The organism is Nocardioides hungaricus (genome assembly GCF_054782915.1).
Genome location: NZ_BAAGRO010000048.1, coordinates 1 through 54898 on the forward strand (window position 1 = coordinate 1; position 54898 = coordinate 54898).

A 54898-nucleotide genomic window follows, 5' to 3' on the forward strand; every position below is an offset into this window, starting at 1 on the left:
GATGACTCGCGACACCTGTCCGGGATGACGTGAGACAGGGGTCCGGGATGTCCTGAACCAGAACACCGCCAGCTCCACGGGGCCTCCACGGCTCTGTGTCGCCGCGCGCTGTACGCCGGGGGCGGCCGAAGATGGGGGCCGAAGATGGGGAAGGGCTCCCGATGTGTCGGTGGCAGCCGTCCTGCTTGTCTTGCCGAGCGCTGCCGAACGCGGGCAGAGCCGCGGTGCGATCACCTGGGTGTGCACCTCATGGCGGTGACGACGAGGAGAAGGACCGATGGCGCAGTACTTCCTGGCCGAGGAGCAGACCTGGATCCCCTTCGACGTGAGGGGCACGGTGATGGGCAAGAGGGTCTTGTGGGAAGGCGGCTTCGACATCCGGTCCGCTCTGTACCGCATGCCGGCCGGGATGCTCATCAACGAACACCGCCATGAGGAGTGGGTGCAGGTCATGGTCGTCGACGGCGAGATGCAGGTCGAACCCACGGGCGGCGAGCCCGTGCGAGTTGTCGCCGGAGGCTGCTACGTGCTGGAACCCGGGGACACGCACCGCGAGAAGGCCGTGAAGGACACGCTGCTCCTCGTCACGCAGCTCGACGAGCACCCGGCGTATCGCGCGACCCGAGCAGCGACGACCCTCGCCGGAGAACCGGGGGACCTTCGTGAGCAGCACCACCACGGGGCGGCACTCGATGACGAGAGTTGAGCGCTCGGCGGGCGATCCTGCCCCCGAGGGACGTCGCTGAGCTCCCTGCACCGACGGGTCGTCCTAGCCCACGACGCCGGGGTTTCGGGCAACGAACGGCGGGTACGGTGCGCGCGTGGGGGGCCGACTGTCTGTCCTGTCGGCCGGTGTCGTCGCGACCGTGATGGTCCTCGGCGTTCTCGCTCTGGTGCAGCAGCAGCGGGACGACGGACCGGGGTCGGCCGCGGACGCCGGCCGGGTCGGTGCTGCCCCGGTGAGCACCGGCCAGGGTGGCGCAGACCGGCTGCCGGCGCTCGGCGTGCAGTTCCACGCCACCTGGACCCACTACACGCAGCGCAAGCGCGCCCGGGTCCTCGACCGCATCGAGCAGTCCGGCGCGACGTGGGTGCGGGTCGACGTCGGCTGGGCGATGCTGCAGCCCCAGCGCGGGAGGTACGACCGCAGCTGGGCCGTGCCGCGGCTCGACCGGATCATGGAGCAGTTGCGCCGGCGCGACCTCAAGGTGCTGGTGATGTTCTGGCTGACGCCCGGGTGGGCGACCGAGGAGACCGACCCGGTGCTCGCGCAGTACACCTCGCCCGACCGCCCGGGCGACTACGCCCGCGCGATCGGGTGGGCCGCGAAGCGGTGGGGCGACGTCGTCGACGCGTGGGAGATCTGGAACGAGCCGAACCTCGAGGCGTTCTACGTCGGCACCGATCCGGCGACGTACGCCGACCTCCTCTGCCGCGCGGCACCGGCGGTGCGCCGCAACGACCGGTCCGCGAAGGTCGTCTTCGGGGGGCTGATGTACAACGACGACGACTGGCTCCAGCGCGCCTACGACGCGGGCGTCGGCGGCTGCTTCGACGTGCTGGCGGTGCACTCCTACCAGGCGCCGGCCGACGCGCCCCCGGACGCGGAGGACGACGGCGAGGTCTGGAACCTCGCCCACCTCGACGCGGTGCGCAAGACCATGCTGGAGAACGGCGACCGGCTGCCCGTCTGGGTGACCGAGTTCGGGTGGAGCGTGCACGAGAACAGTCCCGACACCGAGCCCTGGCGCCGCGGTGTCACCGAGCAGCAGCAGGCGGCGTACGCCCAGCAGGCGCTGGAGATCATGGGCCGCGACTTCCCCTACGTGAAGGCGGCGTTCTGGTACAAGGACGCGGCCGTCGCCTCGAGCACCGACGAGCACCAGGAGGGCTACGGCCTGCTCGACGAGTCCCTGCGGCCCCGACCGGTGCTGCGCACGCTGGCCCGGCTCTACGGACGATCGTGAACCAGGTCCCCGTCCTCCGGATCCTGCGCCGGGCGCTGCGGCACCGCTGGCCGGTCGTGCTCGCGGTGCTGGCGCCCGCCGTCGTGCTCGGCGTCGGCGCGGTCGAGAACCGCCCGGACTCCGAGGTCGCGGTGGCGGTGGTGGGCGTCGGACCGGAGACGCCGGAGACGACCAACGCGGACGCCGTGCGCTTCGCGCTGGGCCGGTTCGCCGTCGCCGTCACCTCCGAGGCCGTGCTGGGCGACGTCGCGGACACGACCGGCGCCGAGGTCTCGACGCTGGAGAGCGCGGTCGACGTCTCCGTCTCCCAGGACGCCGGCAGCCTCACGGTGCGGGCCACGATGCCGACTCGCGACGAGGCGCTCCAGGTGGCCCAGGCGGTCGCGGACGCGGCGGTCGGCCTCAGCGAGGACGACGCGTCGGCGAGCGCGAGCGTGCTCTCCGCCGCGCGCATCGAGGCGCCCGGCCCGCTGGCCTCGCCGCGCGTCCTGGAGCTGGTGATCGTGCTCGGCGCGCTGCTGCTCGCCCTCGCCGTCGCCTACGCCCTCGAGCTGACCCGGCCGCGCATCCGCACCGGGGGCGACGCCGCCGAGGCGGTCGGCGGACCGCTGATCGGCAACCTGCCCGTCCTGACCGGCTCCTGGCCGCGCTCCGTGGTCGCGCCGGACGACGAGATCCTCGCCTCCGCGCGGTCGCTGCGCAGCGGGTGGACGGCCACGGCGGGCGCCGTACCGCCAGGGCCGGTGCTGGTCGTCGGCACCGAGCCGGGGGCCGGCGCGACGACGGTGACCTTCCTGCTCGCCAAGACGCTCGCCGGCCGCGGCGAGACCACGCTGGTGCTCGACCTGGACCTCGACGGGGCCGGCCTGACCACGCGGATGGGGCAGCCCCGCAGGCAGGGACTCGGCGACGTTCTCGCCGGCCGGGCCGAGCTGGCGGCGGCGATCCACCACGAGGGCGAGGTGGCCGTCCTGCCCGCGCAGCCGCTGCGCGGCAGCGACGACCTGGTCGACCGCCGGCTGCCCGGCCTCCTGCGGCACGCCTCCGGCCGGTGGAATGTCGTGCTCTGCGACACCACGCCGCTGGACGCGGGGGAGAGCTCGGAGGTCGTCGCGCCGCACACCGCCTCCGCGGTGGTGGTGGTCCCGCTCGGCTCCTCGCGCGCGACGGCGGAGCGTACGGCGGTGCGGCTGGCCCGCCTCGGCCTGCCGGTGCGCGGGGTGGTCCTCAACCGGGCCGGCCGCGACCGGGCGGAGGCGCCGGGGCTCACCGGGAGGGGCGGACTCCGTGGCTGAGCCGCTCGCCGGCACGACGATCCGGATGCCGGTCATCGGGCGCGAGCCGATCGTGCTGATGTACCACGGCTTCACCGAGCGGCGGCGCGACGACGACCCCGAGAACCTCTTCGTGGAGGTCGAGCGCCTCGAGCAGCAGCTCTCCTGGCTGCTCGACCAGGGCTGGCGCGCCCTCGACCTCGACGGCTATCTCGCGTGGCTCGCGGCCGGCCGCCGGCCCGGGCCGCGGGCGTTCCTGGTGACGATCGACGACGGCTTCACCTCCGTGCTCGACCTCGCGGTGCCGGTGCTCGAGCGGCTCGGCGTCCCGGCGCTGCTCTACGTGCCCGCCGACCTCGTCGGCGGCACCGCCCGCTGGCTGCCGCGCCCGGCGGACCAGGCGCTGCTCGACGCCGACGCGCTGCGCCACCTCCACGACCGGCCGCTGGTCGAGCTCGGCGCGCACGGCGCGGACCACACCGACCTGCGCCGGCGTACGCCGCTCGAGCTCGAGCACCAGGTGCGCCGGGCGCACGACACGCTCGCCGAGCTCACCGGCGCGCGGGTACGGTCCTTCGCCTACCCCTTCGGCGGCCACGACCACGCGGCCCGCTCGGCGGTGGCCGCGGTCGGCTTCGAGGTGGGGTTCTCGGTCTTCGACGACGTCGGGCGCCACGCCATCAGCCGGATCGACGTCAACGCCACCGACAGCCTGGGCTCCTTCCGACTCAAGGTGCGGCTGCCCCACTACCGCCGCTGGTGGACGGTGCTCGAGCGGGCCCCGGTCGTACGCCGCCACGTGCGCGCGCTGACCACGCGAGACGGCGGGAGGGGCCGGTGAGCGCGCTGGCGCCGCCGGCCGGCGTCCCGCGGGCGGTGGCCCTCGGCGGCTGGGCCGCCCTCGGCGTACTCGCGGGGCTGGCCCTGGCCGCCGCCGGACTGCGGCTCGGCCCGGCCGGTCCGGTACTGCTGCTCGGGCTGCCGGCGGCGCTGCTGGCCGCCTGGTGGCGTCCGCACCTCGCCGTGCTCGCAGCTGTCCTCGTGCTGCCCGTCGGGTACGTCGCGGCCGGGCCGGTCGAGCTGGTGCAGGCGGTCTCGGCGCTGGCCGCGCTGGCCGTCCTGGCGCCGGCCGCGGCGCGCCTGGACTGGCGGCTGCCCCCGTGGCCGGTCGCCCTGCCGCTGGCGGCGTTCGCGGTCGTCGCCGGCCTCGCGACCTCGCGCGCGACGGACCTCGACCTCGCCTTCCGCCTGGACGTCCAGCTCCTGCTGCTCCTGCTGCTGGTGCTCACCGCGACGACCGCGCTGCGCACTCCGGAGCAGGTGCACGGCGCCGTGCTCGCCCTGGTCGTCGCCGGCGGCCTGGCGTCGCTGCCGGCGATCCTCGGATCGGGCCCGACCGAGAGCTACTACGGCGGCGGCGTCATCACCGGCCGGGCCCAGGGGATCTTCGCCCAGCCCAACGAGCTCGGGCTGTTCAGCGCGGTGCTGCTCGTCGTCGCCGTCGGCGTCGGGCTCTGCACCACGACGACCAGGACCCGGCTGGTGTGCCTGGCGAGCGGCGGCCTGCTGCTGGCCGCGCTGGCGCTCTCCCTCTCCCGCGGCGCCTGGCTCGGCGGGGTCGCCGGGCTGACGGCGCTCGCCGTCCTGGTGCCGCAGACCCGGCGCGCGCTGGCCTGGCTCGCCGTGGGCGTCGCGGCCGCCGGCGCCGTCCTGGCGGCCGCCGGCGTCGGTCCGCTGGCCGAGGTGGCGGCCCGGATCGCGTCGGTGACCGGGTCCACGTCGAACCCCTACGACCAGCGGCCGCTGATCTGGGCCGAGGCGGCCAGGCTGTACGCCGAGGCGCCGGTCCTGGGACACGGGCCGGGCGGGTTCGCCGCGGCCGCCGCGAGCGACGCGCTGCGCCTCGGGGCGTTCCTGGACGTCGAGCACGCCCATCAACTGCTCCTCAACGTCGCGGTCGAGTTCGGCACCGCCGGGCTCCTGGCGCTGCTGGGCCTGATGGTCGGCGTCCTCGTGCTGGTCCGCCGAGGGCGGGCCGCCGGCTCCTGGCTGCCGGGCGTCCTCGCCGCCGCGCTGGTCGCGGTCGTCGGCCACGGCATGGTCGACTACCCGCTGCGCAACCCCACCGTCGCGACCACCGTGTGGCTGGTGCTGGCCCTGCTCGCCGCGGCGGCCTCCGTGGCGGCCTCCGTGGCGGCGCCGGTGACCGCCCGGGAGCGGGCGGACCGATGACCCGCCGGCTGCCCGCGCTGCGGCTCCTCGTGGTCACCCCGACCGGGGTGCTCGGCGGGTCCGAGCGCTGGCTGCTCGACCTGCTCGACACCGCGCCCGGCCGGCTCCGGCCCGAGGTGTGGCTGCTCGAGGACGGCCCGCTGCGGGCCGAGCTCGAACGGCGCGGCATCCCGGTCACCGTGCTCCCGACCGGGCGCCGGGCCGCGTCGCTGGCCGTGCGCGGCCTCGACCTGCGCCGCCGGCTGCGGGCCGGCGACGCCGACGTGGTGCTGGCCAACGGCGTCAAGGCCGCGGCCGCCGTGGTGCCCGCCGCCCGGGTGGTCGGCGTGCCCGTCTGCTGGGCCAAGCACGACTTCTCCTGGGACCGCGAGCTCGCCCGCCCGCTGGGCCGGCTGGCCGACGCGGTGCTGGCCATGTCGAGCGCCGTCGTGGCCGCGACCGGACGGTCCGACGCCGTCGTCGTACCCCCTCCGCGTAGGCCGGAGCGCCCGGCCGACCGCGCCACGGCCCGGGAGTTCTGGGCCGGCCACGGCCTGGCCGCCGGCGCCGCGCCGACGCTCGCCGCGGTCGGCCGCCTGGTCGGCTACAAGGGCGTCGACACCGCGGTGCGCGCGCTCGCCGAGGGGCCGGCCCGGGGCTGGCGGCTGGTCGTCGCCGGCGACGACGAGCCGGCCGAGCCCGACGAGCGGGAGCGGCTCGGCGCGCTGGCGAAGGAGCTCGGCGTCGCCGACCGGGTGCACCTGCTCGGGCCGGTCGAGGAGGCCGGCCGGCACCTGGCGGCGTTCGATGCGGTCGCGGTGCTGACCCGGCGCGACGGCCGCCGGTTCGGCCGCGAGGGCTACTCGCTCGTCGCACTCGAGGCGCTGGCCTCCGGGGTGCCGCTCGTCGGAGCCGCCGGCAACCCCGAGGTCGAGCGGATGGCCGCGGCCGCCGGCCGAGTGGTGCCGCCCGACGACCCCGGCGCCGTGGCCCGCGCCCTGCGCGAGGTCCGCGACCCGCGGACCGCCGCCGGCCTCCGCGCCGCCGGTGTCGCGGTCGCCGCCACCCACCCCGACCGCGCCGCCTGGGCCGACCGCGTCGTCGCCGTACTGGCCGCGGCCGCACGGCGCCCCGGCGCCGGCCGGGACGGCCCGCCGATGACCGTGCTCACCTGCTTCAAGGACGAGGAGGGCCACGTCGACGAGGTCGTGGGCCGGGTGCTCGACCAGCTCGGGCCGGACGACGAGTACCTCCTGGTCGAGGACGGGTCCCGCGACGGCACGCCCGCCGAGCTGGCCCGCTGGGCGGCCCGCGACCCGCGGATCCGGGTGCTGGCGGGGCCGTCGGTCAACCTCTCCGCGGCCCGCAACGCCGGGTTCGCGGCCGCCCGGCACCGCCACGTGGCCTGCACCGACGCGGGCTGCACGCCCGGCGACCGGTGGCTGACCGCGCTGCGCGCGCCGTTCGGGGAGCCCGGGCCGGTCGACCTCGTCGTCGGCGTGTACGACGTCGACGGCGGCGACCCGGTGCGCGACGCCGCCCGGGTCGCGCTGTTCCCCTCGCTCCGCGAGGCCCGGCGGCCGAGCCTCGCGGCGCACGCGGCCGGTCTGGTCACCGGCCGCCGCTTCTCGGCCCGCCGCCTCGACGGCCGGTCGATGGCCTGCTCGGTGGAGGCCTGGCGCCGCGCCGGCGGCTTCGACCCGCGGCTCGACAGCTCCGAGGACGCCGTCTTCGGCGAGGCGGTGCTCGCGAGCGGCGGCCGCAGCGCCCTGACCCTGGACGCCCGGGTGACCTGGGCGCAGACCGGGCGGCTACGCGACCTGGCGCGCATGTACGCGCGGTACGGCGAGTGGGGCGGCCGGGCCGGCTCCTGGCCGTTGGTGAGCCGCGACCTGGTCCGGGGTGCGGCCTACGTCGCCGGCCCGAGCGTGCTCGCGGCCGGCGGGCCGCGCGCCCGGGCGGTGGTCGCCGCGGCCGCCGCCGGCTACCTCGGCGCCACGGTCCTCCGCGCCCGGGACGAGCCGGTCGCCCGGGGCACCTGGTGGCTGGTGCCCGTCGTCGTGGGCCTCAAGGACGTCGCCAAGGCGGCCGGCTGCCTGCGCGGCCTGCTCGGCCGGCGTACCTCCCGGCGTCCGGGGCCGGTGGCGCCGCGTGGCTGAGCAGATGTCGGTCGGCGCGGTCACCCACCGCGCGGCGCGCAACGCCGCCGTCCGCGCTGCGGCCGAGGTGCTCGGCAAGGTGGCCACGCTGGCCTGGACGGTCGCCGCCGCCCGGATGCTCAGCGAGCACGACTTCGGCATCATCTCCTATGCGCTGACCACGATGCTGGTGCTCAGCTCCCTGGCCGCCTGGGGCTTCGACCCGGCCGTCACCCGGCGCGGCGCCGCCGACCCCGACGGGCTGCCGCGCCTCTACCAGTCCGCCCAGGCGTGGAAGACGCTCATCGGCCTCCCGGTCTTCCTGGTCGCCTGGCTCGTGCTGCTCGGGCACCCGTCGCTGGGGTCGGGCCTGGTGCTCGCCTGCATGCTGCTGGCCGGCTTCCCCGAGCTCTGGAGCCACACCGCCCGCTCCGCCGCCGCCGCCCGCGAGGTGTCCTCCGGCGTGTCGACCGCGCTCGTGCTGCAGCGGCTGGTCACCGCGGCCGCCGTCCTGGTCGCCCTCGTCGCGGGCTTCGGCGTCGAGGGCGTCGCGGTCGGCTTCCTGGCCGGGACGCTGGCCGGCTGGGGCGCGCACGTCGTCGCCGCCCGCCGCCTCGACGTCGGCCGGCCGATCCGGGCGCTGCGCCGCGCCGACCTGCGCGAGGGCATCCGCGGCACCTTCCTCATCGGGCTGAGCAGCCTGGTGCTGATGCTGCTGTTCCGGGTCGACGTGCTCCTCCTCGGGCAGCTCGAGGGCCCGCGCGAGGTCGCGGTCTACTCGGTCGCCTACCGCCTGCTCGAGACCGTGCTGTTCGTGACCTACGCGATCAACTACGCCGTGCTGCCGGTGATGAGCGCGACCGCGGACCGCGCCCGCCGGCGGCTGGGCTACGAGCGCGCGGTCGCCGTGGCGGCGTTCGTCTACCTGCCCTTCGCCGTGGTCTGCCTGGTCGAGGGCGGCTCGGTGCTGCGGCTGCTCTTCGGCGCGACGTACGCCGAGTCCGCCGCGCCGGTCCTGGCCTGGCTGGCGCCCGCGCCGCTGTTCCTGGCCGCCGCGACGTTCGCGACCTCGGTGCTGCTGGCGCTCGAGCGCTCCTGGGAGCTGTTCGTGGGCTCGACCTGCGCCCTGGTCGTCAACGTGGCTCTCAACCTCGTGCTGATCCCGCCGTACGGCGCGAGCGGGGCCGCCGCGGCCACCGCGGTGTCCTACGTCGTGCAGACGGCCGTGGTGCTGGTCGCGCTGCGCCGGATCGGCGAGCGGGTCTCGGTGCTGACGCCGCTCGCCTCCGCCGCCGGCGCGTCGGTCGCGCTGCTCGCGGTCCTCAGGCTGCTGCCGCTGCCGCTCCTGCTGGAGCTGCCGCTCGGCGGGGCGGCCTACGTCGGGGCGTGGCTGCTGCTGGTCCGCCGGTTCGCGCCCGAGCAGCAGCAGGTGGTGCTCGGCCTGTTCACGAGGCGCTCCGGCGGCGCCGGGCCGCGAGCGTGACCGCGGCGCGGCCGCGGAGGCCGCGGGGGAGAGCGACGGTCGTGACGCCGGCGTCGCCGGTGGCGAAGCGCTGCTTGTAGTCCTCGTCGCCCCGCAGGAAGCGGAACTCCGCGGCCCCCGACTCGAGCTCCTCGCGCACCACGTGGACCAGCAGCACGAACCCGACCGACTCCCGCTCCAGGCCGGGGTCGCGGCCGAACTGGTAGCAGTAGAAGTCCGGCCCGAAGCGGAAGCCCAGCAGCGCGGCCGCGCGGCGGCCGTCGACGTGCATCGTCCAGAGCCGCAGCCAGCCCTGCTCGAGCGCGCGGGCGGCGAAGGCCGCGGTGAACCGCCGCTGCCGCGGGGCCAGCAGCGGGCTCTCGCCCTCCCACCGCGCCGCGTGCAGCTCGAACAGGTCGGCGAGGTCGCGGTCCAGCGACCCGGCCGTGGCCAGCCGGAGCTCCACCCGGTGCGCCCGCTCGAGCCCCGCCCGCTTCTTGGCGACCTGCCGGCGGAGGTTCTTGCTCTTGCCGGCCAGCCACCGCTCCCAGCCCTGCCCCTCCTCGAAGCGCACGACCGGGCTCACCTCCACGCTGATCGTGGTGGGCCCCAACTCCTCCCACCACGGCGCCGCCTGGAGCCCGTCCTGGAGCAGGACGACGTCGGCCGGCACTCGCCCGTCCGCCAGCGCATCCCGGAGCAGCGGCGCCGCGCGGGGCAGGTCCGCGGGCGCGCACGCCGGGCCGAGCAGGTCGGCCGGGCCGTGTCCGATCCACCGCACCTGACGCAGCAGTCGTCCCCGGGAGTGCAGCGGCAGCACCACCCGCGGATCCGCCGGGTCGTCGCACAGGACGTGCGGCACCGCGCCGTCGGCGTACTCCTGCCACCAGGTGTCGGCCCAGGTGTGGGTGGCGAACACGTTGCGCGCGCGCAGGGCGAGGGCGTTCCAGGCGGCCGGCTCCGGACCGGGAAGTGGCGGCACGCGGCGAGGATACGTGCCGGGGCAGACGACGGCGGGCGCTGGGCACCCGGCAGTCATGTCGCTCGGGCTGCATACCACCGTGCTCGCTCACCGGCCGCCCAGCGCCGCAATGCCGCACGTGCGTCTGCGGGTGGAGACGCCTTCCGTGCGGCCAGCCGATGCATCCACTGGCCGCCATCGGTGAGGCGCATCCGCGCGCCATCACGGACGTCTCGAGGAGCTGCCCACGAGCGAGCCGAACTCCGGAACCAATCTCGTCTTCGAGGACGAGGTAGCCCTCCACACCCTGCCGACCCGGCAGGTGGGAACTTCGAGTGGGCGAGTCCGGAGAGCCGGGGTTCCCGGTCGACCGACGAGCGGGGCGCCCAGTGCCAGACTGCTCGCCAGCGACCCGGCAGCGAGTACGACCAGGAGGGCGCATGCGGACACCGACCGCGCGGCGAGGTGAGGTCTGGGCCGACGCGGAAGGCGTCGAGATGCTCGTCATCTCGATCGACTCGTTCAACCGAGGCCGGATGGACGCTGTCGAGTGTCTGGCCGTCTACGACGGCGACCGCAGTGACGAGCCCGGAAGCGCGTACGCCGCTGTCGTGGAGGTCGAGGGCGAACAGCGAACGGTGTTCTTCGACGACCTGTTCCTCGCTCCCAAGGCCGACCTGGTCGAGGTGCGATGGAAGGCTCCGGACGAGCTGCTCGACGAGGCCGGCAGCGCGCTCCGAGAGATCCTCAGCCCGCAGGCTGCCACGGACCCAGAGCCCGCGGCTCCATCGAGGTTCCCCCAGACCGGGGAGATCCGGTTCGCGGACCTGCACATCGAGGGAGAGACCGACAAGCCGGTCGTCGTCATCTCCTCCGAGGAGTACAGCCGGCTCGTCGGCCACGTCTTCGTGGTCGCCTGCCGGGTCACCTCAAACGTCACGAAGGTGCGCGAGTTCGATGTGAAGCTGCGCAGCCAGACCGGCAAGGTGGTCTGCTCTCACATCCAGGCGGTCCCGCTCAGCGACATCACCTACCGCAGCACGCCCGCCTCCCATGTGACGCCTAGATGAGGCCGAGGAGATCCGGGGCCGGGTGTTCGAGCTGCTGGGACTGTGAGAAGCCCACGGCACCTGTGCCCTGGCCGCGTACCATGAACGACGAGGAAGGGAGTGCGGCCATGCGCATGAAGACGGCGCCCGTCGACGCCGAGCGGAAGGACGTCCCGACCGCGAAGCTGGTCAAGCGCGCCGAGCGCAAGACGGCTGGCTGCCCCAGCGAGGAGCGCCGGCGCCGAGCGCACGCCCGTCTCGAGCGGGGCTCGCCGTTCACCCGCGACGACGCCTGACCCACGCCGTCTCGCGGGCTGAGCCGCGGGCTACGGCAGCGCCGCGGCGTACCGCGCGGCCAGCTCGCGGACGTGCTCGACCAGGGCCGGTGGCTCGTCGACGTGGAACTGCATGCCGAGCATGGAGATCCAGACCGCGACCACCTCGAGGCTGTCGCCGCCGGTGACCAGGACGCTGCCGCCGTCCGGGTGCGCCTCCACGGTGCCGACGGCGGGGTTGATCCGGGCCAGGACCTCCTCGGGCGCGGCGTCGATGCGGAGGCGGGCGTGCACGGCCCACCCGGTCCGGGCGACCTCGCGGACCACGAACTCGGTGAGGTCGCCGGGGAACGGCGCGGGCGCGAACCGCCGGCCGCCGGGCGTCTTGAGCCGCAGCCAGTCGACGCGGTACGGCGCCCAGGTGTCCGTGCGGGGGTCGCGGGCCACGAGGTACCAGCGGCGCTGCCAGGCCACCAGGTGGTACGGCTCGATCTCCCGCGGCTCGTCGCGGTAGTCGCAGCGCAGGCCCTCGTGGTCGCGGATCGCCAGCGAGATCGCCTCCAGCGTGGCCGCGTCGACCTCGGGGTCCGCGACGTTGCTGTCGGTGTTCGCCGGCCCGGCCGTGGTCGCCCGGACGACTGCGCTCAGCTTGCGGCGCAGCCGGTCGGGCAGCACCTGCTCGAGCTTCGCCAGCGCCCGGGCACTGGTCTCCTCGACCCCCGCCAGCCCGGTCGCCGCGCGGAGGCCGACGGCGACCGCGACGGCCTCCTCGTCATCGAGCAGCAGCGGCGGCAGCTTCGCGCCCACGCCCAGCCGGTAGCGCCCGCCGGGGCCGCGCACCGCATCGACGGGGTAGCCCAGCTGGCGCAGCCGCGCGACGTCGCTGCGGATGGTCCGGTCGGAGACGCCGAGCCGGTCCGCCAGGTCGGCACCCGACCAGTCCGGCCGGCTCTGCAGAAGGGCGAGCAGCGCCAGGGTGCGGGTCGCGGTCTCGCCCATGATCTCTCCCGGTGACGTCCAAAACTCCGGAACCGTATCTTCCGGAACCTTACCTAACGTCCGGGACATGAACACGAACTCCACCACCCCGTCCATCCGCCCCTTCACCGTCGAGATCCCCCAAGCCGAGCTGGACGACCTCGCTCGCCGCCTCGACCACACTCGCTTCGCCTCGGCCGCCCCGGCCGACTCCTGGGAGTACGGCACCCCGACGTCGTACCTGCGCGACATGGTCGAGCGCTGGCAGCGGTTCGACTGGCGCGCGGTCGAGGAGCGGATCAACGCGGTGCCGAACTTCCTCACCGAGGTCGACGGCCAGACGATCCACTTCGTGCATGTCCGCTCGGCCAACCCAGATGCCCGGACGCTGCTGCTGGCGCACACCTACCCCGGCTCGTTCCTCGAGTTCCTCCCGCTGGTCGAGGCGCTCGCCGAGGACTTCCACCTCGTGATCCCCTCGATGCCCGGCTTCGGCTTCTCCACCCCGGTCGTCGACGGCGGCTGGACGATGGCGCGGGTGGCCCGCGCCTACGACGAGCTGATGCGCCGGCTCGGCTACACCTCGTACGGCGTGCACGGCTCGGACAGCGGCGCGCTGGTGGGCCGGGAGCTGGCGATCCTGGACCCCGAGGGGTTCCTGGGTGCGCACGTGCTGCAGCTCTTCGCGTTCCCGTCCGGCGACCCGGCCGAGTTCGAGGGCTTCGGCCCGAAGGAGTACGCCGCCCTGGAGCACATGCAGTGGTTCCAGTCGGTCGGGGGCTACAACGCCATGAACGGCTCGCGGCCGCAGACGATCGCGGCCGGCCTGTCCGACAGCCCCGTCGGACAGCTCGCCTACTCCGAGCTGTTCGAGAGCTTCGGCAACGGCACTGCGCTGGTCACCCCGGAACAGGTGCTGGAGCAGGTGACGCTCTACTGGCTGACCAACACCGCGGCCGGCTCGGTGCGCTACCACTACGAGGAGGCGCACGCCCAGCGCGAGTCGGTGGTGAGCACGGGCCGGATCGGCGTCGCCGTCTTCCGCCACGACTTCCAGACGATCCAGTCCCTCGCCGAGCGCGACAACGCCAACATCCAGCACTGGTCGGAGCTCGACGGGGGAGGGCACTTCGCCGTCCTGGAGAACCCGAGTGCCGTCGTCGCCGACCTGCGGGCGTTCTTCGCGCCCGCGGGCTGAGCGCCGCGCCGGCGGGGGCATGGCCGGGCGGCTGCTGGGCACACTCCAGCCATGTCGCTCGGGCTGCGCCTGGCTGTGCCGATCTCGCTGCTCGCACTGCTCACGGGCGGGTTGGCGGTCGCCGGCGCCGCGAGTGCCGCGGGCACCGAGCTCGAGCTGACCGGCTCGCCGGCGTACGCCGACAGCGAGACCACCCTGCGGATCCGGCTCGGCAGCGGCGCCGGCGAGCCGATCGCCGGTGCCGCCGTCGAGCTCGAGCGTCGTCAGGGCGGCGCCTGGGTCCCGCTCGGCACGGTGACGACCGACGCCGACGGCCGGGCCGCCCAGCAGGTGCGGCTCAGCCGGTCGGTCGGCGAGAACACGGTGCGTGCCAGCTACGCCGGCGACGAGCAGTACGCCGCGGTGACCCGTCAGGTCCGGATCCGGCTCGAGCGCCGGGGCAGTGTGGTCGGCATCGACGCGGCGAGGCGGGTGCAGGACGGCCGGAGCGTGCAGGTGCGGGTGCGGTGGACCACGCGCGGCGGCGTACCGATCGCGGGCACGGTCCGGGTGATGCGCTCGCTCGCCGGCGGTCCGTGGAGGCCGGAGCGCACCGTGCGCACCGACGCCGACGGCCGCGCCGCCCTCACGACCCGGCCGCGCGTCGACTCGCGCTGGCGAGCCCGGGCGGTGCGGATGGCGTGGGTGGAGGGCGCCGTGAGCACGGTGCGGCGCATCGACAACGTGCCGCCGGGCCGACCGGTCCGGCTCCCCAGGTCCGCGCCCCACCCGCGCCGCGCGCTCCCGGACCAGCCGCGGGCGGTCGGCAGGGGCGCCAACCCGGTCATCGCCCGGCTCCCCGACCGGATCTGGACCCGCATGGCCGGCATCAGCTGGCGCCGCGGCTGCCCGGTCGGCCGCGACGGGCTGCGGCTGGTGCGCGTGAACTACTGGGACTACCGCGGCTACCAGCGGCGCGGCGAGCTGGTCGCGGCCACCGGTGCCGCGAGCGCGCTGGCGTCGGCGTTCGCCGAGATGTACCAGCGCAGGCTCCCGATCCGCGCGATGTACCGCGTCGACCGGTTCGGTTGGGGCGCTCGATCCCGCGGCGGCGACGACTACGCGTCGATGGCGGCCGGCAACACCTCGGCGTTCAACTGCCGCGACGTCACCGGCCGCCCCGGCGTCCGCTCGCCGCACAGCTACGGCCGCTCGCTCGACGTGAACACCTGGGAGAACCCCTACCGCTCGGCGCGCGGCCTGGTCCCGAACACCTGGTGGCAGCGCCGCTCCCACCCGCGGGTCGCGTGGCGCTCGCGCTCGCACCCGGTGGTGCGGCTGATGGCGCGGCACGGGCTCCGCTGGACCTACGGCAACGGCGACACCCAGCACTTCGACTACGTCGGCAGCCGGGCCCGCGCCACGGTCGCGCCGCGTGCGTGCGACCGGTACTGCGACTAACGTCCGAGCATGCTCACCCTCCTGGTCGGCGTCGTGGTCGGCGAGAGCGGCCGGAAGCGTGGCTGACCCCGACGGCGGCTGCGTCTTCTGCCGGATCGTCGCGGGCGAGCTGGCCGCGGACGTGGTGCTCGACGAGCCGGCGTACCTCGCCTTCCTCGACCGCCGTCCGGTCTTCAAGGGCCACGTCCTGCTGGTGCCGCGCGAGCACGTCGTCACGCTGCCCGACCTGCCAGCCGGCCTGCGCGACGGCTTCCTCGAGGCCGCGCAGCGGCTCGCGGCCGCGGTGGTGGAGGGCCTCGGCGCGCAGGGCAGCTTCGTCGCGATGAACAACGTCGTCAGCCAGTCGGTCCCGCACCTGCACCTCCATGTGGTGCCGCGCACCCAGGGCGACGGCCTGCGCGGGTTCTTCTGGCCGCGCACCAGGTACGCCGACGGCGAGTCGGCCGAGTACGCCGCCCGGTTGCGCGCCGTCCTCGGCTGACCGGCCGCGCGGGGAGGTCGTGCGGGCTGGTCGTGCGGGCTGGTCGTACGGGCTGGTCGTGGTGGCAGTGCCTGGGCTGTCCCCACTGCCATCTCGGCGCAATTGCGCTGTTATGGCAGTGCTCGCCCCGTCCCGGCTGCCATTCCGGCGCAATTGCGCCGGAATGACGGCGCCCGCCGCGCTCCGACTGCCACAACAGCGCAGGTCGTGGGGCCAGCCGCCTCGTATCGCTGGAGGCTCCCTCCTGCTGAAGCGCCACCGATCTAGACTCTCCGCATGGAGTTCACCCGCATCACCGTCGACCCTGCCGTCATGGGCGGTGTCCCGACGCTGCGCGGACTCCGCATCCCGGTTGCCACCGTCGTCGCGATGGTCGCCGACGGCATGACGGTCGAGCAGATCGTGCTCGACCTGCCTGACCTCGAAGCGGAGGACATCGCGGAGGCGCTTCGCTACGCGGCGGAGCTGACGCGCGAACGGCACGTCCCGCTGCGGGCGCCCGCGTGAGGCTCCTCCTCGACAACAACCTCTCGCCCCGACTCGTGGGCCTCCTGCCCGGCCATGATGTCGAGCACGTTCGGATGCTCGAGCTCCAGTCCGCGCGCGACGAGGTCGTGCTTGCCCGAGCAGCGCGTGACGGGCGGGTGCTGGTCTCGGCGGACACCGACTTCGGTCGGATCCTGGCCACCACCCGCGCCGTCGGACCGTCGGTCCTGCTCCTCCGTCGCCAGACGGGACGAACGACGGAGGAGCTCGCGACGCTGCTGCTGGCGAACCTCCCGCCGGTTGCCGAGGACCTCGCCATGGGAGCCGTCGTTGTCATCGGTGACGACGACGTGAGGATTCGGCCCCTGCCGATCCTGCCGGGAAGTTGACGCGAACCGGCTGCAGCACACGCGCCGGTCGTTGCTCACTCCTCACCGACGACCGCCGCGCAGCCCCCGGGAAGCCCTCATCTATCGTGTCGTGCTGACCGGCCCGAACAGCGAGACAGGAGCCACACGGATGGGGCGTTATGACGGACGGATCGCCGTCGTCACCGGGGCCGCGCGCGGCATCGGGTTCGGCACGGCCACCCGGTTCGCCGAGGAGGGCGCGTCGGTCGCGATCCTCGACCTCGACGAGGCGAGCGCCGCGGAGGCGGCCGCGCGGCTCCCGCTGGTCGACGGCGCGAAGTCGGTCGGCATCGGCTGCGACGTCAGCGACGCCGCGTCGGCCGAGGCGGCCGTCGAGCGCGTGGTCGCCGAGCTCGGCGGGATCCACGTCCTGGTCAACAACGCCGGCGTCACGCGCGACAACCTGCTGTTCAAGATGACCGACGAGGACTGGGACCTGGTGATGAACGTGCACCTGCGCGGTGCGTTCCTCATGACCAGGGCGGCCCAGAGGCACTTCGTCGCCCAGAAGTACGGCAAGATCCTCAACCTGTCGAGCGTCTCCGCCCTCGGCAACCGCGGCCAGGCCAACTACTCCGCCGCGAAGATGGGCATCCAGGGCCTCACCCGCACCCTCGGCATCGAGCTCGGCCCGTTCGGCGTCAACGTCAACGCGATCGCCCCGGGCTTCATCGCGACCGAGATGACCGACGCGACCGCCCGCCGACTCAAGATGGAGCCCGAGCAGCTGCGCGAGATGAACGCCGAGCACAACCCGGTCCGCCGCGTCGGCCACCCCGAGGACATCGCCGCCGCGGCCGCGTTCCTGTGCAGCGACGAGGCGTCGTACATCACCGGACAGACGCTGTACGTCGACGGCGGCGCCAAGCTCGGGTAAGCGGACTCGCGGGCGCGCCTCCCCGCTCCGGGCGGCGGAGGCCGGCACACTGGAAGTCGACCGAAACACTTGAGAATCCCGAAACGGAGCGATCCCGTGCGCCGTGCCCACCTCCCCGGTGTCCGCCCTGTGGCAGCCCTCGTCGTGGCCGCGAGCCTGGTGCTCGCCGGGTGCGGGGGAGGCGGCGACTCGTCGGGCGCGGACTCGCCGGCCGCCCAGCAGGTCGCCGGCGCCGACGAGCTCGCCTCGACCTGGCCGACGACCGGCCTGCCGGTCGAGGGCGACGCCAGCGCCGCGCAGTCCTATCCGGTGCTGGTCACCAAGATGGACAACACGCCGTCCAGCGCACCGCAGATCGGACTCGGCTCGGCCGACCTGGTCGTCGAGGAGCTGGTCGAGGGCGGGCTGACCCGGCTCGCGGCGTTCTACTACTCCGACCTGCCGACCTCGGTCGGACCGGTCCGCTCGATGCGCGCCAGCGACATCGGCATCGTCTCCCCGGCCGACGCCTCGATCGTCACCAGCGGCGCCGCCGGCGTGACCATCGGCCGGATCAAGGGCGCCGGCATCGACTTCTACGCCGAGGGCGCCGGCGGCATCGCCCGCGACAGCTCCCGCAGCGCGCCGTACAACCTCTTCGCCGACCTGACGACGATCGCGCAGACCGCCGAGCAGGACCCGGCCCGGCCCGCCGACTACCTGCCCTGGGGCACCGCGGAGGACCTGCCGTCGGGCCAGCCCGCGAAGACGATCGCGGCGTCCTTCGGCAGTGGCCACACCACGAGCTGGACCTTCGACGGCAAGGGCTACGTCAACGAGAACTCCTACGCTGCCGAGGACGACCAGTTCCCGGCCGACACCATCTTGGTGCTGCGGGTCCAGGTCGGCGACGCGGGCTACCTCGACCCGGCGGGCAACCCGGTGCCGGAGACCAAGCTCGAGGGCAAGGGCGCGGCGATGATCTTCAACAACGGCCGGCTGGTGCGGGGCACCTGGCAGAAGGGCGGGCTCGACCAGCCGATCAGGCTGTCGACGAAGGCGGGCAAGCTGACCGTCCCGACCGGCAGGGTGTGGATCGAGCTGGTGCCGGCAGCGACCGGGGACGTCACGTTCCAGAGGTGACGTCCGCGCCGGTCAGCTCGGTGCCGTTCTCGGCGAGGGCCCGGAAGCCGGCGAGGATGAACCCGATCGCGGTCTCCACGTTGGCGGCCGCCACCTCGGGATCCTCGGCACCGGAGACCGACTCGCCGGCCGACGACATCGCGCCGAAGAAGATCCGGGCGAAGGTCTGCTGGAGGTCCTCGTCGAGCTCCCACTGGCCGGCGGCGAGCACCGATCTCACGATCTCGAGGACGTTCGCGAACGTCGAGCGCTCCTCCTGCTCGCGGAACCGCTCGTAGCCGAGGACCGACGGACCCTCCTGGATCACGATCCGGCGGTAGCGCGCCTCCTGCACGACCGCGAGGAACGCGCGCAGGCCCGCGGTGGCCTTCTCCCACGGGTCCCGGTGGCCCTTGAGCGCCTTCTGGATGGCGCGCGCGGCGTCGTCCTCGACCCGCTCGAAGACGGCCTCGAACAGCGCCTGCTTGCCGCTGAAGTGGTGGTAGAGCGCGCCCTTGGTGACCCGGGCGCCCGCGACGATCGCGTCGAGCGAGGTGGCGGCGTACCCGCCCTCGGTGAACAGCTCCTCGGCGACGTCGACCAGTGCGCGCTTGGTCGACGCGGAGTACTGCTGCCGGCGGCCCGCGCCCGGGACGCCGGGCACCTTGGGCACGAGCTTGGAGACCGTCGACTTGCTCATAGTCCCGGCAGCCTAATACCGACCGTCGGTACGGGTGACCGCGATCACCGGCGCCCGGCTTGCATACCGCGAGTATGACTACGTACCGTGGGTACGTACTTACGGTATGTAGGTCTCACCCCGAAGGAGACGCCATGACCTGGAAGTCCTTCCACTCCCGCGGAGAGATCCTCCGCGACGTCATCGCCGCGGCCGACGAGCGCCGCGACGGCCTCCTCCCGCTCGACGTCGCGGGCGCCACCGAGGCGTTCGAGGACGAGCTCGCCCTGCTGGGCGCCCTCCAGCTGCGCTGGCACACCCGGCTCTCCGGGCGGATCGAGCGCGAGCTGATGCGCCAGCCGATGGATCTCGAGGGCGCCGTCGTCGCCGCCTGGCACGCCACCGCGGACGAGCTCCCCGGCGTCCGCGCGATCATCGACCGCGAGCGCGCCGAGCCCCGGGACGCCGCCGTCGCCGACGCGATGGCCAGGTCCGCCGCCAAGGAGCGGATCCTGCTGGCCATGATGGCCGGCCGGGCCAGCGCCTCCGACGACACCGCGGTGCGCGTCGGCGCGGCCATCGAGGCCGGCGCCCGCGCGACGTACCGCCCCGTGCGCCAGCCGGTAGGCCAGTCCGGCGCCCGCCGTGCCCGGCGGTCGGCCGAGCAGCCCCGCCTGCTGGCCCGGCTCAAGGCCGCCCTCGCCGCCTGAGACTGCCCGGTCTGTCGCCTGGTCTGGCGCATGATGGGGACATGACCGAGGTGCGTGCCGGGATGCTCCTGGTGGCGACGCCCGCGCTCGTCGACCCGAACTTCGTCGACACCGTCGTGCTCCTGCTCGACGTCGACCACCAGGGCGCGCTCGGGGTCGTGCTCAACCGGCCGTCGGGGATCCCGGTCTCCGACGTGCTCCGGGACTGGGGCGAGGTGGTCGCCGAGCCCGAGGTCCTCTTCCGCGGGGGACCGGTCAGCACCGAGGGGGCGCTCGCGGTCGCGACGCTGCGCGCCGAGGACGACGTGCCGGTCGGGTTCCGCGCGGTCGAGGGCCGGCTCGGCCTGCTCGACCTCGACACCCCGGTCGAGCTGCTCGAGGGCAGCCTCGAGGGGGTCCGCATCTTCGCCGGCTACGCCGGCTGGGGCGCCGAGCAGCTGGTCGGGGAGATCGCCGAGGGGAGCTGGTACGTCGTGCCCGCGCAGCTCCCCGACGTGTTCCGGGTCGACCCGCGCGACCTGTGGCGCGACGTACTGCGCCGCCAGCCGGGCGACCTCGCCTGGCACTCGACCCGGTCCCTCGACCCCGACCTCAACTGACCCGACTCGGCGCGTCTTGCCCGCTGGTGGGGTGCGAGTCGGCGCGTCTTGCCCGCCACCTGTGGACAGCCCGGGCAACTTGCGCCGACTCGGCGTCTCAGCCCGGGCAACTTGCGCCGAGTCGGCGGATCGGGCGGCGGGCCCTGAACTACAGTGGGCGACGTGACCACGATCGGCTTCTCGACAGACACGGACGTCCGCGAGGATCGGCGTACCGTCCCGACCGACGAGGGTGACCACGATCGGTTCTCCCACTACGTGGAGAAGGACAAGCTCACCGAGGCGATGGTGATGGGCACCCCCGTCGTCGCCCTCTGCGGCAAGGTCTGGGTGCCCAGCCGCGCCCCGGAGAAGTTCCCCGTGTGCCCTGAGTGCAAAGAGGTCTGGGAGTCGCTCAACGACGACTCGGGCAAGAACGAGTGACGGGCCGGCCCGAGGCCGACCCCCAGCCCAACGCGCCCCTCGGCGGTCGACTCAGTCCGGCCTGGCCGGAGCGCGCCGCCTGGGGGACGGCGACGTCACTGCGTGCGTGGCAGGCGGCCGCCATGAAGAGGTACTTCGACGCCCACCCGCGCGACTTCCTCGCGGTCGCGACGCCGGGCGCCGGCAAGACGACCTTCGCGCTCTCGGTCGCCTCCGAGCTGCTCGGCCGCCGGATCGTCGACCGGGTCACGGTCGTCGCGCCGACCGAGCACCTCAAGCTGCAATGGGCCGAGGCGGCCGCCCGCGCCGGCATGCCGATCGATCCGACGTACGCCGCCGGCAAGGGCAAGACCTCCGGCGACTACGTCGGGATCGCGGTCACCTACGCCGGCGTCGCGGTCAACCCGCTGGCGATGCGGATCCGCACCGAGCGGTTCAAGACGCTGGTGATCCTCGACGAGGTGCACCACGCCGGCGACGCGCTGTCGTGGGGCGAGGGCGTGCGCGAGGCGTTCGAGCCGGCGACCCGTCGGCTGGCGCTGACGGGTACGCCGTTCCGCTCGGACGTCAACCCGATCCCGTTCGTCACCTACGCCCCCGCGCCCGACGACCCGGCCGGCGTGCCGCGCTCGGTCGCGGACTTCACCTACGGCTACGCCCATGCGCTGGCCGACCACGTCGTCCGGCCGGTGCTGTTCCTGGCGTACTCCGGCGAGATGCAGTGGCGCACCCGCGCCGGCGACGAGATCGCGGCGCGCCTGGGCGAGCCGCTCACCAGGGACCTGACCGCGCAGGCGCTGCGCACCGCGCTCGACCCGACCGGCTCGTGGATGCCGGCGGTGCTGGCCGCCGCCGACAAGCGGCTCTCCGAGGTACGCCGCCATGTCCCCGACGCCGGCGGCCTCGTGATCGCGAGCGACCAGGACTCCGCGCGCGCCTACGCCAAGCTGCTCAGGCGGATCTCGGGCGAGACGGCGACCGTCGTGCTGTCCGACGAGAAGCTCGCGTCCAGGCGGATCTCGGAGTTCACCGCGAGCGACCGGCGGTGGATGGTCGCGGTCCGGATGGTGTCCGAGGGCGTCGACGTCCCGCGCCTCGCGGTCGGCGTCTACGCGACCACCACCTCGACGCCGCTGTTCTTCGCCCAGGCGGTCGGCCGCTTCGTGCGCGCCCGCAACCGGGGCGAGACCGCGTCGGTGTTCCTGCCGTCGGTGCCGAGCCTGCTCGGCTTCGCCTCGGAGATGGAGGCGCAGCGCGACCACGTGCTCGGCCGGAGGATCTCCGACGAGAGCGACCTGCTGGCGCGGGCGAACGCTGCCGAGGGGGCGTCGGCGGAGCTGGAGCTCTCCTTCGAGGCGCTCGGCTCGGAGGCGCGCTTCGACCGGGTGCTCTACGACGGGGCCACGTTCGGCCACTCCGGCGAGGTGCACGTGGGGTCGGAGGAGGAGATGGACTTCCTCGGCATCCCCGGGCTGCTCGAGCCCGACCAGGTGCGCGAGCTGCTGCAGACCCGGCAGAGCGATCGGGCCAGGAAGCAGCGGGCGGGCCGCGCCGAGGAGGCCGCGGACGCGCTCGTAGAGATGACCACGCACGAGCAGCTCGCGGTGCTGCGCCGCGAGCTGAACGGGCTGGTCGCCGCCTGGCACCACCGCACCGGCCAGGCCCACGGCATCACCCACGCGGCGCTGCGCCAGGAGTGCGGCGGGCCGGCCGCCGCGGTCGCCACGGCCGAGCAGCTGCGCGACCGGATCGACCGGATCCGCGAGTGGGCGCTGCGCAAGACCTCGTAGGCGTCCCTAGACTCGACCCCGTGTCGGCCGAGACCTCGCAGACGCTGGACCGGGGACTGCGCGTCCTCGACGTGCTCGCGTCGTCCTCCGACGGGCTGACCGTGACCGAGCTCGCGGCCCGGCTGGAGGTCAACCGCACGGTCGTCTACCGGCTGGTGAGCACGCTCGAGCAGCACGCGCTGGTGCGCCGCGACCCGCGCGGCCGGCTGCACGTCGGCCTCGGCGTGCTGCACCTGGCCTCGGCCGTGCAGCCGGTGGTCCGCGACCTCGCCGTACCCGTGCTGCGCGACCTGGCCGAGTCGGTCGGCTGCACCGCGCACCTGACCGTCGCGGACGGCGAGGAGGCGCTGGCGCTCGCGGTGGTCGAGCCCTCGTGGACCGACTTCCACGTCGGCTACCGGGTCGGCTCGCGCCACCCGCTGGACCGGGGCGCCGCCGGCCGGGCGATCCTGCTCGGGCGCGAGGACGGTGCGCCGTACTCCCTGACGACCGGCGAGCTCCAGGCCGGCGCCCGCGGGCTCGCCGCGCCGGTGCGCGGGGTCGAGGGGCTGGCCGCGAGCGTCGGCATCGTGACGCTGGCCGACATCGACGTCGCCGAGATCGCCCCGCAGGTCCTCGCCGCCGCGGCCCAGGTCGCGGCGCGGCTGAGCTAACCCTGGGAGGCGTGCTGGCGGGCGTGCGCGATCGCCTCCGGCGTACTGGCGAACAGGTGCCGCTCGTGGGCGAGCCGGTCGTGGACGCCGAGCTCGCGCAGCACCCGCTCGTGCTCGGGCCGTACGCCGGACAGGAGCACCGTGATCCCGCGGCCCTCCAGCCGGCTGACGGTGTCGGCGAGCACGTGCGCGCCGGTCGCGTCGAGGGTCGTGACGTGCGACATGCGCAGGATCACGACCCGGACGTCGCTGACGTCGGACAGCTCGAGCAGGAAGTCGTGGGCGGCGGCGAAGAACAGCGGGCCCTCGAGCCGGTAGGCCACGACGTGGTCGTCGAGCAGCGCCTGCTCCTCGGCCGTGCGGTCCTCGGCCTCGCCGTCCAGCGGCATCTCCTCGACCCGGGCCGTCTGCGCGGTCTGGCGGATCGCGACGAACCCGGCCAGCAGCAGCCCGACGATCACGGCGGTCACCAGGTCGAAGGCGAGCGTCGCGACGGCGGTGACGGCGAGCACCGCGGCGTCGCCGCGGGTGGACCGCACCAGCGCGGACACGCTGGAGACGCGCACCATCTGGCCCGCCGTGGCGATCAGGACGCCGGCCAGGGCGGCGAGCGGGATCTCGCCGACCCAGCGGGCGGCGACCAGCACGACGAGCAGCAGTACGACGGCGTGGGTCAGCGCCGCGAGCCGCGACGTGGCGCCGGAGCGCACGTTGACGGCGGTGCGGGCGATCGCGGCGGTCGCCGGGATGCCGCCGAAGAGCGGTGCGCCGAGGTTGGCGAGCCCCTGGCCGACCAGCTCGCGGTCGGGGTCGTGGCGCTGGCCGACGCTCATGCCGTCGGCGACGGTGGCCGAGAGCAGGCTCTCCAGCGCCGCGAGCGCCGCGACGGCGATCGCCGGCAGCACCAGCGCGTCGAGCTCCGAGAGCGGCACGGTCGGCAGCTGCGGCGCCGGCAGCCCGCTCGGGATGTGGCCGACCGGGCTCGCCCCCAGGCCGAGCAGGGAGTTGGCCGCGGTCGCCGCGACTACCGCGAGGAGCGCCCCCGGAAGCGTCGGCCGGAGCCGCCCGACGGCCAGGATCGCGACCACCACCGCTGCGGTCATGACGGGCGCGACCCACCGCGGATCGCGCACCCACGCCTCGGCCGACCGCGCGGCGAGCACGACCACCTTCTCGGCCTCCGCGTCGACGCCGAGCGCCGCCGGCAGCTGCTGGAGGGCGATGATCGCGGCGATGCCGATCGTGAAGCCCTCCACCACCGGCACCGGGACGTACCGGATGAACCGCCCCGCGCCGGCCCAGCCGAGGACGACCAGGATCAGGCCGGCGAGCAGGCCCACGACCAGCACCCCGTCCGCGCCCTGGGACGCCACGATCGGCACGAGGACGACGGTCATCGCGCCGGTCGGGCCGCTGACCTGCACCCGGCTGCCGCCGAACACCGCCGCGAGCGCCCCCGCCACGATCGCGGTCACCAGGCCGGCCGCGGCCCCGAGGCCGGAGCTGACCCCGAACCCGAGCGCGAGCGGCAGCGCCACCAGGCCGACCATCAGGCCGGCCACCGGGTCGCGCCGCAGGTCGGCGCGCGTCCAGTCCGATCGCCGCGGCAGCAGGCTCGCGGCGCGGGTCGCGACGCTCACCTCGGCGCGGCGTCGACGTGCACCAGGCCGCCGAGGATCTGCCGGGCGGCCAGCAGCAGGTCGCGGACCTCAGGCACGCTCACCGAGTAGATCACCTCGCCGCCCTGCCGCTGAGAGACGACCAGCGACGTACGCCGCAGCACGGCGAGCTGCTGGGAGAGGTTGCTCGGCTCGATGTCGATCTGCTCCAACAGCTCGTGCACGGCGTGGTCGCGCTCGGAGAGCAGCTCGAGGATCCGGATGCGCGCGGGGTGCCCGAGCGTCCGGAAGAACTCCGCCTTGGCCTGGTAGAGAGGGACGCTCACGGCTTGAACTCTACAACATGTGAAGATGTCTTCATATTGCCGGGCCCGGGCTCATCGGCTCCGGGCCAGGGGCAGCACCCGGTAGGGCACCTGGGTCGCCAGCGCGATCACCGTCGCGGACCGCACGATCGCCGGGTGCTCGAGCACCCGGTCGATGACGCGCTGGAGGTCGGCGTTCGACCGCGCGACCACGCGCGCCCACAGGTCGCCGGCGCCGGTGATCGTGTGGACCTCCAGCACCTCGGGGATCGCGGCGAGATGGCCGCCGACCGCGTCGTGCCCGCCCTGGCTGGCCTCCTGGCGGATCTCGAGGGTCAAGAACGCGGTGACCGGGAAGCCCAGCGCCGCGGGGGAGAGGTCGGGTCCCCAGCCGGTGATCACACCGGTCGCGGTGAGCCTGTCCAGCCGCGCCTGCACGGTCCCGCGGGCGACGCCGAGCCGGCGGGACGCCTCGAGCACGCCGAGGCGGGGGTCGGCGGCGAACAGCTCGATCAATCTGCCGTCGAGATCGTCCACGATCGCTCCTGTCGCTGGACACATTGCACAGCATTTCGCCGTTCGGTTGCACAGAGTGTCGCACGGCGACAGGCTCGCCGCATGACGCTGACGCCCGACGAGCTCAAGGCCGACCTCACCCTCGAGCAGCTCAGGGAGCTGGTCGGGCTGGTGGAGTACGACGCCGCCAACGACCCGTTCCCGGTGACCGCCCAGGACGCGGTGTGCTTCGTGGTCGGCAACGCCACCCAGGCCGCGACGTTCTACCAGCTCGCGCTCGGCATGGAGCTCGAGGCCTACCGCGGCCCCGAGACCGGCTGCCGCGACTCGAAGTCCTTCGTGCTGCGCTCCGGCAGCGCCCGCTTCGTCTTCACCGGCGGCGTCACGCCGGACAGCCCGCTGCTCGACCATCACCGCAGGCACGGCGACGGCGTCGTCGACCTCGCGATGGAGGTGCCCGACGTCGACAAGTGCATCGACCACGCCCGCGCCCAGGGCGCGACCGTCCTGGTCGAGCCGCACGACGAGTCCGACGAGCACGGCACGGTGCGGATCGCCGCCATCGCGACGTACGGCGAGACCCGCCACACCCTGATCGACCGATCGAGGTACGACGGCCCGTACCTGCCCGGCTACGTCGCGGCGGCCACGACCGTGGCCCGGCGGGAGGGGCACGCGAAGCGCCTCTTCCAGGCCATCGACCACTGCGTCGGCAACGTCGAGCTCGGCCGGATGGACGAGTGGGTGGCGTTCTACAACAGGGTGCTCGGCTTCACGAACATGGCCGAGTTCATCGGCGACGACATCGCCACCGACTACTCGGCGCTGATGTCCAAGGTGGTCGCGAGCGGCAACCACCGGGTGAAGTTCCCGCTCAACGAGCCCGCGATCGCGAAGAAGAGGTCGCAGATCGACGAGTACCTCGAGTTCTACGACGGTGCCGGCTGCCAGCACATCGCGCTGGCGACCAACGACATCCTGCGCAGCGTCGACATCCTGCGCGACAACGGCATCGAGTTCCTCGACACTCCCGACTCCTACTACGACGACCCGCAGCTGCGCGCCCGGATCGGCGAGGTGCGGGTCCCGATCGAGGAGCTGAAGCGGCGCGGGATCCTCGTCGACCGCGACGAGGACGGCTATCTGCTGCAGATCTTCACCAAGCCCATGGGCGACCGGCCCACCGTGTTCTACGAGTTCATCGAGCGGCACGGCTCGCTGGGCTTCGGCAAGGGGAACTTCAAGGCGCTGTTCGAGGCCATCGAGCGGGAGCAGGAGCTGCGCGGGAACCTCTGATCTGACGTCGAGACACCTGAAACGGCCCCCAGAAGCAGCTTCTCGGGGCCGTTTCAGGTGTCTCGACGAGAAATCAGGCCAGGTCTGCATCAAGAGCCTAGGCAAATCCAGGTGGGGCAGGATGTGGCCATGGCGACGTACCTGGCGTTCCTGCGCGCGATCAACCTGGGCGCGCACCGGAAGTTCCCGAAGGACGCGATCGCGGCCGCGGTCGAGGGCGCCGGGTTCACCGGCGTGGCGACCTACATCAACACCGGCAACGTCCGGTTCGCCACGACGATGCGGTCGCGGGCGCGGATCGAGGCGGCGCTGGAGGAGGCGTTCCTGGTCGACCGCGGCTTCGAGGTGCCGACGATCGTGTTCACCCAGGCGGAGCTGCGGGCGATCGCCGCGGACGCCGAGCGGATCGGCGACGGGCACGAGGGGCGGCACTACGTGTCGCTGCTGAAGGAGGAGCCCACGGCGGCCGCGATCGCGACGATCGAGGCGCGGTCCTCGGCGGAGGAGGTCGCGAGGGTCGGCGGTCGCGCCGTGCACCTGCTGCTCGGCGAGGACCCTCAGCAGGCGAGGCTCGACAACGCGGTCGTGGAGCGGGCCCTCGGCGTCGCGACGAACCGGAACCTGACCGTGATCCGAGCGCTGGCGGAGAAGTGGTGCTGAGGCGCCAACCCGCTCAACCGAGCACGACTCCCGCCGCCGCCATCTCCCGCTCCGCGGCGGAGGAGGTCTCGGGGGCGACGCCGGCGCACAGCGAGAGCAGCACCCGCGTCGGGAAGCCGGCCGCGGCCGCGTCGAGGGCGGTCTGCCGCACGCAGTAGTCGGTCGCGATGCCGCAGATGTCCACGGCGTCGACCTCGTGCGCGCGCAGCCAGTCCGCGAGCGGGACGCCGTCGATGGAGCGGCCCTCGAAGCCGGAGTACGCCGCCTCGTGCTCGCCCTTGAGGAAGATCGCGTCGAACGGCTGCGGGTCGAGGTTGGGGTGGAACGCCTCGCCGTCGGTGCCGACCTCGCAGTGCACCGGCCACGAGTTGCGGAAGTCCGGCTCCTCCGACCAGTGCGAGCCCGGCGCGACGTGGTGGTCCTTGGTCGCCACGACGTGGGAGTACGCCGGAGCGTCAGGTGCCTGCGAGACCCAGGCCCGCAGCAGGGCGCCGATGTCGGCGGCCACGGCCGCGCCGCCCGCGACGGGCAGCGAGCCGCCCTCGCAGAAGTCGTTCTGGACGTCGGTCACGATCAACGCGCGCGTCATGAGCCGAGGGTAACCGTGGGGATCACCGGCCCCCCGCGAGACATCTGCTGGATCTCCATCGGGAGCTCGGCGCGCGAGGCCGCATGCCGGTCGCGGGCCGAGTCCAGCGGCTCGCGCCCGACGACCTCTCCGGCGCGCACCAGCGGCACCAGCAGCGGCCGGTCGTCTCCGTCGTCGCTCTCGGGGACACGCCCGACGCCCACCACCTCGGCCGTCGCGACCCCCGCGGCCGATCGCCGGCGCAGCGCGTACTTCCGTCCCCCGACCGACACCTTGTCGACGCTGCGCTTGACGACCGACACCATCTCGCCGGCGTCGGAGGTCCGCGCGACCAGCTTGTAGACGAACCCGCACGTCGGGTGGCCGCTGCCGGTGACGAGCTCGGTGCCCACGCCGTAGGCGTCGACCGGCGCGGCCGCCAGCGCGGCGATCGCGAACTCGTCCAGGTCGCTGGTCACCACGATCCGCGTCGACGTCGCGCCCAGCGAGTCGAGCTGCGCCCGCACCTCGACGGCCAGCGCGCCGAGGTCGCCGGAGTCCAGCCGGACGGCGCCCAGGCCGGTGCCGGCCACCTCGACGCCCGCGCGGACGGCCGCCGCGACGTCGTAGGTGTCCACCAGCAGCGTCGTGCCCGACCCGAGCGAGTCGACCTGCGCGCGGAACGCGTCGGCCTCGCTGTCGTGCAGCAGCGTGAACGAGTGCGCGCTGGTGCCGGCCGTCGGGACGCCGTACCGCTGCCGCGCGGCGAGGTTCGAGGACGTCGCGAAGCCGGCGACGTATGCCGCCCGCGCGGCCGCCACCGCGGCCTGCTCGTGGGTGCGCCGCGAGCCCATCTCGATGCACGGCCGGCCGCCCGCGGCCAGCGTCATCCGCGACGCCGCGGACGCGATCGCCGAGTCGTGGTTGTAGATCGAGAGCAGCAGCGTCTCCAGCAGCACCGCCTCGGCGAAGGACGCCTCGACTACGAGCAGCGGCGAGTGCGGGAAGTACGCCTCGCCCTCGGCATAGCCCCACATGTCACCGGAGAAGCGGTACGCCGCCAGCCAGTCCAGCGTGGGCGCGTCGACCACGTCCGCCAGCACGGCCAGCTCGGCCGGACCGAACGAGAACGCCTCGATCGCGTCCAGCGCCCGGCCGACACCGGCCACGACGCCGTACCGCCGCCCCTCGGGGAGCCGACGCGGGAACAGCTCGAAGACCGAGCGCCGGTGCGCGGCGCCCGACCGCAGCGCGGCCTGGAGCATGGTCAGCTCGTAGTGATCGGTGAGCAGCGCGGTGCCGGGAGTGGATGCAGTGGCCACGCGGACCAGTGTGCCAACATGGGGCTTGTGACCGCGCCCGTCGAGGTCGAGCCGACCACCACCCCCGATGAAGCCCTCGACGAGACCGTCCAGACGGCGAAGCCCTGGGTGACCATCGTGTGGAACGACCCGGTCAACCTGATGTCGTATGTGACCTACGTCTTCCAGAAGTACTTCGGCTACCCGAAGAAGAAGGCCGAGAAGCTGATGATGGAGGTCCACGAGGACGGCAGGTCGGTCGTGAGCTCCGGAACCCGCGAGGAGATGGAGCGCGACGTGCAGGCGATGCACGAGTACGGCCTCTGGGCGACGATGGACAAGCAGGAGTGAGCGCCTTCCAGCGGCACCGGCGGAGCAGGCTGATCATCGCGAACTTCACCGGCTTCGAGGCCGACCTGCTGCGCTCGCTGGCCGGGCAGCTGGTCGAGCTGCTGCGCAACGAGGCGGCCGTGCCGAACGACGCCGCCGACCCGCTCGAGGCGATGCTCGACTTCTCCGGGCCGACGCAGGAGCCGGAGGATCCGGTGCTCGCCCGGCTGTTCCCGACGGCGTACCCGCACGACGAGGAGGCGGCCGCCGAGTTCCGGCGGTTCACCGAGGGCACGCTGCGCGACGGCAAGGCCGCGGCGGCGATCGCGATCATCGACGGGCTCGAGGACGCCGGCCTGCCGCCGGAGCTCACCGAGGAGGGCCTGATGATCGACGTCGAGCTGGACGATGCGGCCGCCGAGACCTGGATGCGGTCGTTCACGGACCTCCGGCTCGCGCTAGCCACCCGGCTCGAGGTCGAGGAGGGCGACGAGGCCTACTGGCACTCGCTGCCCGACGACGACCCGCGGGCGCAGGCGCACGACATCTACGAATGGGTCGGCTACCTCCAGGAGACGCTCGTCGGGGCGCTGAGCAGCTGATGCCCATTCCCCCGTTCGTCGCCGAGCTGCGCGCGCTGGTCGGCACCAAGGAGCTGTGGCTGCCCGCCGTCACCGCGGTCGTACGCCGAGGCGAGGACATCCTCCTCACCCGGCGCGCCGACAACGGCCAGTGGGCGCCGGTCACCGGCATCCTCGACCCGGGGGAGGAGCCCGCGATCGGCGCCGCCCGCGAGGCGCTCGAGGAGACCGGCGTCGTCGTCACCGTCGACCGGCTCGCCTCGGTGAGCGCCAGCCCCCAGGTGGTGCACGGCAACGGCGACCTGGGCGTCTACCTGGATCTGACCTTCGACTGCGCCTGGGTGAGCGGCGAGGCCCGCGTCAACGACGACGAGAACGTCGACGTCCGCTGGTGGCCGGCCGACGCGCTGCCACCGATGACCGACTGGCTGCGCGAGCGGATCGATGGCGTCCTCGCAGGTGAGACCGCGGCGAGGTACCGACGGCCGTCCCCCTAACCTAGGGGCGTGCTGACCATCGAGCGGGCGACGTACGACGCCATCGTCGCGCACGCCAAGCGGGACCACCCCGACGAGGCCTGCGGGATCGTCGCGGGGCCTGAGGGCAGCGACCGTCCCACGCGGCTCGTGGAGATGGTGAACGCCGCGGGCAGCCCGACGTTCTACGAGTTCGACTCGACCGACCTGCTCCGGCTCTACCAGGAGATGGACCGCAACGGCGAGGAGCCGGTCGTCGTCTACCACTCGCACACGGCGACCGAGGCCTACCCGAGCCGCACCGACATCGGCCTGGCCATGGAGCCGAATGCCCACTACGTGCTGGTCAGCACCCGCGACTGGGCAGACTCCGGGGCGGGGAATAACGAGGGCCCCGTGGAGTTCAGGTCGTACAGGATCGTCGACGGCGAGGTGACCGAGGAAGAGGTCGCCGTCGTGGACGAGCAGACATAACCGAGGAGTCACACGCATGGCCATCGAGGTCCGGATCCCGACCATCCTGCGCACCTACACCGGTGGTGAGAAGGTCGTCACCGCCGAGGGCGGCAGCCTGAGCGCGCTGATCGACGACCTGGAGTCCCACCACCCCGGCATCAGGGACCGGCTGATCGAGGACGGCGACCTGCGCCGCTTCGTGAACGTCTACGTCAACGACGAGGACGTCCGTTTCACCGGCGGCCTCGAGGCCGAGCTGTCCGACGGCGACCAGGTCGTCGTGCTGCCGGCGGTCGCGGGCGGCGCTCGCTGAGATGACCCGCTACGACAGCCTCCTCGCGTCCGTCGGCGGTACGCCGCTGGTCGGGCTGCCGAGGCTGTCCCCCTCCTCCGACGTACGCCTCTGGGCGAAGCTCGAGGACCGCAACCCCACCGGCTCGATCAAGGACCGTCCGGCCCTGCAGATGGTCGAGGAGGCGGAGAAGGACGGCACCCTCCGCCCGGGCTGCACGATCCTCGAGCCGACGTCGGGCAACACCGGCATCTCGCTGGCGATGGCGGCCAAGCTCAAGGGCTACCGGATCGTCTGCGTGATGCCGGAGAACACCTCCGAGGAGCGCCGTCAGCTGCTGCGCATGTGGGGCGCCGAGATCGTCTCCTCGCCGGCCGCCGGCGGGTCCAACGAGGCGGTCCGCGTCGCCAAGCAGGTCGCCGCCGAGCACCCCGACTGGGTGATGCTCTACCAGTACGGCAACGCCGCCAACGCGCTCGCACACGAGCAGGGCACCGGCCCCGAGCTGCTCGCCGACCTGCCGTCGATCACGCACTTCGTCGCCGGCCTCGGCACCACCGGCACCCTCATGGGCGTCTCGCGCTACTTCCGCTCCGCGAAGCCGGACGTGCGGATCGTCGCCGCCGAGCCGCGGTACGGCGAGCTCGTCTACGGCCTGCGCAACCTCGACGAGGGCTTCGTGCCGGAGCTGTACGACGCCGCGCTGGTCGACAGCCGCTTCTCGGTCGGCCCGCGCGACGCCGTCCGCCGGGTGCGCGAGCTGCTCGAGCTCGAGGGCATCTTCGCCGGCATCTCCACCGGCGCGATCCTCCACGCCGCGCTCGGCCAGGCCGCCAAGGCGGTCAAGGCGGGCGAGAGTGCCGACATCGCGTTCGTGGTCGCCGACGGCGGCTGGAAGTACCTCTCCACCGGTGCCTACGAGGGCACCGTCGACGAGGCGGAGGACCGCCTCGAGGGCCAGCTCTGGGCGTGACCGGGGGCCCGAGCCGGTGCCTAGACCGGCTTCCCAGCGAGTTCCAGCGCGCGGTCCACCAACTCGCGGCAATCCGCCAGGTCGAAGGAGCGGTAGAGCTGACCGGCGACGCGCACCGGATCCCCGCCGTAGTAGCGCTCGTACTGCAACTGGCGCTGGCCGAACCCGTCCCCGCACACCTCCCAAGCGAGCTTGAACAAGCGCACCCGCTCTTCGGCCGGAAGTCCCTCGGCGCCTTGGTAGTAGCGCGCGACGTCCTCGCCGATCGGGCTGCTGAAGTCGGCCGCGGTCGGCATCATGAGGAGGCCACCGGCGCCCATGGTCTGTAGGTCGTGAACGATCTGCGGGTACACCGCCCCGGTGTACTGCCGCAGCGTGCGCAGAGGCTGGTAGGCGGGCACGACGACCCCGGACGATGTGGTCGACGCCCCCGCGATGGACCTGTCGATGAGTGACTCGGCGATGTCGACGGCCATGACGGCCGACGCCAGCATCTGCTGTACGTTCAAGAACCCGTCGACCTTGATCGAGGAGGCGAGGGCGGCGCACAGGCCCGCGACGAACTGCAGCTTGACCAGACCGCGGACTCCTGTCTGGAACGAGAGGTGCGGGCCCAGGCCGACGGCGTCGTACATGTGATTGGAGCGCGCGACGCTGCCGTGCATGAAGACGCGTGACCACGGGACCAGGACGTCGTCGAAGACGACCAGTGCGTCGGGTTCATCGAATCGACGCGAGAGCGGATGGTCGTAGTCGGACCCCTCGCAGCTCCGGAACGGAGGCCGGCAGATCAGGCGCAGTCCGGGGGTCGACAGCGGCAGCGCGAATGCCAACGCGTGCCGTTCGTCGCCCGGTCGCAGGCCCGGTAGGGAGTAGATCAGCACTTCGTCGGCCACGGGAGCGAGGGTGGCCAGCATGCGTGCACCTCGGACGACCAGTCCGGCGTCCGTCTCGCGCACCACGCCGAGGTGCAGCAGATCGTCGTGCTGCTCGGACTGAGCCCTGCTGCGATCGGTCTGCGGGCTGACGAGGGCGTGGGTCAAGAACAGGTCGCCGGTCCGCACTCGCGCGGCGAAGTCGAGGACGTTCTGGCCGAGATCTCTGTCGGGCTCACCGAAGAAGTCACTGCCCTGTGCGAGGGCGGCGACAGCGATGTTGACGAAGTCGGGCGTGCGACCCATCATCCCGAACGACTGCCGTGCCACGAGTGCGACGGCATCGCGTTGTGCTGCCAGTTCGGCTGTGCTCCGGGGCAACACGTGGCTGAATCCCAGCGTGGTGTCGTCGACCTCCCGGGTGAGCAGCGTGCGGTGCTCGGGGGAGCGCTGGAGGTCGTAGACCGCGGCGATGCTCGCCGCCGACCCGGCGAACCTGGGGTCGGTGACGACATCTTCGGCTCGCTCGCCCTCGATCCATACCTCGCGTGCGCTGGCGCGCAGCTGGCTGAGGTACTGGCTGCCGTCTCGTGTGGTGTCCATGGTGTCTCCGCAAGTGTGGTCTGGTCTGCTGGTCTGTTGGCGGTCAGGCGCCACGGTCCTCGGTGGCGAGGACCTGATGCTGTCCGAAGCTGCGACGGCCGTAGGTGAGGGCGTGGGAATGTGAGACCCCCGAGTCCAATACGCGGCCCATGCACACGAAGTGCGTGCCGATTCGATCCCGTGCGGTCAGTTCGCAGTCGAACCAGGCGCTGCTCTCCGTGTGGACGGGTGCCCCGCTCGCTCGGGGCTGCCAGTCCTCGTCGAAGACATAGGCCGGGGCCTCGGGGCGGTCTCGCCCCGCGAAGGCCCAGGCAAGGTCTGACTGCGCGCAGCTGAGAACGTTGACGGCAAAGATCCCGTTCGTCACGACTGCGTCTGCCAGGGGACTGGTGTGCTTGATGCAGAACAGGACGGTCGGGGGATCGGCGCTGACCGAGCACATCGACGTGATCGTCTGTCCGACCCGCCCCCCTGGGCCGTCCGTGGCGACGATCGTCGCGGCGGACGGCAGAGCCGACATCGCTTCGATGAACTGTGCGGCTGCGAGCGCCACCGTCTCGCTGGAGGCCGACGCGCGCGCACCCGTGGTATCAGCGAGACGGGTAGCAGTGTTCGCCATGGTCTTCCCTTCCGTTCGAAGCGTCGAGCCCGAAGGCCGGTGACGACGGTCACCTCGCCGTCAGGAGTAGGTTCTCGCCCGACCTCAGGTGCTGAAAAGCAGATGTTTCTGCGATTTACCGCCGGTTGAATCGATGTTCGGTGGCGAGACACGGCGTCGGGCCGACATCATGACCGGCATGAGTGCAGCAGTCGGATTCACGATCGTGCAGCTCGAGTACTTCGTCGTGGTCGCCGAAGCCGGCAGCATCGCTGCGGCCTCGACCGAGCTCAACGTGTCGCCGTCGGCACTCTCGGCCAGCGTCATGAGTTTGGAGAAGGCGCTGGGGGTGCAGTTGTTCGTGCGGAATCCTCCGCGTCGGGTCTCGTTGTCCGCAGACGGCCACAACTTCCTGGCCGAGGCGCGGACGCTGCTTCGCCACGCCAGAGACGTCGCGCAGTCGGCGCGTTCCGGGGCGAACGAGGTGGAGGGCCGGCTGCCGATGGGTTGTTTCGCTCCCTTGGCGCCCGTGTGCGTTCCCCGTGTCATGCGTGAGTTGGCGCAACAGAAGGCGGGGGTCGGTCTCGACCTGATCGAGGGCGACGTCGGCTCGCTGCATCGCCTGGTAGGTGACGGCGGATGCGAGTTCGCCGTCACCTACCTGTTGCGCCCCATCGCTGACGTCGAGTTCGAAGTGGTGCGGCAGATGGCGTTCCACGCGATCGTGAGAAGGGGTCACCCGTTGGGGAAGCGCAAGCGGGTCAGCCTGGCGGATCTCAGCGAGTACCCCTGGATCCGGTTCGACATCGCCGAGTCAGTTCAGGTCATGGAGCTGCTCCTGCTCGAGGCCGGCCTGTCGGTGCAGTCGATGATGACGTCCACCTCGGTCGAGACGATCCGTAGCCTCGTGGGCGCGAGTGACGGGTTCGCGTTGCTCACGGTCCCGTGGGGCACGGACGTCACGGCCGCGAACGACCGGGTGGTGCGCTTGGAGATCACCGGCCTCGGTCATCAGCTGCAGTTGGGAATCATGACCGCCCCGAGGCGCCGCCAGACCGCCCGCGGCGAACTGGTGCTGGACTGCGTGCGCACGGCTCTGGCGTCGTTGTGATCGTCCAGAGCATGCGTCTGGTCCGCGCCGCACCACGGTCTTCTCAACCTGCGTGAACGACGGGGTCCGCCTCATGGGCTCTGCCCGGCGCGACGACGGGCTCGTTCGTCTCGTTCGGGGACTGCTCGACCGCGCTCAGGTCCTGCTGGGCCTGAGACGTGCTGACCAGGCCCGCTTCGACCACAGACCGTTGCGGGTTCCGGTTGACGATCAGGCGGTAGACATCGGGACGGGAGTAGTGGCCGACGGGATCGGCAGCCGCCTTCGCGATCGTGCGGAGCGCCGGGTCGAGATCCGCATAGATGATCCCCTCCTGCGTCTCGGGAAGCGGGTCGGCCAGCATCGTCCCCTCCGGTCCGAAGATCCTGGCCGCGCCACCCCCGAGTTGCAGGAGGTTGCGCTTCTCCTCGGTATCACAGTCGAAGGCGACGTACGCCGCCTCGGTGACGACTGTGGTGGCGGCCACGACGAACGACTGCGTCTCCACGGCGTAGCTGAGGCTTTCCGCGACATTGACCTCGGCGCCCAATGCCTTCGCCAGCCCTCGATAGAGGCAGAAGGCTGGCCACGACGCGACGTGGATCTCCTCGTCGAGGTCGGCCATGACGTGCTTGTTCAGCGGCTGGATGTGCTCCCAGCAGCACAGCGCCCCCAGCTTGCCGATGCTGGTCTCGTGCACTTGGAAGTCACTGCCATCGCCTTCGCCGAACAACGACCGCTCGACGTGGGTAGGGCGCAGCTTGCGCCGGACTCCCAGCAGTTCGCCGGTGTTGCCGATGAACGCCTGCGCGAGGTAGAGCGAGCCGCGATGGCGCTCGCTGAAGCCGATGACAACGTGGATGCTGTTGCGAGCTGCGGCATTCTGCAGAGCCCGCATCTCCTCGCTGTCGCGACTCATCGAGTTCTCGTGGTACCGACCCACGTACGCCATCGCCGCGGCTGGCGAGTCCAGCCAGATCTGCCACGGATACCCGGGAAGCCAGGTCTCACCGAACGCGACCAACTGTGCGCCTCCGCGTGCCGCCTCCTCGATGAGACCGACTGCCTTGGCGATGCCACCGGCCAGGTCTAGCCACACCGATTCGGCCTGTACCGCCGCCACACGGACCTGTTTCATGATCAAACCTCTCTGACGACTTTGCAGGAGACACGGTCTGGCGAGTCGCCGCGCTGTTGCGGCAGCGCCGCGCGGCACTGCACAACGCTCGGCCGGCGCCCCTCACCCACTCCGTCTACGCGCCGCCATCGGTCCTGAGGACCGATCGCGGCGCGTGTGCGAACGAGTCTCACCGTGTCGATTCAGTTCGCTTATCGAACTACATGAACGATATAAGGACATTAGTACACCGTCACTTCGTTGCATACCCCCTGATCCGGAACTGGCTAGCAGGACGTCGACAGGCGGCTGCGTCCCCCGGCCGACTGATGCGTGGGCCCTCTCCGCGACTTCGTGCCGGGGTTCGACGGCGGAAAGTGCTTGACATCGCGAGCGCGGGGTCCCCACTATGTGCTCAACGTTCGTTCATCGTACTAAAAGAACGATAATCGTCCATCAGAGATCCAACTTCGGAGCGGTCGACGGTGCGGGATGACTCCCGTCGCGCCTTTGACCGACGCGCCATCTGGGACCCACCACACGAGTCAGGAGCAGCCATTGCCGCCGGACAGCGTCCCCGACCGGCCCGGGGTCCCTCCGTTGCCCACTCGAGGTGGACGGCATGGGCGACGGACGACCGGTGAGTCCCGCACCCTGCGACTCGCAGCCGTGACGAAGTGCTTCGGAGGTGTCACCGCACTGAGCGACGTCACCCTCGAGGTCACGGCTGGAAGCGCGCTCGGGGTCATCGGCCCGAACGGGGCCGGGAAGAGCACCCTGCTGAAGCTCGTCGCCGGAGCGGACCGCCCCACGAGCGGATCGATCTGGTACGGCCACCAAGACCTGAGACGGGTTCCTGCACACAAGTTCGCCAGGCTGGGCATCAGCCTCGCCCACCAAGTGCCTCGCCCCTTCCGTGGCCTCACCGTCGCCGACAACGTCGAGATCGGTGCCGCCGCCGCACGGCTGCCCAAAAACGGACACGCCAATTGGGTCCACGAGGTGCTGGAGACGTGTCGTCTCGGCCACCGCCGGGACACGCCGGCGGCAGAGCTGCAACTGCTCGATCTCAAACGACTCGAGCTGGCTCGCGCTCTTTCTACCGACCCCGCCCTCATCCTGCTCGACGAGGTCGCGGCCGGGTTGAACGGCCGGGAGCTCGACGAGATCATCGCTCTCATCGATGAGCTCAAGCGGCAGGGCCGTGGCCTGGTTCTCGTCGAGCACGTCGAAGGCGTAATCAGCTCGCTGGTCGACCGTGTCGTGGTCATCGACTGGGGCAAGGTGATCGCAGATGGATCCCCTGCCGCGGTGGCGGTCGACGAACGGGTACGTGCCGTCTATCTGGGTGACGGCGTCCCACAGGCGAGCGCCACCACCGTGCCGGCCGGATCGGGAGGGGCGACCGTCTCGGCACCGGCGAGCGGGCACACCCATGCCGCGCCTGGCGACGGTCCGGCTGCACTGCGATTGAACTCGATCAGCACCGCTCACGGCGACGTCGAGGCCCTACGCGACCTCGATCTCGTCGTCCGGCCGGGAGAAGTCGTCGCAGTCTTCGGTGCCAACGGCGCGGGGAAGTCGACTCTGGTCAGCACCATCTCGGGCCGGCTGGCGCCGCGCACCGGCTCCATCCTCTTCGAGGGAGCCGACATCACGCGGGTACCCGCGCACACCCGCAACCGCCTCGGCATCGCACACTGCCCCGAAGGACGGCACATCTTCGCCGACCTCACGGTTCGCGAGAACCTGGAGATCGCTGCCTCCCTGCGCACGCCACGACGCAAGCTCGCCGAACTCGTCACGAATGCCTACGACGTCTTCCCGTCTCTCGCGGACATCGATCGCCGCAGCGCCGGTGCTCTCTCCGGTGGCCAGCAGCAGATGCTCGCCATCGGCAGGGCGCTGATGTCCGAGCCACGAATGCTGCTGTGCGACGAGATCTCCCTGGGACTTGCCCCGCTAGCCATCGACGCCCTGTACGACGCCCTGCGACGCATCAGCCAGGCGAACGTCTCCATCCTGCTCGTCGAGCAGAACGTGCACCGCGGCCTTGCCCTGGCGAGCCGGGTCTACGTCCTCGACCGCGGTCGCAGCGTCTACAGCGGAGACCCCGCGCCACTTGCGGATCCCGCCACGCTGAACCACCTGTACTTCGGGACCAGCGGTCGGCAGAAGCCGAAGTCCGACCTTGACGCTCAACCCGAATCCAACCCACTGGAAGGACTTCACCTGTGACAAGTCGTGTCTCACATCGCACCGCCATGGCGGTCGCTCTCGTCGTAGTGCTGCTTGTCGGTGCGGCCGCCTGCGGGGGCGGCTACCGCTCCGCCAACAGCGATGACGGTTCGGGCCCGATCGTGCTGGGCACCAGCCTCTCTCTGACGGGCGTTCTCGGGCAGCCCGGCATCGCGCTCAAGGACGGGTACGAGGCGGCCGTCAAGGAGGTCAACGACGCCGGTGGCGTCGACATCGACGGCACCAAGCGCAAGGTCGAGATCGTAGTGCTCGACAACCGCTCGGACCCGGGTCTGGCCGCGCAGCAGACCCGGCAGCTGATCGACGACTCGAACGTCACGGCGTTGCTCGGCTCGATCACCGCGCAACTGCTCACCCCGCAAGCGCTCATCGCCGAACAGCGGAAGATCCCCTACGTCGCCACCGGCGATCCGGTGAACGCCTTCCTCGACGGGAACCCGGCGGGATGGAACTACGCCTGGCAGGTCTTCTTCAACGAGGAGGCGCAGGCTGCGGCAGTCGCGAAGCAGCTTGCCGCGGTGCCGTCGAACAAGAGGGTGGCACTGTTCACCGACACGGCGCCCGACGGTGTCGCCGAGCGACCCCTCTACAAGGCGGCCTTCGAGCGGGAGGGCCTGACGCTCGTGGGGGACTACTCCTTCCCGGTGGGGACGACCGACTTCTCGTCGTTCATCTCCGACGCCAAGTCGAAGGGGGCGCAGCTCGTGGTCGGCCAGATGGTGCCGCCGGACGGGATCGCCCTGTGGAAGCAGATGAAGGCCCTGGCTCTGCAGCCGGAGGCGGCGTTCGTCTCCAAGGCCGCCGCCGACATGACGTGGCCGAAGGCGCTGGCGGACACGGCCGAGGGCACCCTCACCGACGGGCTCTGGAACGTCAACCTGAACCCCTCCGGAAGCCAGGCCGTGCTCGACGGGCCACTCGGCGAGAAGTACCAGGACAACTTCGGAGGACTGACCATCGCCGTGCTGGGTTACACCGTCGCGCAGATCGCGACCGATGCCCTCGCGCGAGCAGGGACGACGGACGCCCAGGCACTCAACGAGGCCATCGGCAACACCGACGCCGACTACGCCGTGGGCAGGATCCGGTTCGACTCCAAGAACGTCTCCACCACCGACTACGTCCTCATGCAGTGGCAGCGAGGCGCGATGCTGCAGGTCGCTCCCTCGGTCGGCGGAGCCGAACTGCAAGTCCCCGCCGCGGGGTTGCGGTGACCCTCGCCAGGCCCGGCGGCGACGGGGCTCGCACATGGTGACCGCAGTCGTCAACGGGCTGCTCGTCGGAGGCTTCTACGCACTGACCGCTCTCGGACTGTCCATCGTCTTCGGAGTCCTGAAGCTCATCAACCTCGGCCACGGTGACCTGGTCGTCGGCGGAGCGTACCTGGCCAGTGTCCTGACCCTGCAGTTCGACCTCGGTCCGTTCACGGCCCTGCCCCTGGTCGTCGTCGGTGTCGCGTGCCTCGGCTACCTGCTGCAGAAGGGAGTCCTGACGGGCCTGCTCCGTCGTGGCTCGGACGCCGCCCTGGTAGCCACCTTCGGTCTGTCCCTGATCGCACAGGGGCTCTTCACGGAGTGGTTCACCTCGGCGCCGCGTGCACTCAGCAGTTCCCTGTCGACCTCTGGTGTGTCGGTTCTGGGAGTACAGACCCGTAGCTCTTACGTGGTCTCGTTCGCCGTCGCCTCCGTCCTGTGTCTTGCCGCCTACCTCGTACTCCACCGGACCCGGATCGGTGCTGTCGTCCGTGCGGCAGCCGCTGACCCGGGAACCGCAGAGCTTCTCGGCATCGACGTGAGAAGGGTGTATGCGCTGACCTTCGCCGCCGCAGCCGGCATCGCCGCCGCCAGCGGCATCCTGCTCGGCATCAACTTCAGCTTCTCGCCACAGGCCGGCACCCAGTACCTCCTCATCGGGATCGCCGTCGTGGTGCTCGGTGGCATCGGCAGCGTCTTGGGGACGGTGGGCGGCGCACTGCTCCTCGGGGTGCTGCAGGCCGTTGCGGCGCATCAGCTTGGAGGTGGCTACCGCGACCTCGTCGTGTACCTGACGTTCTTCCTGGTGCTGTGCGCCCGACCAGAGGGGTTGTTCACGAGACGTCCCGGCGGCTCGGCGTGGAGCACGCAGCGACGGCGTATCGCACCGTCGGTCCGCTTCCGAAAGGTCGGGCATGAGCACTGAGACGGCCTCGGCGACCCGAGAACACGGGCGGGAGTCTCGCCTGGCAGTCCATCCGACACTGGTGACGATCGCCCTCCTGGGCGCGGTCGTCTTGGGAGCCACGGTGCTGTCGCAGTCGACGGCGCTGTTCACCCTCGGGCAACTCGATACCTTCACGACGCTGTTCGCGTTCGTCGCACTTGCCCAGGCATGGAACATCCAGGCCGGCTTCACTGGTCAGGTCTCGCTCGGAGCCAGTGCCTTCGTCGGCATCGGCGCGTACACGGCGGGCCTGGTACTTCTCCATACGGACGTCGGATACGTGACGGCGCTGGTCCTCGCCATGCTCGTGGGCGTCGTCCTGGCCGCCGTCCTCGCGCCGCCGCTGCTGCGGCTGCGTGGTGACTACTTCGCCGTGGGAACACTCGCGGCCGCGCTGGCCATCCAGGCGTGGATCATCAACTGGGACTTCGCGGGCGGGTCCACCGGCATCAGCCTTCCGCTGGACCAGATCCCGTCTCCGGTCGCCGTCTACCAGATCTCCTGCCTCGTCGGCGGCCTCGCCCTGGCGACAGCGTGCGCGGTCTCCCGCTCGAGCTTCGGCAACCGGCTGCGAGCGGTCCGGGACAGCGAGAGCGCCGCGATCGGACTCGGAGTCTCCGCGTTCCGTCACCGGTTGGCGGCGCTCCTCATCAGCGGCGCTCTGACGGGCCTGACCGGTGGACTCGTGGCGCTTCAGCAAGTCAGCTTCGAACCCATGGGGATGTTGGGAATCAACTGGACGGTGAATGCGCTCTTGATGACCGTCGTCGGCGGCATGGGCACCGTCCTGGGGCCGGTAGTGGGCGCGGTCGTCGTCTACTACTTCCTCACCCGGCAGCTCGAGAGCTACCAGACGCTGAGCGTGGTCGTCGAAGGGCTCCTCCTGGTCGCCATCGTCCGGTTCGCTCCACAGGGCATCTGGCCGCTCATCACCCGGCTCCTCTCCTGGTGTCTTGCCAGAGCAGGCGACTCCGGGTCGAGTCCGCGACGAGAGGGTCCCTCGTAGCCCGTCGGCCCCTGCCCACGACAACGCCGGGGCACACGCGGATCCGCTGCCGTCCGTGGCGCCGATGCAGTCCGGGCGGCTCGCACCGGCTCCGCGTCAGTGCGACGCGGCGGTCGTTGGTCGTGGCGCGAGCGGTAGCATCCTGTCGCTGCCGGCTTGCGAGACGGCTCGTGCGTCACCTGGCGACGTGCAGCGACACCAGGATCTGCGCTGCAGCATGAGGCTGCTGGAAGGCGAAGGGGCATCAATGCCGTCACCCGTAGGCGAGACATCCCAGACCCTGGACCGGGGGCTCACGGTGCTGTCGCTGCTCGCGGAGCACAGTGACGGACTCACGGCGGCCGAGCTCGCGGAGAGGCTCGCGACGGCCCGTGCCGTCGTGTACCGCCTCCTGCGCACTCTCGAAGGGCATCGCCTCGTGGGTCGCATCGACAACCGCTACTTCCTGGGGATGGGCATCGCCGAGCTGGCCAGTCGACTCCGTCCGCGTCTGCAGGCCACCGTCCTGCCGATCCTTCGTCGCCTCAGCCAAGAGACAGGTAGCACCGCCATTCTCAGTGTGGCAGACGGCGACGAGGCCTTGATCCTCCTGACGGAGGAGCCCCTGCAGGGCACCTTCCACCTCGCGATGCGCGAGGGTTCTCGGCACCCCCTCAGCGTCGGCGCCGACGGAGTGGCCATCCTGGCCGGACGCCCCGCAGGCGCCGCGGACGGCAAGGACGTCCAGCGAGCCCGCCAGCGCGGATACGCCGTGAGTCGCAACGCCCTCCAAGAGGGCGCCGTCGGGGTTGCCGCGCCCATCGCGACCTCGGACTGGGCAAGCGCCAGCATCGGCATCATCCGGTTGGGCTCGAAGCTCGCCGATCCCGAGATCCCCACGGTCGTCATGGCCGCAGCGGCGAATGCAAGCGCGAAGCTGAACGGTCTCTGACCTCCTCTTATCACGACCTCTTATCACGACCGGGCCGCCCGTGCCGGTGCCGCGCCGGTGCCGAAGACCCTCTGCGTGACTACCTGACGACGCGTCTCGCCCCGGTCGCGGGGTGACGCGTGGCCAGCCCGACGGGGCCGGCCGACGACGGGCGCCGTTCGCCTCCGTGACCCGTGTCTTTGAACGGCGTGCCCGCCGTGCTATGGTTTCGATAGTCGTTCAGTAAGAACGATAATCGGAAAGAGGTGCGATGCTCAGGACCGCTGCCGGGACATCTCCAACCGGCGCTGAGGCCTTGGTCGAAGCGATGTCGGACTGCGGCGTCGACACCTTGTTCGCCAACCCGGGGACGACCGAGATGCCCATCGTCTCGGCCCTGGATTCCACACAGCGCCTGCGCGCCGTCCTGGGTCTGCACGAGAACGTGTGCACGGGAGCCGCCGACGGTTACGGACGGATCAGCGGTCGCCCCGCGGCGACGTTGCTCCACTTGGGACCCGGCCTGGCCAACGGCCTGGCCAACTTGCACAACGCCCGCCGAGCGCACACCCCCATCGTGAACGTCGTCGGTGACCACGCGAGTTGGCACCTGGCGTACGACGCTCCTCTGACCTCCGACATCGCGGCGCTCGCGGCCACCGTCGGCACCGTGCGCACCTGTGCCTCGCCCGATCTCGCCGACGACGTGCGGCTCGCTGTGGGCGACGCCGTGGAGCGCAGCGGCGTCGCCACGCTGATCGTGCCGGCCGACCACCAGCAGAGGCGGGCCACGGTGCCCGCGTCGTTCTCCGCTCCCGTCGCCAGCACGCCGACCGCCAGTGCGCCGACCGCCAGTGCGCCGGACCCGCGCGTCGTCGAACGCATCGCGGCGCTCCTGAGACAGCACGGCCCGCGCGCGGTACTGCTGCTCGGTGGCTCGGGCCTGACCCGAGCCGGTCAACTGGCCGCCGGTGAGGTGGCGGCCCGCACCGGGGCCGCGCTCTTCAGCGAGACCTTCCCGGCGCGTGTCGAGCGAGGCGGGGGCCTTCCGGCGATCGACCGACTTCCCTACTTCCCCGAGCGAGCCATCGCGGCGTTGGAGGACCGTCACGTGATCCTCATCGGGTCGGACGATCCGGTGGCCTACTTCGGCTACGAAGGCATTCCTTCGCGCCTCGCGCCTCCGGAGCGAGCGCACCGTCTCGCCGGCCCGACCGACGACGCGCAAGGCGCTGTGCTGGCGCTCGCTGGAGCGCTGGGTAGCGCCGGTGCGAGGCTCCCCTGTGCTCGGGCGTCCGAGCGACCCGACGGAGAGTCCCGGCTAGACGGACAGGTCGTGGGAGCGACGCTCGCCTCGCTCCTCCCCGAAGGGGCCATCGTCTCGGTGGAAGGTGGGACCTGCGGCTACCCCTTCTTCAGCGCGTCGCACGGCGCCAACGCTCACACGTCGCTGACCAACACCGGCGGTGCCATCGGGCAGGGGCTGCCCGTCGCCCTCGGCGCCTCGATCGCGGCGCCGGATCGCCCCGTCGTGGCGCTGCAGTCCGACGGCAGCGGCCTGTACACCGTCCAGGCGTTGTGGAGCATGGCTCGCGAGAACTGCGATGCCGTCGTCCTGATCGCGGCGAACCACAAGTACGACGTGCTTCGGACCGAGCTTGCGCGCCACGACCACGAGGAGCTCGGTGTGCAGGCCAGCGCGCTGACCGGTCTCGGCGACCCGAACATCGACTGGCGTGATCTCGCCGCCGGCTTCGGCCTCCCCGCCACCGTCTCGGCCACCGCCGGTGAGCTTGCCGCGCAGTTCACCGACGCCCTCTCGAACGGCGGCCCGCATCTGATCGAGATGGTCCTGTGAGCGCGGGCGAGACGGTGGAGGAGCGCGCACGCGCGTTCGTCGATCGCGAGCACGGGCTGCACATCGGCGGCGAGGAGCGCGAAGCCAGGGACTCGGAGACCATCGACTCGCTGGATCCGGCGACGGGACGACGTCTGTCGCGGATCGCGAGGGGGTCAGAGTCCGACGTCGACGACGCAGTCGCAGCGGCGCGATCGGCGTTCGAGGATCCGGCGTGGCGCGACCTCACCCCGTTGGCCCGCGGCGAGCTGCTCCACCAGATCGCCGAGATCGTCGACGAGCACGCCGACGAACTCGCCTTCATCGAGTCGTTGGACAACGGCAAGCCGGTCGCAGTCGCACGAGCCGTCGACGTTGGCACGACGGCGAAGCTCTTCCGCTACTTCGCGGGTTGGCCGAGCAAGTTCGAAGGCAGCACCATCCCGGTCTCTCCCCGTGGCGGACTGGACATCCTCAACTACACGGTTCATGAACCGGTGGGCGTCGTCGGCGCGATCGTCCCGTGGAACTTCCCGGTGTCCATGGCCTCGTGGAAGCTCGCTCCGGCTCTGGCCATGGGCAACACCGTGGTGCTCAAGCCGGCCGAGGAGACCTCCTTGTCCACGCTTCGCCTCGCCGAGCTGTGCGCGGCGGCAGGGTTGCCGGCCGGCGTGCTCAACGTGGTCACCGGGCATGGAGCCCAGGCCGGTGGTCACCTCGCCGCCCACGAGAACGTGGACAAGGTCGCCTTCACGGGGTCGACCGAGGTCGGCCGTCTCGTCGCCACGGCCGCCACCGGCAACCTGAAGAAGGTCACGCTGGAGCTGGGAGGAAAGTCCCCCCACATCATCTTGCCGGATGCCGATGTCGAGCAGGTCGCCGCGGCGGCAGCCGAAGGCATCTTCTTCAACCAGGGGCAGACCTGCACGGCCGGCTCACGGCTGTACGTCCACGAGCGTGTCTTCGACGACGTACTGGACGCCCTGGTCGCACGGGCTCAGTCACTCGTCGTCGGTCCGGGCACCGACCCTGCCACCGACATGGGACCGTTGGTCTCCCGCCGGCAGTTGGAAACCGTCACCTCGTACGTCCAGGCCGGTCTGGAGCAGGGTGCCTCTGTCGCTGTCGGCGGAGGCCGCCCTGCGGGCCTCGCCCCCACCAACCGCGATGGGTTCTTCCTCGAGCCGACAGTGCTGACCGACACCGATCACTCCATGCGGGTGGTGCGGGAGGAGATCTTCGGTCCCGTCCTGGTGGCGATGCGCTGGTCGGAGATCGACGATCTGGTACAGAAGGCCAACGACAGTCCCTACGGCCTCGCGGCCGGCGTCTGGACCAACGACGTCCGATCCGCCCACCGGATCGCCCGTGCCGTCAAGGCGGGGACGGTCTGGGTGAACTGCTACAACCTGACCGATCCGGGCTCACCGTTCGGCGGCTACAAGCAGTCCGGCTGGGGGCGCGAGATGGGCCGCGCCGTTCTCGAGAGCTACACGGAAACCAAGAGCGTCTGGGTGAACCTCTCATGATCCACGAGTCCATCGTGCCATCGCCCGATACCGACACCCAGCACCGAGAATCGCTCCAGGGGCAGGTAGCCATCGTCACCGGTGGCGGCATGGGCATCGGCAGATCCGTCGCCGCTGCACTCATGTCCCGCGGCGCCGCCGTGGTGATCGTCGGACGCCGGCGGCAGGTCTTGGAGTCCGCCGCCGCCGAGCTGACGACCGGCGGCAACGAAGTCATCCCCATCAGTGCCGACACCACCGACACCGACTCGGTTCGGCACATGGTGGAGACGACGGCGGCCGTGTTGGGACGTGTCGACATCCTGGTCAACGGCGCCGCAGCGCCGGCAGGGCTGGTACGCAACGATGTCGAGCAGGCCGACCCGTCAGCTCTGCTGGCCGACCTCGACACCAAGGTGGTCGGCTACTTCCGCTGCATCCAGGCCGTCACACCTCACATGCGGCGGAACCGCTACGGACGGATCGTCAACATCGGCGGACTGACCGGTCGCTCGAGTCATGCCTTGTCGGGCATGCGCAACCTGGCCGTCGTGCACATGACCAAGGCGCTCTCGGACCAACTCGGCCCTGCCGGCATCACCGTCAACACGATCCACCCCGGTGTCGTGGAGACCGAGCACATTCACGAGCTCTACGCCAAGAACGCTGCCGCAGAAGGCATCACCGCGGCGCAGGTCGAACAGAACTTCGTGGACCGCACCCCGATCCGACGGGTGCTCACGGCCGACGAAGTGGCCGACGCCATCGCCTTCTTCGCCTCGCCCCGCGCCGGCGGTATTACCGGCGAGTCCATCGGCATGGACGGCGGACTGACCCGAGGCATCTTCCTCTGACGCGTCGTGCGTCCTCAATCCGAAGGAGTCAGACATGATCGGAACCATCCTCGTAGCCACCGCAGGGCAAGGCGTGCTCCGCAGCAACGACGACGGTGCCACCTGGGCTCGCATCCCGCTGGAGCAGGATGTGGAGTTCGACGCGACGATCCGCTGCCTGGCGGTCCATCCCGAGGCGCCCAACGTCGTCTATGCCGGCGCGGACATCGGTCTCGCACGCAGCGAGGACGCGGGCGTCACGTGGAGCCGGGTCCCTTCTCCGTTCGACGAGCAGCAGGTCTGGTCCATGGCCATCGACCCTCGCAACCCCGACAGCTTCCTGGTCGGCACCGGGGCCCCTTCCCGGGCCGCGATGTTCCGCTCCGACGACGCGGGCGCGACGTGGCAGCGTCTGTCGCCTGAGATCCCCGAGCACTGTGCGGGAGTATCGAAGCCGCGCATCCTCACCATCGCGTGGGATGAGTACGACGGCAAGTCGGCGTGGTTCGGCATCGAGGAGGGCGGCCTGTGGGTCACCCGCGATCGCGGCGACACCTGGGAGCGCGTCGACGGAACACCGAAGACGCTGCCCGATGGCGTGACCGGCTCCGACGTCCACTGTGTGCTCGTTCTCGAGGGGCCGCCCAAGACGTTGGTCTGCCTCGTGGTGAACGCGATCTTCGTCAGCACCGACGACGGAGTCACCTGGACACGGACGGACACCCGCAAGGAGTGGGGCATCTACTACACCCGGCTGGTGGCCCGGCTCCCGGGCACGAACTCGATCCTGCTCGGCATCGGAGACGCCACGCCGGGGTCGGTGACACGGATCTTCCGCTCCGACGACCTCGCCCGGACCTGGCAGGAGGCCACCCTCGACGTGCCGGCCAGCTCGACCGTGTGGGCCTTCGGCACGCACGACGCAGATCCGGACCTGGTGTTCGCCGGCACGAAGTACGGCGACCTCTACCGCTCGACCGACGGCGGGCGCTCCTTCACCAAGGAGTGGCGCTCGTTCCCGGAGGTCACCGATGTCGCGTGGACCTCACACGTCGCGCCCGACGCACCCGCTTCTCACTGAAAGGACACGGACATGAACGACCTCGACCTCTCTGCCGAGAAAGGTCAGACGGTGCTGGCCAGGCCAGTGGTGCTGCGAACCCACCTGTCCCTCTTCGCCAGCGACATGGAGCGCTCCGCCGAGTTCTTCTGCGACGTCCTCGACATGAGGGTCACCGCACGAGGACCGCAGTGGATCTTCCTGTCCTTCGGCCGCAAGCACCACGACATCGCCATCATCCAGGCCGAGCCCGGTGCGCAGCAGGGGGACCTCGGTCTCCAGCACTACGGGCTCGAGATCGAGGGTGACCTGGACGAGCTGCGACGCCTCTACGCGATGCTGATCGCGAAGGGTGTCGAGGTCGTCAAGGCCACGGACCACAAGGTCGGTTACGGCCTGTACTTCCTGGACCCCGACGGCAATCGCTTCGAGTTCTTCAGCGAGACGGTCCCCGACGACGAAGAGGGAATACGGGTGCTGGGGGAGCACAACGCACCGAGCGAGCCCATCGTCCTCGACCCCCTCTACACCTGATGGCCAGGAAGGAGCCGACCTGCGGAGCCTTCCACGTCCGCAAGTGGTATGTCCAGGACGAGGAGGTGCTGGCCAACGAGACCGGCCGGCCGGCCGATGGTCCGCCACTTCGGCGGATCGTCGTGGCGGCCGCGGTGCACAACCCGTTCGCCGGCGAGTTCGTCCAGGACCTGGGGCCTGTGGTCGGGCCCTCCGGCGCGCTGGGGGCCGAGTTCGGCCGTCGCGTGCAGGCGGCCCTCGGTGGCGACGCGGTCCAGAGCTACGGCAAGGCGTGCCTGGTGGGGGCGGCCGGGGAGTACGAGCACGGCAACGCGTTCCTCACGCAGATCTTCGCCGATCCCGTGCGGGAGGCGGTCGGTGGTGGCAAGTCCTGGGTTCCCTCGACGGGCAAGGTCGCGGCGCCCGGCGCCAGTCTCGACATCCCCCTGGCGCACAAGGACGCGCTGTACGTGCGTGCCAACTACGACACCGTGACCGTCGCGTTCGGAGATGCTCCTCGCGCCGATGAGGTGGTCATCGCCTTCGCCTTCGCCACCAGAGGTCGGCTGCACGCCCGGCTCGGGGGCTTGGCCGCCGACGACGTGGTCGGGGAAGACGGGCTGCGCTGAGGCATGTCCGAGCCGCGGACCCATGTCGACCTCGTCCCGGAGTCGCGGATGACACGACTCGGTGGGCTGGACGCGCACTTCCTGCAATGGGGCGAGCCGGGCCGGCCCGCCGTCGTCCTGCTGCACGGCCTGCGCAGTTACGCCGCCACCTGGTCTCGCCTCGCCGGCGAACTCGCGCGTGACCATCAGGTGCTCGCCTTGGACTTCCGCGGCCGCGGACGGTCGCAGTGGGACACGAGGCGGCGCTACTTCACCGAGGACTACGTCGCAGACGTCGAGGAGTGGGTGGCACAACTCGGACTGCGCGCATTCGTCCTGGTCGGGCACTCCATGGGAGGTACGGTCGGATACGTCTACGCTGCCAGGCACCCGGATGAGGTGACCCGCCTCGTTGTCGAGGACATCGGACCCGGGTCGTCCACCGCCACCTCCGGGGCCGACCGCATCGGACGCGAGCTGTCGAACGTCCCACGCAGCTTCGCGGACCGGGCAGCGGTCGTGACGTACTGGAAGACGCTCAGACCCGGCATCGACGACGACGCCGTGGCGTCCCGGCTCGAGAACACCGTCGTCGAGGAGCCCGACGGGAGCTGGCGGTGGCGGCTGGACATGGACGGCATCGCGGCTGCCCGCCTCACGGGAGACCCGGCCCGGGGGATCGACCTGTGGCGCTGCCTCGAACAGCTGACCTGTCCGACACTGGTCGTTCGCGGTGGAGGCTCGGACTTCCTCAGTGCCGAGACATGCCGGGAGATGGCGACACGTCAGCCCGGGCTGACCTGGGTGGAGCTGCCCGGAGCCGGGCACTACGCGCACGACGATCAGCCGGAGCAGTTCGTGCGGCACGTCGCGGCCTTCTGCAGGGCCGGGACCAGGACATCGATATGATCATCGAGCAGCGCCGCTACACGACGGTCCCCGGCGGTGCCCCGCACTACCTGCAGCAGTGGCACGACCTGGGGAGAGCGGCCCAGATCCGGCATCTCGGTGAGCCGTTGGGCGTCTACCTGGTCGAGACGGGAGAGCTCAACACCCTGGTGTACCTGTGGCGCTTCGCCGACGCTCGAGAGCGAGCGGCGTGCCGCGATGCACTGTCCCGAGATGCCGACTTCGCCCGATTCCGATCCGCCGTCAAGGGCCTCCTGGTGCGCCAGCGCAACGAGATCCTGGTGGCCCTCGATCGACGAGACCGCCCTGGAGGAGCACCCATGTCCGACAGCCCACCGCCGAGTGCCGAGGCCTCGGCCTACCTCGACTCGATGGTCGAACGCCGCGGATATGTCCTGGACTACCACAAGGTGATGGCCGCCCAGGACTTCCCCGTCCTGAGAGCCGCGGACGAACTCGTCTCGGCCACCTACCTGGCCCAGCGGCGCCTGAGCCGAGCGACCAAGGAGCTCCTGTTCATCTTGAGCCTCACGGTCATGCGCTCCGAGCCGGCGCACATTGCCAGCCACATGCGCGTGGCGCTGCGCGAGGGGGTGTCGGCGGAGGAGATCCTGGAAGCGCTCGAGATCGCCCTGCCCGAGGCCGGCGTCGTGGCCTTCCAGCACGGTTTCGACGTGTGGCGGGAGGTCGTCGGCGCCGAGGGGCTCGAACCCTCCCAGCATCGGGCGTGACCGGCTGTCTCGACACGGTCGGCCTGCTCCCGGCGGTTGTGTCGCGCCGTCAGGGCCCCACGACCAGCGGTCGTGCCGCGCCGAACCGGCTGCCCGGCACCCGGTCCAGGCCGAGCAGCCCGGCCGCGAGGTTCGCCAGGTCGCCGTTGCGCACCGGCTGGCGTCTGGGGGCGTACGACGGACGGCGACCGCCCGGATCGCGGTAGCCCGGGTTGAGGGCGTAGAGGTCGCCGGCCTCGACGCCCGCCCCCCACACCAGGAACGGGATCGTGTAGTTCGCCGGGTCGGTGCGGTCGGAGTGGCTCGGCGCACCGGGGGAGAAGCCGTGGTCGGCGGTGAGCACGACCGTGACCGGGGACCGGGCGACGGCGCGCAGCAGCGTGCCGAGCTGGGTGTCGGTGCGCCGCACGGCGGCGACGTACTGCTCGGAGAGGCCGCCGAACTCGTGGCCGGCGCGGTCGGGCAGCGAGACGTGCAGGAACGTGAACGTCGGGGCGCCGTCGCGGAGGTCGGCGCGGGCCATCCGGACCAGCCGGCGCTGGTTCTCGTTCGTCTCGAACGTGTCGACGGAGCGCGGCCAGGACCGCTGGTAGAGCGAGAACTTGTCCTTGGTCGAGTACAGCGCGGTGTCGCCACCGGCCGCGCGGACCTCGGTGAACACCGACGCGATCGGCCGGCCGGCCGCCTGCTGCACGGTCGTGCCCGGGCGGTCGTCGTCCCAGGTGACGCCGTGCCCGCCGTACCGCGCGGTGATCCGGCGACCGGTGAGCATGCTGGTGTGGTTGGGCAGCGTGACCGACTGCTCGTACTCGGTGCGGGCGTTGAGCGTGCCCGCGCCCTCGTCCAGGAGGCGGTAGAGGCTCGGCGCTCCCGCCGGGCCAAGCTGCCGGATCGCGCCCACGTTGAGGCCGTCGACCGAGATCGCGAGCACGCGCGGCTGCGGTGGGTCGGGTGGGGGAGCGGGAGCGACGAGCGCCGCGAGGGTGAGGGCGGCGGTCGCGAGGGCGTGGAGCACTCTGTCACGGTAGCCGGGGTCACCGCCATCTCACGTGACGTCGGTCGCGCGCCCATGCGCAAGCCGCCCGCGAGGACCTAGCCTTGCCTGCTGTGCGCACCGTGACGACCGTCGATGCCCCCATCGGCATCTTCGACTCCGGCTTCGGCGGCCTGACCGTCGCCCGGTCGGTCATCGACCAGCTGCCGCACGAGTCGATCGTCTACGTCGGCGACACCGCCCGCCAGCCTTACGGCCCCAAGCCGATCGGCGAGGTCCGCGAGTACGCCCTCGAGTGCCTCGACCACCTCGTCGAGCAGGGCGTCAAGGCGCTGGTCATCGCCTGCAACTCCGCCAGCGCCGCGATGCTCCGCGACGCGCGGGAGCGGTACGACGTGCCGGTGGTCGAGGTGATCCTGCCGGCCACCCGCCGGGCCGTCGCCGCCAGCCGCACCGGCCGGATCGGCGTGATCTGCACCCGCGCGACCGCGGAGTCGCTCGCCTACGAGGACGCCTTCGCCGCCGCACCACAGGTGCAGCTGTCCACCCGCGCCTGCCCGGCGTTCGTCGACTACGTCGAGGCCGGCGTGACCGGTGGCGACGAGCTGCTGGGCGTGGCGCACGAGTACCTCGACCCGCTGACCCGTGAGGGCATCGACACCCTGATCCTCGGCTGCACGCACTACCCGCTGCTCACCGGCGTCATCTCCTACGTCATGGGCGACCACGTCACGCTGATCAGCAGCGCGGAGGAGTGCGCCAAGGACGTCTACAAGATGCTCACGCAGGCCGGCCTGCTGCGACCGGACGGCGTGCCGTCGTACTCCTTCCTCACCACCGGCTCGCCCGAGGAGTTCGAGACGATCGGGCGCCGGTTCCTCGGGCCCGAGATGGTCGGCACCCGCCAGTTCGTCGGGGGCCTGGTGTGAGGCTGACCGTCGTCGGCTGCTCGGGCTCCTACCCCGGTCCGGCCTCGCCGGCCAGCTGCTACCTGCTCGAGCAGGACGACGCCGAGGGCCGCACCTGGAGGGTGCTGCTCGACCTCGGCAACGGCGCGCTCGGCGCGCTGCACCGGTACGCCGACCCGCTCTCGATCGACGCCGTGCTGGTCAGCCACCTGCACGCCGACCACTGCCTGGACCTGTGCGGCTTCTACGTGCTGCGCAAGTACCACCCGACCGGTCCGCAGCCGCGGATCCCGGTCTGGGGCCCGGTCGGTATCGCCGACCGGATGGCGCGCGCCTACGACCTGCCGGCCGACCCCGGGATGCACCACGAGTTCGACTTCCGCTCCTGGGACGGCCCAGGTGAGATCGGCCCGGTCGAGGTCGGCCCGTTCACGGTGACGCCGATCCCGGTCGCGCACCCGGTCGACGCCTTCGGCCTGCGGATCTCGGCCGGGAGCGCGACGCTGGCCTACACCGGGGACACGGGGCCGACGCCGGCGCTCGACGACCTGGCCCGCGACGCCGACCTGCTCCTCGCCGAGGCGTCGTTCCGCTCGCAGGACGCCAACCCCCCCGGCCTGCACCTCACCGGTGCCGACGGCGGCGCGGTCGCCGCGCGGTCCGGCGCGAGGCGGCTCGTGCTCACCCACGTGCCGCCGTGGTTCGACCCGCGGGACGCGCTCGCCGAGGCGACGGCGGCGTACGACGGGCCGGCAGAGCTCGCCGTCGCGGGCGCGGTCTACGTGATCTGAGCGTCGTGAACACAGATCGCGATCTGTACGCGGTTGGTGACCTGGAGCTTGTCGAACAGCCGGGACACGTGGGCCTTCACGGTCGGCACCGAGAGGTAGAGGTCGCCGGCGATCTCGGCGTTGCTGAGGCCGCGGCCGACGGCGAGGGCGACATCGTGCTCGCGGTCGGTGAGCAGCGCGATCCGGGCCTGGGCGTCGGCGGCGCGCGCGGCGGCGGCGCTGGCGGTCTCGTCCGGCTCGTCGCGCAGCCGGCGGATCAGAGTGCGGGTGACCGAGGGGGAGAGCATCGGCTCGTCGTCGACCACCTTGCGGATCGCGGCCACGATCTGCGGCGGCGGGGTGTCCTTGAGCAGGAACCCGTCGGCGCCCGAGGCGAGCGCCTCGACGACGTGCTCGTCGGCGTCGAACGTCGTCAGCACGATCACCTTGGGCGGGTCCGGCCGGGTGTGCAGCTCCCGGGTCGCACCGAGGCCGTCGAGCCGCGGCATCCGGATGTCCATGAGCACCACGTCGGGGCGCAGGGAGCCGGCCAGCCGTACGCCCTCGTCGCCGTCGCAGGCCTCGCCCACGACCTCGACGTCCCGCTCCCCGCCGAGGATCAGCGCGAGCGCCGAGCGCACCAGCGGGTCGTCGTCGACGAGGAGGACCGAGATCATGCCGCCCACGGTATCCAGCCGCGCAGCACGAACGTCGAGCCGTCGCGGCCGTGCTCGAGCCGGCCCCCGCGCAGCTCGGCCCGCTCGGCCAGCCCGACCAGGCCCAGTCCCGCGCCCGGCGTACGGGACGGGCCGAAGCCGACCGGGTTGCGCAGCAGCACGTCGATGCCGTCGTCCGGGCCGCCGCCGACCCGTACGGTCAGCAGCGCGCCGGGTGCGTGCTTGCGGGCGTTGGTGATGCCCTCCTGCACGATCCGGTAGACGGTGCGCCCCGCCGCCTCCGGTACGTCGTCGTCCACCAGGTCCTCGAACTCGACGCGCATCCCGGACTCGCGCGCCTCCTCGACGAGACCGGGCA

59 protein-coding genes (1 of these 59 cut by a window edge) are annotated in these 54898 nt (G+C 71.9%); 45 read left to right on the top strand and 14 right to left on the bottom strand.

What is annotated here, in order from left to right; genetic code table 11:
* Window positions 1-277 precede the first annotated feature (277 nt).
* The 7 genes from ACYVKX_RS18025 (at window position 278) to ACYVKX_RS18055 (ending at window position 9073) form a co-directional block, all read left to right on the top strand.
* Window positions 278-706: a cupin domain-containing protein gene (locus ACYVKX_RS18025; protein ID WP_460835057.1), complete on the top strand. Its 429-nt coding sequence runs from the start codon at window positions 278-280 to the stop codon at window positions 704-706.
* Window positions 707-821: 115 nt separating this feature from the next.
* Window positions 822-1967: a cellulase family glycosylhydrolase gene (locus ACYVKX_RS18030; RefSeq protein WP_460835058.1), complete on the top strand. Its 1146-nt coding sequence runs from the start codon at window positions 822-824 to the stop codon at window positions 1965-1967.
* Window positions 1964-3262 (top strand): nucleotide-binding protein, encoded by a 1299-nt coding sequence (locus ACYVKX_RS18035; RefSeq protein ID WP_460835059.1) that lies wholly within the window; start codon window positions 1964-1966, stop codon window positions 3260-3262. The genes ACYVKX_RS18030 and ACYVKX_RS18035 overlap by 4 nt, the downstream gene beginning before the upstream one ends.
* Window positions 3255-4082, top strand: a complete 828-nt coding sequence (locus ACYVKX_RS18040) for a polysaccharide deacetylase family protein (RefSeq protein WP_460835060.1) — start codon at window positions 3255-3257, stop codon at window positions 4080-4082. The genes ACYVKX_RS18035 and ACYVKX_RS18040 overlap by 8 nt, the downstream gene beginning before the upstream one ends.
* The gene (locus ACYVKX_RS18045; protein WP_460835061.1) at window positions 4079-5473 is read left to right on the top strand and encodes an O-antigen ligase family protein; all 1395 of its coding nucleotides are present in this window, start codon (window positions 4079-4081) and stop codon (window positions 5471-5473) included. Before ACYVKX_RS18040 ends, ACYVKX_RS18045 begins: the two co-directional genes overlap by 4 nt.
* Window positions 5470-7611 carry a glycosyltransferase gene (locus ACYVKX_RS18050; protein WP_460835062.1) on the top strand — a complete coding sequence of 714 codons (2142 nt, stop codon included), beginning with the start codon at window positions 5470-5472 and terminating at the stop codon, window positions 7609-7611. The genes ACYVKX_RS18045 and ACYVKX_RS18050 overlap by 4 nt, the downstream gene beginning before the upstream one ends.
* Window positions 7604-9073, top strand: a complete 1470-nt coding sequence (locus ACYVKX_RS18055) for an oligosaccharide flippase family protein (RefSeq protein ID WP_460835063.1) — start codon at window positions 7604-7606, stop codon at window positions 9071-9073. The genes ACYVKX_RS18050 and ACYVKX_RS18055 overlap by 8 nt, the downstream gene beginning before the upstream one ends.
* On the opposite strand, the gene ACYVKX_RS18060 is transcribed toward ACYVKX_RS18055, so the two are convergent.
* Window positions 9036-10034, bottom strand: a complete 999-nt coding sequence (locus ACYVKX_RS18060; protein WP_460835064.1) for a GNAT family N-acetyltransferase — start codon at window positions 10032-10034, stop codon at window positions 9036-9038. The genes ACYVKX_RS18055 and ACYVKX_RS18060 overlap by 38 nt on opposite strands.
* Window positions 10035-10453: 419 nt before the next feature.
* Between ACYVKX_RS18060 and ACYVKX_RS18065 the strand changes: the two genes are divergently transcribed.
* Window positions 10454-11083, top strand: coding sequence for a type II toxin-antitoxin system PemK/MazF family toxin (locus ACYVKX_RS18065; protein WP_460835065.1), 630 nt, complete (start codon window positions 10454-10456; stop codon window positions 11081-11083).
* Between the two features lie 107 nt (window positions 11084-11190).
* Window positions 11191-11358 (top strand): hypothetical protein, encoded by a 168-nt coding sequence (locus ACYVKX_RS18070; protein WP_460835066.1) that lies wholly within the window; start codon window positions 11191-11193, stop codon window positions 11356-11358.
* Window positions 11359-11388: 30 nt separating this feature from the next.
* Here ACYVKX_RS18070 and ACYVKX_RS18075 read toward each other — a convergent pair whose 3' ends face one another.
* Entirely contained in the window at window positions 11389-12336 is a 948-nt protein-coding gene (locus ACYVKX_RS18075) for a helix-turn-helix transcriptional regulator (RefSeq protein ID WP_460835068.1), read from the bottom strand.
* Window positions 12337-12403: 67 nt separating this feature from the next.
* Between ACYVKX_RS18075 and ACYVKX_RS18080 the strand changes: the two genes are divergently transcribed.
* From ACYVKX_RS18080 to ACYVKX_RS18110, 7 genes are all read left to right on the top strand, one after another.
* A complete protein-coding gene (locus tag ACYVKX_RS18080) occupies window positions 12404-13513 on the top strand; it encodes an epoxide hydrolase family protein (protein ID WP_460835069.1) in 1110 nt (369 codons plus the stop codon).
* A 51-nt stretch (window positions 13514-13564) separates the two neighbouring features.
* Window positions 13565-14953 (top strand): M15 family metallopeptidase, encoded by a 1389-nt coding sequence (locus ACYVKX_RS18085; RefSeq protein ID WP_460835070.1) that lies wholly within the window; start codon window positions 13565-13567, stop codon window positions 14951-14953.
* Between the two features lie 58 nt (window positions 14954-15011).
* The gene (locus tag ACYVKX_RS18090; protein WP_460835071.1) at window positions 15012-15434 is read left to right on the top strand and encodes an HIT family protein; all 423 of its coding nucleotides are present in this window, start codon (window positions 15012-15014) and stop codon (window positions 15432-15434) included.
* A gap of 276 nt (window positions 15435-15710) precedes the next feature.
* Complete coding sequence (locus tag ACYVKX_RS18095) at window positions 15711-15941, top strand: DUF433 domain-containing protein (RefSeq protein WP_460835072.1); 231 nt, start codon at window positions 15711-15713, stop codon at window positions 15939-15941.
* Complete coding sequence (locus ACYVKX_RS18100) at window positions 15938-16309, top strand: DUF5615 family PIN-like protein (protein ID WP_460835073.1); 372 nt, start codon at window positions 15938-15940, stop codon at window positions 16307-16309. The genes ACYVKX_RS18095 and ACYVKX_RS18100 overlap by 4 nt, the downstream gene beginning before the upstream one ends.
* A 130-nt stretch (window positions 16310-16439) precedes the next feature.
* Window positions 16440-17207 (top strand): SDR family NAD(P)-dependent oxidoreductase, encoded by a 768-nt coding sequence (locus tag ACYVKX_RS18105; protein ID WP_460835074.1) that lies wholly within the window; start codon window positions 16440-16442, stop codon window positions 17205-17207.
* Between the two features lie 129 nt (window positions 17208-17336).
* Window positions 17337-18329, top strand: a complete 993-nt coding sequence (locus ACYVKX_RS18110; protein ID WP_460835075.1) for a DUF3048 domain-containing protein — start codon at window positions 17337-17339, stop codon at window positions 18327-18329.
* Here ACYVKX_RS18110 and ACYVKX_RS18115 read toward each other — a convergent pair.
* The gene (locus ACYVKX_RS18115) at window positions 18313-19008 is read right to left on the bottom strand and encodes a TetR/AcrR family transcriptional regulator (RefSeq protein WP_460835076.1); all 696 of its coding nucleotides are present in this window, start codon (window positions 19006-19008) and stop codon (window positions 18313-18315) included. The genes ACYVKX_RS18110 and ACYVKX_RS18115 overlap by 17 nt on opposite strands.
* Before the next feature lie 134 nt (window positions 19009-19142).
* Here ACYVKX_RS18115 and ACYVKX_RS18120 point away from each other — a divergent pair, with 134 nt between their 5' ends.
* The 5 genes from ACYVKX_RS18120 to ACYVKX_RS18140 all read left to right on the top strand — a co-directional run bounded on the left by ACYVKX_RS18120 (window position 19143) and on the right by ACYVKX_RS18140 (window position 23162).
* A complete protein-coding gene (locus ACYVKX_RS18120; RefSeq protein ID WP_460835077.1) occupies window positions 19143-19697 on the top strand; it encodes a hypothetical protein in 555 nt (184 codons plus the stop codon).
* A 41-nt stretch (window positions 19698-19738) separates the two neighbouring features.
* Entirely contained in the window at window positions 19739-20296 is a 558-nt protein-coding gene (locus ACYVKX_RS18125) for a YqgE/AlgH family protein (protein ID WP_460835078.1), read from the top strand.
* A gap of 171 nt (window positions 20297-20467) precedes the next feature.
* Window positions 20468-20719, top strand: a complete 252-nt coding sequence (locus tag ACYVKX_RS18130; protein WP_460835130.1) for a DUF3039 domain-containing protein — start codon at window positions 20468-20470, stop codon at window positions 20717-20719.
* A complete protein-coding gene (locus tag ACYVKX_RS18135; RefSeq protein ID WP_460835079.1) occupies window positions 20716-22509 on the top strand; it encodes a DEAD/DEAH box helicase in 1794 nt (597 codons plus the stop codon). The genes ACYVKX_RS18130 and ACYVKX_RS18135 overlap by 4 nt, the downstream gene beginning before the upstream one ends.
* Before the next feature lie 20 nt (window positions 22510-22529).
* Window positions 22530-23162 carry an IclR family transcriptional regulator gene (locus ACYVKX_RS18140; protein ID WP_460835080.1) on the top strand — a complete coding sequence of 211 codons (633 nt, stop codon included), beginning with the start codon at window positions 22530-22532 and terminating at the stop codon, window positions 23160-23162.
* Here ACYVKX_RS18140 and ACYVKX_RS18145 read toward each other — a convergent pair.
* From ACYVKX_RS18145 to ACYVKX_RS18155, 3 genes are read right to left on the bottom strand one after another with little or no spacing between them, the layout of a single operon-like run.
* On the bottom strand, window positions 23159-24802 hold the full coding sequence (locus ACYVKX_RS18145) for a SulP family inorganic anion transporter (protein WP_460835081.1): 1644 nt from the start codon (window positions 24800-24802) through the stop codon (window positions 23159-23161). The two genes, ACYVKX_RS18140 and ACYVKX_RS18145, sit on opposite strands and share 4 nt — an antisense overlap.
* Window positions 24799-25107, bottom strand: a complete 309-nt coding sequence (locus ACYVKX_RS18150) for an ArsR/SmtB family transcription factor (RefSeq protein WP_460835082.1) — start codon at window positions 25105-25107, stop codon at window positions 24799-24801. The genes ACYVKX_RS18145 and ACYVKX_RS18150 overlap by 4 nt, the downstream gene beginning before the upstream one ends.
* Before the next feature lie 51 nt (window positions 25108-25158).
* A complete protein-coding gene (locus tag ACYVKX_RS18155) occupies window positions 25159-25623 on the bottom strand; it encodes an Lrp/AsnC family transcriptional regulator (RefSeq protein ID WP_460835083.1) in 465 nt (154 codons plus the stop codon).
* 81 nt (window positions 25624-25704) lie between these two features.
* On the opposite strand from ACYVKX_RS18155, the gene hppD reads away from it, so the two are divergent.
* Both hppD and ACYVKX_RS18165 read left to right on the top strand, forming a co-directional pair.
* Window positions 25705-26898 (top strand): 4-hydroxyphenylpyruvate dioxygenase, encoded by a 1194-nt coding sequence (gene hppD / locus ACYVKX_RS18160; RefSeq protein WP_460835084.1) that lies wholly within the window; start codon window positions 25705-25707, stop codon window positions 26896-26898.
* Between the two features lie 129 nt (window positions 26899-27027).
* Window positions 27028-27558 carry a DUF1697 domain-containing protein gene (locus tag ACYVKX_RS18165; RefSeq protein WP_460835085.1) on the top strand — a complete coding sequence of 177 codons (531 nt, stop codon included), beginning with the start codon at window positions 27028-27030 and terminating at the stop codon, window positions 27556-27558.
* A gap of 13 nt (window positions 27559-27571) precedes the next feature.
* Here ACYVKX_RS18165 and ACYVKX_RS18170 read toward each other — a convergent pair whose 3' ends face one another.
* Together ACYVKX_RS18170 and ACYVKX_RS18175 are read right to left on the bottom strand one after the other, a co-directional pair.
* A complete protein-coding gene (locus ACYVKX_RS18170; protein WP_460835086.1) occupies window positions 27572-28147 on the bottom strand; it encodes an isochorismatase family protein in 576 nt (191 codons plus the stop codon).
* A complete protein-coding gene (locus tag ACYVKX_RS18175) occupies window positions 28144-29448 on the bottom strand; it encodes a nicotinate phosphoribosyltransferase (RefSeq protein WP_460835087.1) in 1305 nt (434 codons plus the stop codon). The genes ACYVKX_RS18170 and ACYVKX_RS18175 overlap by 4 nt, the downstream gene beginning before the upstream one ends.
* 18 nt (window positions 29449-29466) lie before the next feature.
* Here ACYVKX_RS18175 and clpS point away from each other — a divergent pair, with 18 nt between their 5' ends.
* The 6 genes from clpS to ACYVKX_RS18205 are packed head-to-tail and all read left to right on the top strand — an operon-like array spanning window position 29467 to window position 32535.
* Window positions 29467-29778 (top strand): ATP-dependent Clp protease adapter ClpS, encoded by a 312-nt coding sequence (gene clpS / locus ACYVKX_RS18180; RefSeq protein WP_460835088.1) that lies wholly within the window; start codon window positions 29467-29469, stop codon window positions 29776-29778.
* Entirely contained in the window at window positions 29775-30359 is a 585-nt protein-coding gene (locus ACYVKX_RS18185; RefSeq protein ID WP_460835089.1) for a DUF2017 domain-containing protein, read from the top strand. Before clpS ends, ACYVKX_RS18185 begins: the two co-directional genes overlap by 4 nt.
* A complete protein-coding gene (locus ACYVKX_RS18190) occupies window positions 30359-30835 on the top strand; it encodes an NUDIX hydrolase (RefSeq protein ID WP_460835090.1) in 477 nt (158 codons plus the stop codon). Before ACYVKX_RS18185 ends, ACYVKX_RS18190 begins: the two co-directional genes overlap by 1 nt.
* Before the next feature lie 9 nt (window positions 30836-30844).
* Window positions 30845-31288, top strand: coding sequence for a M67 family metallopeptidase (locus ACYVKX_RS18195; RefSeq protein WP_460835091.1), 444 nt, complete (start codon window positions 30845-30847; stop codon window positions 31286-31288).
* A 16-nt stretch (window positions 31289-31304) separates the two neighbouring features.
* The gene (locus tag ACYVKX_RS18200; RefSeq protein WP_460835092.1) at window positions 31305-31583 is read left to right on the top strand and encodes a MoaD family protein; all 279 of its coding nucleotides are present in this window, start codon (window positions 31305-31307) and stop codon (window positions 31581-31583) included.
* Between the two features lies 1 nt (window position 31584).
* The gene (locus ACYVKX_RS18205) at window positions 31585-32535 is read left to right on the top strand and encodes a PLP-dependent cysteine synthase family protein (protein WP_460835093.1); all 951 of its coding nucleotides are present in this window, start codon (window positions 31585-31587) and stop codon (window positions 32533-32535) included.
* Between the two features lie 20 nt (window positions 32536-32555).
* Here ACYVKX_RS18205 and ACYVKX_RS18210 read toward each other — a convergent pair whose 3' ends face one another.
* Together ACYVKX_RS18210 and ACYVKX_RS18215 are read right to left on the bottom strand one after the other, a co-directional pair.
* Window positions 32556-34013, bottom strand: a complete 1458-nt coding sequence (locus ACYVKX_RS18210; RefSeq protein WP_460835094.1) for a 4-hydroxyphenylacetate 3-hydroxylase family protein — start codon at window positions 34011-34013, stop codon at window positions 32556-32558.
* Between the two features lie 43 nt (window positions 34014-34056).
* Entirely contained in the window at window positions 34057-34632 is a 576-nt protein-coding gene (locus tag ACYVKX_RS18215) for a flavin reductase family protein (protein WP_460835095.1), read from the bottom strand.
* A gap of 178 nt (window positions 34633-34810) precedes the next feature.
* Here ACYVKX_RS18215 and ACYVKX_RS18220 point away from each other — a divergent pair, with 178 nt between their 5' ends.
* Window positions 34811-35722 carry a LysR family transcriptional regulator gene (locus tag ACYVKX_RS18220; RefSeq protein WP_460835096.1) on the top strand — a complete coding sequence of 304 codons (912 nt, stop codon included), beginning with the start codon at window positions 34811-34813 and terminating at the stop codon, window positions 35720-35722.
* Window positions 35723-35765: 43 nt separating this feature from the next.
* On the opposite strand, the gene ACYVKX_RS18225 is transcribed toward ACYVKX_RS18220, so the two are convergent.
* Entirely contained in the window at window positions 35766-36839 is a 1074-nt protein-coding gene (locus ACYVKX_RS18225; protein WP_460835097.1) for a carbon-nitrogen hydrolase family protein, read from the bottom strand.
* A gap of 648 nt (window positions 36840-37487) precedes the next feature.
* Between ACYVKX_RS18225 and ACYVKX_RS18230 the strand changes: the two genes are divergently transcribed.
* From ACYVKX_RS18230 to ACYVKX_RS18290, 13 genes are all read left to right on the top strand, one after another.
* Window positions 37488-39056 carry an ATP-binding cassette domain-containing protein gene (locus tag ACYVKX_RS18230; RefSeq protein ID WP_460835098.1) on the top strand — a complete coding sequence of 523 codons (1569 nt, stop codon included), beginning with the start codon at window positions 37488-37490 and terminating at the stop codon, window positions 39054-39056.
* 26 nt (window positions 39057-39082) lie between these two features.
* Entirely contained in the window at window positions 39083-40291 is a 1209-nt protein-coding gene (locus tag ACYVKX_RS18235) for an ABC transporter substrate-binding protein (RefSeq protein ID WP_460835099.1), read from the top strand.
* A gap of 34 nt (window positions 40292-40325) precedes the next feature.
* Window positions 40326-41255 (top strand): branched-chain amino acid ABC transporter permease, encoded by a 930-nt coding sequence (locus ACYVKX_RS18240; protein ID WP_460835100.1) that lies wholly within the window; start codon window positions 40326-40328, stop codon window positions 41253-41255.
* A 61-nt stretch (window positions 41256-41316) separates the two neighbouring features.
* Window positions 41317-42282, top strand: a complete 966-nt coding sequence (locus ACYVKX_RS18245; protein ID WP_460835101.1) for a branched-chain amino acid ABC transporter permease — start codon at window positions 41317-41319, stop codon at window positions 42280-42282.
* 217 nt (window positions 42283-42499) lie between these two features.
* Window positions 42500-43213, top strand: coding sequence for an IclR family transcriptional regulator (locus ACYVKX_RS18250; RefSeq protein ID WP_460835102.1), 714 nt, complete (start codon window positions 42500-42502; stop codon window positions 43211-43213).
* 250 nt (window positions 43214-43463) lie between these two features.
* A complete protein-coding gene (locus ACYVKX_RS18255) occupies window positions 43464-45050 on the top strand; it encodes an acetolactate synthase large subunit (RefSeq protein WP_460835103.1) in 1587 nt (528 codons plus the stop codon).
* The gene (locus ACYVKX_RS18260; RefSeq protein WP_460835104.1) at window positions 45047-46558 is read left to right on the top strand and encodes an aldehyde dehydrogenase family protein; all 1512 of its coding nucleotides are present in this window, start codon (window positions 45047-45049) and stop codon (window positions 46556-46558) included. Before ACYVKX_RS18255 ends, ACYVKX_RS18260 begins: the two co-directional genes overlap by 4 nt.
* Window positions 46555-47391 (top strand): SDR family NAD(P)-dependent oxidoreductase, encoded by an 837-nt coding sequence (locus tag ACYVKX_RS18265; protein WP_460835105.1) that lies wholly within the window; start codon window positions 46555-46557, stop codon window positions 47389-47391. The genes ACYVKX_RS18260 and ACYVKX_RS18265 overlap by 4 nt, the downstream gene beginning before the upstream one ends.
* A gap of 34 nt (window positions 47392-47425) precedes the next feature.
* On the top strand, window positions 47426-48451 hold the full coding sequence (locus ACYVKX_RS18270) for a WD40/YVTN/BNR-like repeat-containing protein (RefSeq protein WP_460835106.1): 1026 nt from the start codon (window positions 47426-47428) through the stop codon (window positions 48449-48451).
* Window positions 48452-48463: 12 nt separating this feature from the next.
* Complete coding sequence (locus tag ACYVKX_RS18275; protein ID WP_460835107.1) at window positions 48464-48964, top strand: VOC family protein; 501 nt, start codon at window positions 48464-48466, stop codon at window positions 48962-48964.
* The gene (locus tag ACYVKX_RS18280; protein ID WP_460835108.1) at window positions 48964-49572 is read left to right on the top strand and encodes an amino acid synthesis family protein; all 609 of its coding nucleotides are present in this window, start codon (window positions 48964-48966) and stop codon (window positions 49570-49572) included. Before ACYVKX_RS18275 ends, ACYVKX_RS18280 begins: the two co-directional genes overlap by 1 nt.
* 3 nt (window positions 49573-49575) lie before the next feature.
* Window positions 49576-50460, top strand: a complete 885-nt coding sequence (locus tag ACYVKX_RS18285) for an alpha/beta fold hydrolase (protein WP_460835109.1) — start codon at window positions 49576-49578, stop codon at window positions 50458-50460.
* Entirely contained in the window at window positions 50457-51191 is a 735-nt protein-coding gene (locus tag ACYVKX_RS18290) for an NIPSNAP family protein (RefSeq protein ID WP_460835110.1), read from the top strand. Before ACYVKX_RS18285 ends, ACYVKX_RS18290 begins: the two co-directional genes overlap by 4 nt.
* 49 nt (window positions 51192-51240) lie before the next feature.
* On the opposite strand, the gene ACYVKX_RS18295 is transcribed toward ACYVKX_RS18290, so the two are convergent.
* On the bottom strand, window positions 51241-52206 hold the full coding sequence (locus ACYVKX_RS18295; protein WP_460835111.1) for an alkaline phosphatase family protein: 966 nt from the start codon (window positions 52204-52206) through the stop codon (window positions 51241-51243).
* Between the two features lie 92 nt (window positions 52207-52298).
* On the opposite strand from ACYVKX_RS18295, the gene murI reads away from it, so the two are divergent.
* Window positions 52299-53114: a glutamate racemase gene (gene murI, locus ACYVKX_RS18300; RefSeq protein WP_460835112.1), complete on the top strand. Its 816-nt coding sequence runs from the start codon at window positions 52299-52301 to the stop codon at window positions 53112-53114.
* The gene (locus tag ACYVKX_RS18305) at window positions 53111-53884 is read left to right on the top strand and encodes an MBL fold metallo-hydrolase (protein ID WP_460835113.1); all 774 of its coding nucleotides are present in this window, start codon (window positions 53111-53113) and stop codon (window positions 53882-53884) included. The genes murI and ACYVKX_RS18305 overlap by 4 nt, the downstream gene beginning before the upstream one ends.
* Here ACYVKX_RS18305 and ACYVKX_RS18310 read toward each other — a convergent pair.
* The gene (locus ACYVKX_RS18310; protein WP_460835114.1) at window positions 53872-54540 is read right to left on the bottom strand and encodes a response regulator; all 669 of its coding nucleotides are present in this window, start codon (window positions 54538-54540) and stop codon (window positions 53872-53874) included. The two genes, ACYVKX_RS18305 and ACYVKX_RS18310, sit on opposite strands and share 13 nt — an antisense overlap.
* Window positions 54537-54898, bottom strand: the 3' portion of a protein-coding gene (locus ACYVKX_RS18315; RefSeq protein WP_460835115.1) for a sensor histidine kinase. Its footprint extends 793 nt past the window's final position; the window shows 362 of its 1155 coding nt (coding positions 794-1155); its start codon lies beyond the right edge, outside the window; it ends in the stop codon at window positions 54537-54539. The genes ACYVKX_RS18310 and ACYVKX_RS18315 overlap by 4 nt, the downstream gene beginning before the upstream one ends.

What these genes read in the sequence shown, in the direction of transcription:
- hppD (WP_460835084.1), top strand. Translation starts at nt 25,705, where the DNA reads ATGACGCTGACGCCCGACGAGCTCAAGGCCGACCTCACCCTCGAGCAG.
- ACYVKX_RS18290 (WP_460835110.1), top strand. Translation starts at nt 50,457, where the DNA reads ATGATCATCGAGCAGCGCCGCTACACGACGGTCCCCGGCGGTGCCCCG.
- ACYVKX_RS18080 (WP_460835069.1), top strand. Translation starts at nt 12,404, where the DNA reads ATGAACACGAACTCCACCACCCCGTCCATCCGCCCCTTCACCGTCGAG.
- ACYVKX_RS18280 (WP_460835108.1), top strand. Translation starts at nt 48,964, where the DNA reads ATGGCCAGGAAGGAGCCGACCTGCGGAGCCTTCCACGTCCGCAAGTGG.
- ACYVKX_RS18240 (WP_460835100.1), top strand. Translation starts at nt 40,326, where the DNA reads ATGGTGACCGCAGTCGTCAACGGGCTGCTCGTCGGAGGCTTCTACGCA.
- ACYVKX_RS18255 (WP_460835103.1), top strand. Translation starts at nt 43,464, where the DNA reads ATGCTCAGGACCGCTGCCGGGACATCTCCAACCGGCGCTGAGGCCTTG.
- ACYVKX_RS18285 (WP_460835109.1), top strand. Translation starts at nt 49,576, where the DNA reads ATGTCCGAGCCGCGGACCCATGTCGACCTCGTCCCGGAGTCGCGGATG.
- ACYVKX_RS18085 (WP_460835070.1), top strand. Translation starts at nt 13,565, where the DNA reads ATGTCGCTCGGGCTGCGCCTGGCTGTGCCGATCTCGCTGCTCGCACTG.
- ACYVKX_RS18265 (WP_460835105.1), top strand. Translation starts at nt 46,555, where the DNA reads ATGATCCACGAGTCCATCGTGCCATCGCCCGATACCGACACCCAGCAC.
- ACYVKX_RS18275 (WP_460835107.1), top strand. Translation starts at nt 48,464, where the DNA reads ATGAACGACCTCGACCTCTCTGCCGAGAAAGGTCAGACGGTGCTGGCC.
- ACYVKX_RS18190 (WP_460835090.1), top strand. Translation starts at nt 30,359, where the DNA reads ATGCCCATTCCCCCGTTCGTCGCCGAGCTGCGCGCGCTGGTCGGCACC.
- ACYVKX_RS18095 (WP_460835072.1), top strand. Translation starts at nt 15,711, where the DNA reads ATGGAGTTCACCCGCATCACCGTCGACCCTGCCGTCATGGGCGGTGTC.
- ACYVKX_RS18165 (WP_460835085.1), top strand. Translation starts at nt 27,028, where the DNA reads ATGGCGACGTACCTGGCGTTCCTGCGCGCGATCAACCTGGGCGCGCAC.
- ACYVKX_RS18310 (WP_460835114.1), bottom strand. Translation starts at nt 54,540, where the DNA reads ATGATCTCGGTCCTCCTCGTCGACGACGACCCGCTGGTGCGCTCGGCG.
- ACYVKX_RS18075 (WP_460835068.1), bottom strand. Translation starts at nt 12,336, where the DNA reads ATGGGCGAGACCGCGACCCGCACCCTGGCGCTGCTCGCCCTTCTGCAG.
- ACYVKX_RS18215 (WP_460835095.1), bottom strand. Translation starts at nt 34,632, where the DNA reads ATGGCGAACACTGCTACCCGTCTCGCTGATACCACGGGTGCGCGCGCG.
- ACYVKX_RS18250 (WP_460835102.1), top strand. Translation starts at nt 42,500, where the DNA reads ATGAGGCTGCTGGAAGGCGAAGGGGCATCAATGCCGTCACCCGTAGGC.
- ACYVKX_RS18120 (WP_460835077.1), top strand. Translation starts at nt 19,143, where the DNA reads ATGACCTGGAAGTCCTTCCACTCCCGCGGAGAGATCCTCCGCGACGTC.
- ACYVKX_RS18220 (WP_460835096.1), top strand. Translation starts at nt 34,811, where the DNA reads ATGAGTGCAGCAGTCGGATTCACGATCGTGCAGCTCGAGTACTTCGTC.
- ACYVKX_RS18070 (WP_460835066.1), top strand. Translation starts at nt 11,191, where the DNA reads ATGCGCATGAAGACGGCGCCCGTCGACGCCGAGCGGAAGGACGTCCCG.
- ACYVKX_RS18210 (WP_460835094.1), bottom strand. Translation starts at nt 34,013, where the DNA reads ATGGACACCACACGAGACGGCAGCCAGTACCTCAGCCAGCTGCGCGCC.
- ACYVKX_RS18200 (WP_460835092.1), top strand. Translation starts at nt 31,305, where the DNA reads ATGGCCATCGAGGTCCGGATCCCGACCATCCTGCGCACCTACACCGGT.
- clpS (WP_460835088.1), top strand. Translation starts at nt 29,467, where the DNA reads ATGGGGCTTGTGACCGCGCCCGTCGAGGTCGAGCCGACCACCACCCCC.
- ACYVKX_RS18125 (WP_460835078.1), top strand. Translation starts at nt 19,739, where the DNA reads ATGACCGAGGTGCGTGCCGGGATGCTCCTGGTGGCGACGCCCGCGCTC.
- ACYVKX_RS18205 (WP_460835093.1), top strand. Translation starts at nt 31,585, where the DNA reads ATGACCCGCTACGACAGCCTCCTCGCGTCCGTCGGCGGTACGCCGCTG.
- ACYVKX_RS18050 (WP_460835062.1), top strand. Translation starts at nt 5,470, where the DNA reads ATGACCCGCCGGCTGCCCGCGCTGCGGCTCCTCGTGGTCACCCCGACC.
- ACYVKX_RS18235 (WP_460835099.1), top strand. Translation starts at nt 39,083, where the DNA reads ATGGCGGTCGCTCTCGTCGTAGTGCTGCTTGTCGGTGCGGCCGCCTGC.
- ACYVKX_RS18115 (WP_460835076.1), bottom strand. Translation starts at nt 19,008, where the DNA reads ATGAGCAAGTCGACGGTCTCCAAGCTCGTGCCCAAGGTGCCCGGCGTC.
- ACYVKX_RS18065 (WP_460835065.1), top strand. Translation starts at nt 10,454, where the DNA reads ATGCGGACACCGACCGCGCGGCGAGGTGAGGTCTGGGCCGACGCGGAA.
- ACYVKX_RS18270 (WP_460835106.1), top strand. Translation starts at nt 47,426, where the DNA reads ATGATCGGAACCATCCTCGTAGCCACCGCAGGGCAAGGCGTGCTCCGC.
- ACYVKX_RS18170 (WP_460835086.1), bottom strand. Translation starts at nt 28,147, where the DNA reads ATGACGCGCGCGTTGATCGTGACCGACGTCCAGAACGACTTCTGCGAG.
- ACYVKX_RS18225 (WP_460835097.1), bottom strand. Translation starts at nt 36,839, where the DNA reads ATGAAACAGGTCCGTGTGGCGGCGGTACAGGCCGAATCGGTGTGGCTA.
- ACYVKX_RS18025 (WP_460835057.1), top strand. Translation starts at nt 278, where the DNA reads ATGGCGCAGTACTTCCTGGCCGAGGAGCAGACCTGGATCCCCTTCGAC.
- ACYVKX_RS18105 (WP_460835074.1), top strand. Translation starts at nt 16,440, where the DNA reads ATGGGGCGTTATGACGGACGGATCGCCGTCGTCACCGGGGCCGCGCGC.